Genomic DNA, 57671 nt, shown 5'->3' with positions numbered 1-57671 from the left:
GAGGCCAGGAGAAACAATGGTATCCCGATCACTCAGTATGACCAGAGCAGGACAGGTCACTGTGCTAACATACCTATCACTGGTTAGGGGATAGCGAATCAGGTACTGCAAGGGTCCATAGAAAACGGGGAAATAGGAGTTGAATAAATCCCTGCCGTTATTGTATGGAGAAAGTAAAATCAGTGCATCCGGCTGTGATATAGAGGCTGCATAGCTTGCAATTCCCGTACCAATGCTGTAGCCGACAAGAATCAGCTTTTTATCCGGAAACCTGTGACGGGCATAGTGCAGCACGGCATCTGCCATTTTGAATAATTCAACCTGTGACAGGGAGCCCCTGCTGTCTCCATAGGAAGGGTAGTCAACACTGAGAAAGTATGTGTTTTTCATATAAGAAAAAATTCCACTTTCATCATACTCTCTGCATAAGGCGCTGGTGTTTTGTGCATTTCCTCCGAAATATACGAGGATGCTGTCCGCATTTTCTGCTTTTTTCAGCCACCCGACATATTGAGAATCTAAGCTGATGCGTTCATAGGTTTTATCCGTCATGAGCTTATCTCGTTCCTGAGGACTTGCATTTGGATAAAAGATAACATATTCCTGTGCAAAATAGATGGTTGTGAGAAAGATGAAAAGCATACTGATCAGAAGAAATGCAAACAGACGGCAGACGATATGGCGGAATGGTTTTGTATATTCCATATTTACATATCGGTGCACAAGAAGCCCGGTCATGATAAACAGGGATAGCAGAAGCGGCAGAAGGTAGATGCCGATCCGAACCCATAGCGGATAATAGCTGGTAACCAGTGCCTGCTGGCGCAGAATGTAAAAAACAATGCATATTTCCAGACAAATATTGATGAGCGGAAAGATAAACAGAAAAAATCTTGGAAAATGATAACGATAGATGAGAATCTCAAAAACTGTAATGGCTGCCGCAATGAGCAGAACCCATACAAGCTGCATAGACAGCATCTCCTTTACTTATATTACAATATCGCCTTCATTTGGTGAGCATACTGTTTGCGAAGCCTGACAGATCTCCTGAATACAAGCGTCCGCAAGTTCATACACAGGCAGTATTTTTAAAGCAGCCTTGCAGGTACCCAATAGCATGCGGCAGTCAATCATTGCTGCGCTATTGCCGGCTTCATTCATCAAGTTTATATGAAAATTTACAGTCTCTTTTTGTAATAAATCTGAATCAGAAAATAAGCCAATAGCTGAATGCCCAGAAGAATTTGAAAATAGCTGCAGATGATCTCTTCATGATATAAGGAAGCAAGGATAGAGGCTGCAAGGGTTGTGATAAGGGATATGTGAAACGCCTGAGCTCCGCTATTTTTCTTAATTAGGAGATTGCGTTCATCTATTTCACTGATGATTAGCTGCTCACGATTCTTTTGTGATACTCTGGCAGACCATACCGTTTTTAGCATGCACAGGGAGGCGACAAGACCGCCGACACCGCCGCTGAACAGGGAGGAACCGCGATATTCCTCTGAGAAGCCGACAACAATCAGCACGACGGATAGAATGATAAACAGTAGAATCATAATGCATTTCATCCTTATAATATTCTGTTCTTTCATAATTCATCCACTCCTTCTGTAAACAGAAATACCTCTTCGATACGATGATGAAAAATTGTTGCTATACGGTGTGCGAGGTGGATGGAAGGATCATATTTGCCCTTCTCCAGCGAAATAATTGTCTGCCGGCTGACTCTGCACCGCTGTGCCAGATCTTCCTGTGTCATTTGTAATTCCTGCCGAAGCTCCCGGATTCTATTCTTCATGAATGTGAAGCCTCCTTTACATCTTTAGTATACCACCGTATGGTTAAAATGTGAAGTATGCTTTACATATATTTGCTTTTCTTGTGCAGGTTACTGCTTATATTTGTATCTTGTATAATATCGCTTGTGTTTCCCTTGAATTCCGATAAACTATAGGTGAAAAGGGTGAAAGTATGAAACTTAAGCTATTATGCAGAAAAGAGATGAGAGAACAGCTGTTGGATGATCTTCAAAAGGGGCAGGTTACTGTTTGTGAGGATGCCGATTATGTACTATACGAGGCCAATTATGATTACCGCTATCTGCTTGTCAGGGATCGGGAGGAATACATGCGTCTTGCTGTTGAAGATATCATCTATATAGAAAGCATTTCCCAGGAAATATGGATACATACGATGGATGGCTGTTACCGCGTAAAAGAAACGATGTATCAGCTGGAGGCCAATCTGTATGAAAGGGGATTTCTGAGAGTTCATAAGGCATTTATTGTAAATAAAAAGGATATACGGCGAATCCGCAGCAGTCTGAATTCAAAATTTACGCTTATCCTCACAAACGAGGATCAAATTGAGGTATCCAGAAGCTATTATTACCGGTTCAAGGAAGAAATGGGATTTTAAGGAGGGATGCGTATGCTACAGACTTTGTTTGACAGACAATCATCCGCCGGTTTGCTTCTGCTTATCATGCTTCTTTTAGTGGCAGGTCTGGTGATTTATGTCCTTTATAAGCATTACTATGAGCTGCGGGTCAATCAACATTTGAAAGCACCGGAAAAGCAGATTCATTTATTAACAGTCCGGACAGTGGTATGCATTTGGGGGATTCTCTCAATCCTGACGCTATCCTGGTATATGGGCTATTATTATCTGCGTGAATCAAAGCAAGGTGAAACGACATGTGATATGTATGATACACAACAGTATGCTGGTGTGGACGAAGAGCTAGTGCAGGAACAGCTGGCTGCGCTGAGGAAGGATAGTACCTCTCTCAGTATGCAGAAGGAAAAGCCCAATAAGCATGTAACCGTTACCTATGCTGTAAATAATCGGAAGGAATATGTATATGTCGTTATGTATGATCTGCTTCGAGCACCGCAAAAGGATGAACAGATTATTATCCGTAATCGTACGGATAGTGGCTGGACAAGTGGGGAAATCAAGGCGGATTCGCGGAAAATCATATCCATGACCACAGGAACGATCAAGGATTCGTGTGCAGCACAGAAGCGCAGCATTCACATATATAATTATACCCGGGGGAAAAATAAGAATCGTGTCGATTATTATGACAGCTATACGATTGAAAAGGGAGGTATCCATCGATGAAAAGAATCGCAGGAATTACAGGGCTGCTTATTCTCTGCTGTATAGGAGGATGTGCTCCGGTACAGAAGGAAGCGACATTTCTGAAAGCAAGCAATCGATTTCATTTCCCGGAAGAGGACATGGAAGAAAGTCTTATCGTCCGGTTTAAAAAAGAAGGCGGTGATGGTGTCAGAGTAACGGGAATTGCAGATTACAAGGCGGATACTGTAGTTGATCCTCGTTATGTAATCGATGAGGAAACTCCTATGGAGGATGAGGATTTCTATGCGTATGGAATTCAGCTTCCCATGTTTAAAGGAATGAAGGTAAGCTTTTCCAAAATCACCTATCAAAAGGATCAGGAGGGGAAAACAGCGGATATTGGTATATATGAAATAGAAAAAAACGGAATGGGAATAGAAGAAGCCTCCATTTCAAAGAACTGGGATTCAGAAGAAAAAGAGCTATACATCGACGTATATACAAAGGAGACAGGAAGACTTATTCACGTTGAGGCTGTTAATCCGGATGTTCCGGTAAAGATTGAAATTCAGAGAAATAAATATGGCGATTTTGATACAGACACAAGAGTTATTCTTCGCTATGAGCTGCCAAAGGAATATGATATGACAGCTACAAATTTCTGCTATACCTTTGAAAAAAACGGCAGAAGGATACAGCGGTATGGACGAGGTGTAGTTGAGCTTTATAGAAATGGAAATCCAACGGCGGGCAGAGGCTTTCAGCGCCTTGCTGTGTGACAGGTACGCACATGGATACGTTTGCACAGAAAGTTACAGCCTCCTATACGCAATGGCCATGGGTTTTACTTCTATCAGTTCTTGGCGGAGCTTTCCTTTATGTTCTATATCGATATCGCTATGATAAAAATCTGAATGCTGCTCTGCTTGGAAAAACCGTGAGAAACCTCCCTGCCCCTGCATCCGTTTTATCCATCTATGCAGTATTATCAGGAGCGCTTATTCTGGTTTTATTTGCTATGAACACACAGCCGAAGGAAGCGAAAGTAAAAAGCTGTTACACCATGGACAGTTATCTGAATTTAAATGCAAATGAAGAGACAATCAAGGAAGAAATACAGCAAATGGAGAAGTTAAAAAGCAGGGAGTCTGTCTCTTACCATGAGCAGGAGCTGAAGTCCGGAATCCGGATGCAGTATGTAATTAAAAATAAAAAGGATTATGTTTATATCATCAGTTATGAACGTACCGCTACAGATGTAAAGGAGTATTACTATGTAGAGCTGCAGGATATTTTCGGTGGTAAATATGCAACGAATATTATAATGAATCCCAAAGATAAAAACCTATCTGTCATGGTTCGCGGAACTATGCAGGAATCCTGTGATGCTTCTGAATTAAAGCTGGATCTGCGCAATGTCACAGAAGGGAAAAATAGAAATCCTGTGCATGAGGAAATTCGCTTCACGGTAGAAAACGGAGGAATCCACAGTGAAAATAAATAAGAAAGTGGTTTTGCTTCTGTCTGTCATCATAGTTGTCCTGTTTCTTCTCTGGTACAATATACAACCAGTATTCTCTACAATAGCATTTCAGCGCAATAGTGTGGAGTATATCAAAACAACAGAGTATGCAGTCGAAAGTGTTTTCTTTGAAAGGAAGGATTCTTCCACAAAAGCAGTTGATAATCCAAAGCTGGAAGATTTCAAAGTAATACAGCCTCTTGACCCTGCGGTGTGGTTTTCCACCGATGTAACATTAACGGCATATGTTCCTTTGAAAACAGGGAGTCGGGTACAATTTCATACACTGAGGTATACAGAGAACGGCAAAGAGAAGACGGCAGATATCGGACGGTATGATATACGATCTAAGAAAGGAAATGCATTGCAGGAGTCAGAAATATCAGGCAGTGCGCAGGATGAGCGGTGCATAAATATACGGATTCATAAACAAGCATATGGAAAGCTGAAGAAGGTAGAAGCTGTAAATCGTGATTTACAGCTGGAGTCTGTAAATATAAGCGAGGATCAGAAAAACTATCAGATCAATATCCGTTATAAGCCATTTTCTGAATATGACTATACTTATACCAGTCTGAAATATACATTTGAAAAGGCCGGTAAGGAGGAAATATATTATGGAGAACAGGTGCTGCCAATTCATAAAGAGTTCGGAATGCAGTTAAATGTGATATTTGAATCCTGAAACTTTCCTGAAATGGAATTGTAATGTTGTACGAAATAAAGTAAAATAAGAGTGGAAATATTACTTGTATAGAAACATGATTGGATGATTCGTCTCTACTCGCCAACCGTAAATTGGCGAACTACAAGTAAACTTTTTGGCTCAATGCATGGAAGGTTTACTGTGACTTTTCATGCTTTTTATGTTTCGGAAGGAGCGATTGTTTGATGAAAGTATTGGTAATCGGTAAAGGCGGAAGAGAGCATGCACTGGTACATGCGGTCAGCAGAAGCGGCCGGGTAAAGAAGATTTATGCAGCTCCGGGAAATCCCGGAATGGCAGAGCTTGCGGAGTGTGTCAACATTGCGGACAGTGATGTAAAGGGCTTAACCGCATTTGCAAAGGAACAGGAAATAGATTTAACGATTGTCGGACCGGAGGCAACGCTGTCACTGGGTATCGTGGATGCGTTTCAGGCAGAGGGACTAAAGATTTTCGGACCGACAAAGGATGCGGCACAGGTGGAGTCCAGCAAGGACTTTGCGAAGAAAATCATGGCGAAGTATGGCATACCGACCGCAAGCTACCAGACCTTTGACAATAAAGCGGATGCGATTGGCTATGTGGAGCATCAGGGTGTGCCCATCGTGATAAAGGAAGACGGCTTGAAGGCAGGAAAGGGTGTTACGGTTGCCTATGAATTAAAGGAAGCACTGGATGCAATCGAAATCGCGTTCAGTATACCGGGTAACCGTGTTGTCATTGAGGAATGCCTGGAGGGCTTTGAATTCTCACTGATCTGCTTTGTATGCGATGAGCTGGTGCTTCCAATGGAAATTGCACAGGATCATAAGGCGGCGTATGATGGAGATAAAGGGCCAAATACCGGTGGTATGGGCGTCTACTCTCCTGTTAAGAAGATAACACCGGACATTATAGAGGAAACGATGAATTCTGTTATGATACCGATGGCAAAGGCAATGGTGAAGGAAGGGCATCCATTCACCGGATTCCTGTATGGCGGACTGATGCTGACAAAGCACGGTATCAAAACGATTGAATTCAATGCACGCTTTGGTGATCCGGAGGCAGAGGTTATTCTGCCAAGGCTGAAAACGGATTTCTGTGATGTGATTGAGAATATCATGAATCATTCCAAGACAGAGCTGGAATGGGACGACAGGGTTACGCTTGGTGTTGTTATGGCCAGTGAGGGATATCCTGCTTCCAGTACAAAGGGCGCTGTCATTGAAAACCTTGAGAATGTGAATTCGATGGTATTTCACATGGGAACGGCAGAAAAGGACGGCAGTCTGGTAACGGACGGCGGTCGTGTTCTGTGCGTGTGTGCTGCAGCGGATACACTGGAGGAAGCATATGAGAAAGCATATGCGGATGTGCGTAGAATTCACTGTGATAAGCTCTTTTACAGAAATGATATCGGAAAGAAAGATATGTAGCTATGAGAAACTGGAAGCCGCTTTTTGCATCTGTGTGCATAGGCATGGCACTCCTTGGATGCACATCAAAGGAGATGCCAAAGAAGGAAGCAGAGCAGGAATCTGAGGGGGAGATACAGCAGATTAGCTGGGTGAAAGAACCGTTTGCTGCATATGAAACGGACCCAATCGCTTTGTACGACAAGGGCTTTCTTGTGAATGATGGAAACAAAGAAGGCTTCATAAATGCTAAGGGCGATCTTCTGCTTGCTATGAAGTATAAGTTTCAGGCCTGCTTCATGGATGATGCTTATGGTGTCATGGAAGGCGGTGATGGAGATTTGAAATATCTCTCACAGCTGCTCTATGTTGAGGGCTATGATCAGGGCTGCTGGACAGGAATTATTGGGCCGCAGACCAGCTACTATGTTGATGATCAAGGTGAAAATGTTTATGCTATTCGCTATGATATGAATACATCCGCATATGTAGAGGAAAAAACGGATTTGGAAACGATCTGTGCTGATATAAAGGCAGATGCCTTCTTCCTGCCGGTTAATCTGAAAATAACAGGTGAGGAAGACGGAGCGGATAGTAGAACAGAGGAAGGCTTTGTACTTGTCACAAAGGGAAAGCTGCATTCGGAAACCGTATATGAAGCTGTACATATGAAGGAGCGTGTTTATCGTCCCCATATGGCATTGGAAGCTTTAAATGCTGTAAAAAAGGATGGAAAATGGGCTATCATGGATAAAACAGGGAAGCTGATAAGCGATTTTGCGTATGCTGCGGCAGATGTTTTGAATGATACCTATGTGAAGGTAGAGAAAAAGCCGTATATTGGACTATATACGAAGGACCAGAAAGAATATTTGTATGAAGGCATCGAAAGTATCACAGCACCAAGTCAGAGGGTTGTATTTGCGAAGCAGAATGATCTGTGGGGCTTGATGAAGCTTACTGAATAAGGATAAGAGAAATTTACAAGGAGGAAGCTATGTTTAAAACAGACTTAGAAATTGCACAGGAATGTAAAATGGAGCATATCCGTGATATTGCGGCAAAAATCGGTGTAGGAGAAGAGGATCTGGAATACTATGGAAACTATAAGGCAAAGGTGTCTCTCGATTTGCTGCACAGAAATGAAGACAAGGAAGACGGTAAGCTGATTCTGGTAACCGCAATCAATCCGACAAAGGCCGGGGAAGGAAAATCCACAACGACCGTCGGTTTGGGGGATGCATTGAACCGGCTGGGGAAAAAGACGATGATCGCACTTCGTGAGCCGAGTCTGGGACCGGTATTCGGTCTGAAGGGAGGCGCTGCCGGCGGCGGTTACGCTCAGGTTGTACCAATGGAGGATATCAACCTGCATTTCACCGGGGATATGCATGCGATTACAACAGCAAACAATTTGATTTCCGCATGTCTGGATAACCATATTCATCAGGGAAATGAGCTGGATATCGATATAGAGAACATCACATGGAAACGCTGCTTGGATATGAATGATCGTACGCTGCGTCACATTACGATTGGACAGGGACCAAAGGCGAATGGTGTGGAACGTGTGGATGGCTTCAATATCACGGTGGCCAGTGAGGTAATGGCGGTTCTTTGTCTGTCCACATCTTTAATGGATTTAAAGGAACGCCTTGGCAATATGCTGGTAGCATTTAATTCAAAGAAGGAGCCGATCTATGTAAAGGACCTTGGTATCGAGGGGGCTCTGGCAATGGTTATGAAGGATGCAATCAAGCCGAATATGGTACAGACACTGGAACATAATCCTGTACTGATTCACGGCGGTCCGTTTGCCAATATCGCGCATGGCTGTAATTCCATTCTTGCGACAAGAACATGTCTGAAGCTTGCGGATTATACTGTTACAGAGGCAGGCTTTGGTGCGGATCTTGGAGCTGAGAAATTTCTGGATATCAAGTGTCGTTTCGGCGGCTTGAAGCCAAATGCTGTGGTAATTGTCGCAACAATTCGTGCCTTGAAGCAGCATGGCAATGTAGCGTATGAGGATTTAAAGGATGAAAATGTAGAGGCGATGCTGGCAGGATGTGAAAATCTTGCAAAGCATATTGATACCGTGAAGCAGTTTGGACTGCCTTATATTGTAGCAATCAATGAATTTGCGAGCGATACTCCTGCAGAGGTGGAAGCACTGCAGGGCTGGTGCAAAGAGCATTGTCATCCAATGAGCCTTTCTCAGGTATGGGCAAAGGGCGGAGAAGGTGCGCTTGATCTTGCTAACCAGCTGGTGGAGCTTTGTGCAGAGGAAAACAGCTATGCTCCGCTGTATGCTGTGGAACAGAGCATCGAGGAAAAGATTACAGCAATTGCGACCAAGGTGTATGGCGCAAAAGAAGTAGCATTCACAGAAGAGGCGAAGGAACAAATTGCGCTGTATACTTCCCTTGGCTGGGATAAGATGCCGATCTGTATGGCTAAAACACAGATGTCACTGTCCGATGATGCAAAGGTATATGGGGCTCCGAAGGATTTTACAATTACAGTTCGTGAGCTGCGTCCGAGTCTTGGCGCCGGTTTCCTGGTTGCATTAACGGGTAAGATACTGACGATGCCAGGGCTTCCAAAGGTGCCTGCGGCAAATAACATGGATATCGATGAAAAGGGGCATATCGAAGGATTGTTCTAAAAATAGAGTATTAAGAGGAATATTATGATTAAAAGTCAATTAAAAGAAAGTTAGAGGATTTTCAAAAAATCACTTTAAAATATTTAACTTAATGAAAATAAAACAAGAGATTTCTTAATTTTAAAAAAATTATTAAAGAGCTCTTGTTTTTCTGTGGTATTTAGCCAGGATGATTATTCAAGATTATAGATTACTGTTGTTTTCATATCTTTATTGGTGCAAAGAAGTTAGTCTATTTCTTTGCTGAGTCAAGTATTAGATTTGCTATATAAACATAAATATAACTTTGATAGATATTCGTCGATTATTCAAGACGATAATATATGAAATAACGTGCTTTAATATGAGAAGTATGTTATTTCATAGCTTCTCATAATCCCTTATGCTTAACAGCCCTATGCATGGTTTTTATATTAATAAACAATAATCTTTGATATTATTTAAAAATAATTAGAAATTAGACGGGGTTAAATATTTTTGAGACTTAAACAATAACCTTAAACAATAAAAATTACATATCATTGACAATTGCTTGTAAATTTTGTAAAATGTAAGCGATTAATGGGTGGGAGAGTCGCTTGATTTAAATAGTATGATAACAAATAAATCTAATCATGAAAACAAAGTATAGTATTCAGAATGATGTAGATTAAAATACAAAGTAAAATTTGTATTTCAAACATATTATTTTATTTATGATTAGCGTAATATCCCCACAATAGGAGGAAAAAATGGCTAATACAAAATTTACAGGACGCAGTGACAGTTACATATTTGAAGATGCAGGAGGAAAAAGAGATCAACTAGAGCAGGCAATACTAAATGAATTACAGGCAAAACAGTACCCATTAAAGGCTACAATTCAAACACTCAAGGGTGGAAAAGGCCTAATGGGAGCTGTTTTTGCTGCAAAAGAGCAATGTGTTGTTGTTGATGTAGACAGTGAAGCGAAAATTGCGATTTCCAATACCTCTGTAGGAAGTTATCTTTATGTAGAAACATATTTGTTGATTCAGGAAAAAATATTTTCAACTATGGCCTTTGATGCTGCTATTGGTAATGTATTTAAACAACAGAAACGCAATGCTTTCTATACTGCCGCAAAACAAGCTACTGAATCTGCATTTGGTCAATTAGGACTTAAATTAGCAAATAGTGGCTATAAGTCAACACAAATGTCGATTACTGATCAAGATTAGGATAATAGTGATTTTGTTAATAGATGAGATGAGATATGTGATAATTTTTCTCATCTCATCTTCGCTTTATAAGGAGATATACATATGGCTAAAATAAGTTTGATTTGTGAACAATGCGGTGGTAATATAATTCTTGATAATTCAAATGAAATAGGAACATGTGAGCACTGTTTCTCGCAGTTTGTTATAAAACAGGATCAGATTGTTCAAAAAATCACTCAAAATATCACAAAGAATGTTTATGGATATGAAGGAAAAGATGTTAAGGAACTTTTGACAGAGGGTTACACCTTACTTAATCTTGGGGATGATAAAAGGGCGAATGGTAAATTCAAAAGAGCGATAGATATTGAGCCTGATTGCTGGAGTGCATGGCTTGGATATGCCTCTACTGGCGGGGAAAGAACAGGTTACTTATCTATTGTTCCTGCATATAGAAAAGCATATAATGCTGCAAAAGAGGAAAAGCAGGAGATGGATACGTTTATTGATATGACACGGTTTTTACCAGATCATAATTTAAGAGCTGCTTTCATCAGGACATATAACCTTTCTTTAAGAGAAAATCGTCATAATATTTTTGATTTAGTCTGTGGAGTAATTGGCTGTGATGAATCTGAGATTGCCCAATTAGCAGTAGATATTTGTCCTGACGATTGGCGCGCATACTTTGCTATGGCGAAATTCAGGAAAATACGTGCTCGTTGGTGTCAGTTAGAAGGAGGGTTTTTAACAGGAAAACATTTACCAAAACCTGCAGCAGAGGTTTTAAATATATTTTTATATGCTTATCAATTAGCCAAATACGAAGATAGAGAAGCAGAAGAATTAGTGTTTTCATATATTAATGATTTGGAAAGTGATAAGTCGTATAACATATTTGCACGTGAATTAAAAAAGCAAATACGAAGAGAAGGATAATGTATTGAAAAGGAAGTGGAAAATATGGCTGTTTTTGATAGAATTAAGTATACTGGCAATTCAAATGAATCACATTGGTTAATTTATAAATATCCTTCGGATCAACTCGTTTTAGGATCTCAATTAGTTGTTAGTCAAGGTCAGGAAGCACTTCTTTTTAAGGGGGGAGAAGCATTAGATTTGTTTGGCCCGGGTACTTATACACTTACTACAGGAAACCTTCCAATCTTAAATAAATTGGTGAATCTGCCGTTTGGAGGTAAAACCCCATTTTCAGCAGAAATATACTTTGTTAATAAAACTGTAAATCTAGATATGAAATGGGGGACTTCAACGCCAATACCGATAGAGGATCCTAAATATGGATTGATTTTGAATATCGGTGCAAGAGGGCAATATGGAATGTCTATTAAAAATTCGCGCTTATTTGTGTCCAATATAATAGGAGCTATTCCAAATAGCAGTCAAAAAAATCACCTACTTATATTAAGATTTTTCAATGGACTAATAAATGCTAAAATAAAATCTATTACTGCAGATTACATGATAAAAAAACAAGTATCTTTTTTAGAAATATCACAGTATTTAGCTGAATTATCAGATTCTTTTAAAGAAAAACTTGATGATGAGTTTGAACGTTTTGGGATTGATTTAAAAAATTTTTATTGTATTTCGATAGCTCCTAGCCCAGAAGAATATGAAAAATTGAGAGAGTATAAAGAAGAACTTGCACTGGGTTCAAAATTCTACCAACAACGTAGATCATTAGATATCATTGAGAAGCTTGCAGAAAATCACTCTATAGATATTAATTCTGGAAAAAATGAAAAGAATTTTAATTGTTTTAGAGATATCACACATGCAGCCTCTGTACAGTCTCTCATTTGCTCTCATTGTGGTGCTCAAAATAATACCTCAATGAAATTTTGTGGTGAATGTGGAAGAGAACTTATAAAGCAAAGGTTATGTCCATACTGTGGTGCTGCAGTATCAGAAAACATAAAATTCTGTGGAGAATGTGGAAGTTCTCTTATCACTGTAGAATGTTCTACTTGCGGATTTATTAATAAAGGGGGAAGTAAATTTTGCGGAAGTTGTGGACAGAAAATAAAGGTATGACATCAATTAGATTTATGTCGCTATTTTATTATAATATAGGGATACCTATACTACTTAGGAGGTATCGAAACATTGCAAAATAAATCTAGGATATATAAGAGAATATCAGAAAAGATAGTTTTTTTTGTTCCAATTATTATTATATTAGTTGGTATAATTACCATTTTTATTGTATTTCCTGAATTATATGGTGATGAAATATGGTTTAACATGATCTTTCCAGATGTACAAAAGTTAATGAAAGGTATATTTACTTTCAACAATGAAATCATAAATACTTCAGAAATATTTATTATTCGGATTTTCTGTTATATATGGCTTGGTTGTTTTATTCTATCTCTGTTTTTCGTTGGAAGGAAATTCCATCGGAAAATTGAACTTAATTATAGTAAAGAAATCCTTACGAAAAAAGAATGTTATTTATTAATTCAGGAAACTAATGATATTTTAAAACAAATAAAAAAAATAAGGAATAGTAAAGAGCTTGATGCAATAATATACGAAATGAAATGCCTTTCTGAGAAAATTTATAGTGAAAGTGAATTTAGTTATGAAAATGATGCTGTTTTTTCATGCGAACATTTAATTGTGCAAAACTTAAACGAACTATCTGATTTGGTATTAGATTTAGAACCTAATGTTTGTAGTGAAACAATTAGTACATTAAATATTCTTATTTTGAAAATTAATTCGTTGTTAGACTATAGAACTGAACTGAAAAAGAAATAAAAAATATTATTATAGAAATGCGTGCATATAATTATATTTTATAGATAAAATTTTGTAAAAAATAATATAAATGATTTTATGGGAGTTGTTTTTGAAAAAATGTGCCAGTAGTATATGCAGGACCGTCGTACACGAAAAGAAGCACCTTTCTTATATCAGAATATAGGAAGGTGGTGGGGATGTAATCCTTTAAAAAAGAGAAGAAGAGATAGATTTATTATTTATTTTCAAAAAATGGATTTTATGAAGATGTTATGAAATATACAGCAGCGCATGATGAAGTCAGACTTGTTGCCCTTGATGATTTTTATAAGGATTGAAAGGAACAAGCGCATGTCGTTCAATGAAAGCAAAGCAGAACAGCGAATTCCGTTTTGTCTGAATAAGTCTATTCTTGATTCATCACATCGCTGGAGTTTTCATAATAGCTTGGCGTAAATTTGTATTTGTTTTTTAGATTATTGCAATGTATAGGTTAAGAAGGGCTGAGCTTTTGTAGGTAAAGTGCTTTAATGATGCATTATGAAAATATATGATAGCATTTTGTTTTATAAAAGTATTGACTCCTCCAGCGTCGGATCAAAGCTATCGTGCAGCATCCTGGTTGTATGGTGGTATAAAACGAACTCCTTCGGCAGCTGTCGCGGAGACATCCCGGTAATATCCTTAAACACGCGGTTGAAATGACGAATCGTATCAAATCCGCAGCGCATGGATATTTCGGTTACACTCAGCATATCCTCCTTCAATAGCTCGATGGCCTTCTCAATTCGTATGATGTTCAGATACCGTGAAAACGTCATACCGGACATTCTGTGAAAATATCTTGAAAAATAGGATTCTGACAGCCCCATTCTATTCGCGGCCTGCGAAAATGTGATATCCGCATACTGCTTCTGTATTTCATACAGAAGCTTTTTGTATTCCGGCAGATTTTCATTCTGGTTTGTATCCCCCTCCTGAATCAATTCCTCTCCCCGATAGATTTCCAGCAACAACCGCTCCATATGATGGTGTATGGCTTCCACATAAAAGGGCCTTTTCTCCTCCTGCTCCTGCTGTATGCAAGCAAAGGTTGTCTGGAAGGAATATGCCTGCTTTAAAACAGCATTTTGCACACCGAGGGTTCGCATGCGTTCCGGTAGAAAGCTGCTGTCAAACATGATGATGCTGACGATGGAATCACCGTTACTGGTGATGTAATGAATCTGGGAGCTATTGATATATATCAGGTTTCCTTGCTGTAACAGATATTCCTTATCATTGTGCGAAACGGTTACATGCCCCTTTTCAATATAAATGATTTCATGCTCCAGATGCCAATGCGCCAGATTATGCAGATTACGATATCTGCCCACCCATACACGGCCGTAGTCCTTATAGCTTCTCTGTTCAAAATTCGCGAGCATCCTATCACCTCTTTCCTATATTGTACTTGTCAGGACAATAAATGTCCATGATGAAACAAGGGATTTCTTTTTTTTAGCATTCTGAAACACTATACTAATGGTGTAAGGGCTAACAGTGATAGCTTGGAGGTTGTATATGGAAATTAGAAAAACAGAAAACGTCTTGTCCGGGGGCTGTCAATTCCTTGGAATCGAATTCGGTTCTACACGTATCAAGGCTGTTTTGATTGATGATCATCATAAGGTGATCGCACAGGGCAATCATGACTGGGAAAATCAAATGGAAAACGGTATCTGGACCTATTCTCTGGATGCGGTCATTAACGGTTTGCAGTCTTGCTATCAGAAGCTGAAGAAAGATTACCATTCACAGTATGGAGAATGTCTGCATCATCTTGACGGCATGGGAATCAGCGCTATGATGCATGGCTATCTTGTATTTGACGCAAAGGGAGCCCTGCTTACTCCGTTTCGTACCTGGCGCAATACGATGACATTGCAGGCGAGCCGAGAGCTGAGCGACTTATTTCATTTTCATATTCCGCAGCGCTGGAGCATTGCCCATCTGTATCAGGCAATTTTAAATAAGGAAGCACATGTTAGCGATATCGCACTACAGACAACGCTTGCCGGCTATGTGCATTATCTGCTAACAGGGAACAATGTGCTGGGGATCGGTGAGGCAAGCGGCATGTTTCCTATCGATACAGAAGCAAAGGACTATGATGCACACATGCTGGAGCTGTTTGATAAGGCTATAGAGAATCCGGCATGTCCATGGAAGCTGCGTGAAATCCTTCCAAAGGTTCTTTTGGCTGGTGAGGATGCCGGAATGTTGAGCGAGGAGGGGGCGAAGCTCCTTGATCCTACCGGCGATCTGAAACCCGGTGTACCGCTTTGTCCACCAGAAGGCGATGCCCAAACAGGTATGGTTGCCACCAACAGCATCCAGCCGAGAAGTGGAAACGTATCCGCAGGAACCAGCGTATTTGCCATGGTGGTACTGGAAGAGCCATTGAAAAAAATGTATGAGGAAATTGATGTGGTCACTACACCGGAAGGAAATCCGGTTGCTATGGTACACTGCAACAACGGAACCTCCGAACTGAATGCCTGGATAGGAATCTTTCAGGAGGTATTGCAGCTGGCAGGAAAAGCTGTCAATAAAAATGATTTATATCAGCTACTATTCCATAAGGCGCTGGAAGCAGATGCGGCAGCAGGAGGATTATTAGCCTGCAATTACTTGTCCGGAGAACACATTACAGGCTTTGCAAAGGGGTTCCCTCTGTTTGTACGCAGCGCGGACAGTACCTTTGATTTGGCTAACTTCATGCTGACACAGCTGTACGCCTCTTTAGCAACCCTGAAAATCGGTATGGATATTCTGACTCAGCAGGAGCATGTTCAGCTTGATCATATGTATGGGCACGGCGGTTTGTTTAAGACGCCGGAGGTTGGACAGAAAATAATGGCAGCCGCAATGCATGCCCCGGTCAGTGTGATGACAACGGCAGGAGAAGGCGGTGCATGGGGAAGCGCGGTACTGGCGGCCTACCGGTTAAACAGAAACAGATACAACAGCTTGCTTGATTATCTGGAACGAAATGTATTTTCACAAACACAGAATTGTACAATACGGGCAAGTGAGGAATTACAGGAAGGCTTTGATAGCTATATAGCGAGCTATAAGAAGGAGCTTTTTGTAGAACGTGCTGCTATCCGTTATCTGGGAAGCGGCAGTTCTGCAGGGCAGCAGGAGGAATAACTATGGGAAATATCTGTTATATCTGTGATAAAGCAGACACAGGAAGGGAATCTGATGTATTTCTTACCGAGGATATCTTAAAGAATATGTACAAAAGACGATCAGAAAAGCTCTATGAGGATACCATAGATTTCCTGTTGGATTCGTATCGCTTTGTCGTATGGAAAACAAATCGCAGGGATCTGTTGAAAAAAGAACGGCGGTTGGGGAATTTCTTTAACGGAAGAATTAGGATTGAAAGCTATGAATAAGGAGGAGACGAAAATGAAAAGCTTGCAGACATATACATTCTGGTTCGTGGTAGGAAGTCAGGACCTTTATGGAGAGGATGTTTTAAAAACAGTAGATGCACATACAAAGGAGATGGTCAACGAATGGAACAAGGATGCCACCATTCCCTGTGAAATCGTATGGAAGAGTGTTGTGCGCAATCAGGAGGAAATCTATCAGACGTTGACCGCTGCCAATGAAGATGATAGCTGCGCCGGTGTTATAACATGGATGCACACATTTTCACCGAGCAAAATGTGGATTCGCGGCTTTCAGGCGCTTCGCAAACCGCTGCTGCATTTGAATACCCAGTTTAACCGGGATATCCCGTGGAAGGATATCGACATGGATTTTATGAATTTGAACCAGTCGGCGCATGGAGATCGGGAGCATGGCTATATCATTGCCCGTATGCGTTTGCAGCAGAAGGTGATCAGTGGACACTGGCAGGATGAAACAATGCGGAATCGTATGAGTAAGTGGATGCGTGCCGCGGTTGGGGCGTATGAGAGCAGTAACGTTAAGGTCATGCGTATTTCTGACAATATGCGAGATGTGGCAGTGACGGACGGAGATAAAGTGGAAGCGGCTATTGCATTCGGATGGTGTGTGGATCATTACGGCGTAGGAGATATCATCCGGTATGTGGAGGCTGTCAGTGAAGCGGAAATTGATGCACAGATGAAGGAGTACGAAAGTCTGTATGATATGGATACGGATAAGATAGAGGCTGTGCGGTATCAGGCACGCGAGGAAATCGCTATCGAAAAATTCATGCAGGAGCATGGAGGCTACAATGCTTTCCATACCAATTTTCAGGATTTGCAGCAGCTGCGTCAGCTACCGGGTCTTGCGGCACAGAATTTGATGCGCAAGGGGTATGGCTTTGCAGGTGAGGGGGATTGGAAGACAGCGGCATTATGTCGCATTATGAAAATGATGACGGCGGATAAATCGGGCGGCACTGCTTTCATGGAGGATTACACATATCACTTTGATCTGGACAATGGTATGAACATGGGGGCACATATGCTGGAGGTGTGTCCAAGTGTTGCAGCGGAACGGCCAAAAATCAAGGTTGTTCCACTGGGAATCGGAGATCGCGAGGACCCTGCACGCCTGACCTTCAAGGCAAAGGAAGGACCGGCTGTTTTGGCAACAATTATCGATATGGGTGATCGCTTCCGTATGATTGTCAATGATGTTATCTGTCAGAAACAGGAGCACGATATGCCGAAGCTGCCTGTGGCAGGGGTATTGTGGAAACCGCTGCCGAATCTGGAAACGAGTGCGGAGGCATGGATGTATGCCGGAGGAGCGCACCACTCCGTCATCAGCTATGATCTGGATGCAGAGGTGTTACAGGATTTTGCGGAAATCATGAATATGGAGTTTATCCATATCGGTGCAGACACAACGATTCCCGCGCTACGAAAAGAGCTGACATGGAATGACCTGATTTGGAAGCTGAAGAAATAGGAGACAGAATATGCTGGAAGAACTGAAAAAGAGGGTACTGGAGGCAAATCTGCTGCTTCCCAAGCATGGACTGATTACCTTTACGTGGGGAAATGTATCGGGAATCGACCGTGAGCAGGGCATGATTGCGATCAAGCCAAGTGGTGTGGAGTATGATGACATGAGTGCTGAGGATATCGTTTTATGTGATTTGGAAGGAAATGTGGTGGAGGGAAAGCTAAAGCCGAGCAGTGATCTGATGACGCATCTTGCGTTTTATAAGAACTTCCCAGATATCGGAGGAGCCGTGCATACGCATTCCCGCTGGGCTACGGCATTTGCACAGGCAGGCAAAGCGATCCCTGCGCTGGGAACGACACAGGCGGATTATTTCTATGGAGATATCCCCTGTACAAGACAAATGAGTGAGGCGGAAATTCATGGGGAATATGAGCTGGAAACCGGACATGTAATCGTGGAGACCTTCAAGCAGAAAAATATTGATCCCAACAGTATGCCGGGGGTGCTGGTACACAGTCATGGACCATTCAGCTGGGGAAAGGATCCGTTTGAGGCAGTGCACAATGCCGTTGTGATGGAGGAGTGCGCCGCTATGGCATTTGTGAGTGTGATGCTGCAAAATGGAAGTGCACAGCCGATGCAGCAGGTATTGCTGGATAAGCACTTCAAGCGCAAGCATGGTCCCGATGCCTATTACGGGCAGTCGAAAGGGTGATTCCCTATGATTACCAGCAGAATTTTTGATCCAAAATATCCGGAAATCAAAGAATATTCTTTGTATCTGAGAAATTGATTGTAAATATTATCAATATGGGCGCAACCATTACCTCTGTTATCTGTCGCAGTGACCAAACAGATGTTGTCTTGGGCTATGATACCATCGATGAATACCTGCGCTTCGATAATTATTTCGGTGCGACAATCGGACGCTGTGCAAACCGTATACGAAATGGCAGATTTGACCTTAACGGGAAAACCTATAAGCTGGACATCAATGATGCCTGCAATGCCCTGCATGGAGGAAAGGAAGGCTTTCATGCACGGCTGTTTGCGGCAGAAATACAGGGAGATACGCTCATTATGCAATATTTCAGCAGAGATATGGAGGAAGGCTATCCGGGCAATGTAAGCTTCCGTGTATCGTTCACGCTATGCGAAGATACACTCAGCGTACAATATCAGGCAGTTTCAGACAAGGACACCATTGTAAATTTCACCAATCATTCCTATTTTGCCCTGCAGGGTCAGGGAAAGGGAACGGTGGATCATCAGCTGCTGCGCATGCAGGCATCTCGGTATGCAGAAAATGATGAAAACCGCCTGGTGAGCGGTGTTATTAAGGAAACCGCAGGAACACCGTTTGACTTTACAAAGGAAAAAGCAATCGGTACAGACATAGGAAAGAAAGAGAATGAACAAATTCGTTATGCGAATGGCTATGATCATTACTTTCTCTTCAACGAACAACAGGAACACCGTGTGGAGGCATACGATCCGCGGAGTGGACACAGGCTGCGCATCACCTCAGACCTACCGGGCTTTCACTTCTATGTTCCGGATTATAAGGAAGCACATGCAGGAAAAGGGAATGCACAGTATAAAGGACATTGTGCATTCTGCATTGAGACATCCTTTATGCCGGATGCAATCAATTTACACGATCCATGTGAAACACTGTTGAAGGCACAAGAGGTTTTTACATCAGTAACAACCTATTCATTTCAATAATTAGGGATAATTGTATAGAATATATAAAATGCTGTAAGCTCTGGACGAAATACGGGTTTACAGTATTTTTTAATTTTAATTGTTTAGTTAATTTATGAAATAATTTCTGAGATAGTTTTAAAAACATAACATTTACATAATATAGTTATCACATTTTAATTATAACATGAAAAAATAGGGTTTTTAAGTCTGATTACATACTATATTTCAGATATAATGATTATATAAAAGTGGGTGGGTAAGTATGAAAAACACATATGTGAAAAAGGGAGTATTGGATTTGAAGTCATTATGACCATTCTTCAATCGTTTAAAGAAGATGGTCAATAAACATGAGTGCTATGCTGCTTTTTTAATACAGAAAAAGTATAAAATCATATACTAGGAGGAAAGGACGAAGCATATGAAAAGGAAACACAAATTTTATGTTATTGCTGTTATAATGACAATTGTATACAGCATTTCAACGGGGAGTATATTCGCAGCAACACCAAGACTAGGCGGTAGATATTCATCAGGTGTGGGGAATATCACGATATTTATTAACTACAATTCAGGTGCAGGATATTGGGAATCTTTTATAAAAAATGCGGCAAATAACTGGATGTATACAGGAAAGGGCGATAATCCCATATATATCAGCTTTGTAAGCAGCAATTATGGATCTTCAATGGATATATATTCAAAAAGGGATAGTTACTGGACAAGCCAAGGTTCATTTGGAGTTTTAGCCGAAACATTATTCTATAACAGCAGTTCAAAAAAGATGCAGCCCAATGCAGGAAACTGGCTCTATACAGAAATATACATTAATGATGATAATTATAAAAAGTCCAGCTTCAGCAATGATCAGGCATTAGGTACACTTATACATGAAATGGGACATGCATTCGGTCTTGCGCATTATAATTCAAATCCAAACAGCATTATGTGCCAAACAAAAAAAGGACGGAAAGTGCAGCGCGTGCAAAAAACAGATAATGACACGATAAACGCTATTTACTGAGAAAGGAAAACGACGATATGATAAAGAAAATGAATAGACTGTTGGTACTCTTTATTCTCCTTGCGGTTATCTGTTCAGGCTGTTCTTCACAGCATACAGAAAACAAGCAAATAAGTAAACCTGTTGAAGAGGTAAATGAACCATATGATGCTTATGCTAAAATTAAGTCAAAAGAAGTTATGAGTATACCAAATTCAGCAGAAATCGACGGGGATCCATCAGATAGTAATGAAATATATTCTAGAGTTACGGATATAGCAATAGTAAATATAGAATCTATTGATGGCGGAGATAATATAAATCAAAATACGAGTGAGTATATATACCCATTCACATATGGAAAAATGAAAATATTAGCTGTTTACAAAGGTGACCTTCAGGTAAATGCAACGATAGGTTATACGCGTATGGGAGGTATCATTCCATTTGATAAATACTATGCAAGTCTGTATCCTGAACAACAAAGTAAAATAGACAGAAATATGAAAGATGATAAACCGGAGTATGTTGAAATGATGTTTGAGGACGATATACAGATAGAGGCAGGTAAAACTTATCTAGTGTATTTAACATCATATCCACAATACAAGATTGATGATTTACCAGTATATAATATTGGCGGATGGGAAGGCGGATTACGTGAAATACAAGGGAATCCAAAAGCAAAAACAGGAGTCAAAGCATATAACAATTACACTGGTCAGTGGGATACACTGAATGAAATACTTCCCAAATCATGAAAACTAAGCTGATTCATAGTTTAGAATCGCTTGAATAAAGACTGCATGCTAAACAGCAAGCAGTTTTTTTGTTTCTGCAGCTATTATGAACCAGAGTACATTCCGCCCTTCTAGGTAATAAATTACTCATAAAACCCTTTCTGTTAAAGCTGGCATAACACTTAAAACAAGTAAAATTTATCCACCAATTTAAACATTCCTCCACCATGGCGTGTCTCTCTTATCGCACGAAGAATATAAAACAAGCGCAATAAAACACTATAAATGCATTATTTAACATTTATAAAACGCTTTCTTCTCTATTTTAAATAATTTACTGAAAGCTATACTTCCTTTATTTTTTTGTATTTATTCCCCTCGCAAGTAACAAAAGTACACCTATTGTAAAGAATATGAGTCGACTGGCATGTAAGCGCTTTGCTATAGTAGAAGTGTCAAGAACAAGTCGCATGACAACCCGGGAAAAGCTTCTTGAAAGTATACATGATTGTGAGGAAAAAGAATATGAATACTGAACGTAATGAAAACAAACAGATTGATCCTCAGCTGGAGGCGGTTTACAAGGACAGGAAATTCTTCGGACATCCACGCGGGCTGGGGGCACTCGCTGCGGGGAACTTCTTCAACTCATTCGCATGGGGCGGCGTCTATGCCATACTGATTTACTATCTCTACAGTCCATACACCAAAGGGCTGGGCTTTACTCAGGGGGAAGCTGCCAGCATGATTGCCGCAATGGGCGCATGCAACTCGCTGTTCGTTATTGTCGGAAGCTGGCTGAGTGACCGGGTACTGGGGCCTAGAAAAGCACTGGTTGTCGGAAATGTGGTCAAAGCGATATCCTTCGGACTACTCGCTGTACCGGCTTTCTCTTTAACACAGGGAAGAATCTTCGCTGTATTGTCTTTGATTTTGATGTCCCTGCCGATTATGGGGGCTGCCAATCCATCCATGACAGGGCTGCTCTATCGCAGTGATGACGATGGACGCCGTGACGCTGCCTTCACCATCCACAACGTTGCCAATGCAATTACCGGTATGATCTCACCGATCCTGATCGGCTTCATCGGTATGAGCGACTATCATCTGGGATTCTTCATCAGTGCCATGGCTGCACTTGCCTATGGTCTGGTCATTCTCTTTACAGGAAAACGCTTCTTTGGAACGATAGGGGAAAAGCCAGCCAATCCGGTATCCAGAGAAGAGCTGAAAAAAGCGGGGCTGCTGTTTGCCGGCGTTGTAATACTTCTGCTTGCAGGAATTGGTATCACAGTAAGTATGGGAGTCATGAATTTTGACGGTATCCTGAATATCATCACTACCTTCTCCTTCGTTATTCCAATCGTATTCCTGTACAAAATGTACACAAATAAAAACATCACAAAGGAAGAGCACACGAAAATGAAGCCGTTTTTGAAAATCTGGTGTGTACAATGTGTAGTTGCACTGTCTGCTGTTCTTCTGAATACGGCACTCGCGGTCTTCATTGAAGCGAAAATCGATCGTAACTTCATGGGGATTGAATTTGCCCCGGCAACCTTCACCTCAATCTATAATCTGCTAGGTCTGGTCATGGGTGCCTTCTTTGTCTGGGTCTGGGGCTCTACAAAATTCGGAAAGCTGAAGGTCACAAAGAAATTCTCCATCGGTGTACTGGTTAATGCCGCAGCCTATGCCGTACTTGCTGTTCCGGTACTGACCGGTGGAAAGGGAAGCATCTTCTCTCCGCTGTGGGTCGTGGGGTATTACTTTATTCTTACCATTGGAGATAACTTCATCAATCCGATTGGTGTATCCATGACTGCAAAGCTCGCTCCTGCATCCTATGAAACACAAATGCAGTCCGCATGGCAGCAGTCCAATTCCATCGCTAACGGTATCAGTATTATCGCCTTTAAATTCTTTGTGACAGCAGACCAGCAGATGATGATTTTCCCTATCATGACTGTGCTGTTAGTGGGGACCTGTCTGGTGCTGTTGAAAATGTCAAAGAAAATCGACGCCATTGTATAAGGAGGATGCTATGAATATGGAAATTCCTGAAATACGAAAAGCCAGAATGATCGATACCAGACGTCTGGAGGTCTTCTGGAGCCAGGCTGTTGTTAATTCCCAGTACAGCGAAAATATCGGTGTATATCATAAGGGGAGGCGCATTGCCACCTATGAGCGCAGTGATGATGAGGAATGGGACAGGGGAACCGTCTACGAGGAAGGAAAACGGAAGACCACCTATTTCATGAACGAGGAGATTGACTGTACGCATATGGAGGAATACAGCATTCAGGTACTGAAGAATATCCGCAGTACTGACGTACCGGGTATTCCCGCAGATCCACAGCGCTCCTATACCATCACCTATGAGCCATATTATACAAAATTCACCACCTGCGCCTGCGGTGTTGTGATAAAATCCAACAGCCGTGTCAGTGAGGAAGCACATGCCATGGCAAAGCCCATTGTGGATTTTATGCTGCTGAAGCTGCCGGAAGCCAGCGCAATCCTAAAAGGCGCCGGCGCTGAGCTTGCCATCTATGCTAAGGATGAGGATGCGTATGAAATCCCCGAACACCGTGCCGGCTGCTTGTTCCTACACCGCCCTGTGGAAGGCTTCGGCGGTACGATGGAAATACCGACAACCTCCATTTCAGAGGTAAATGTATTGCATATTCTGGAAGGAGAACACATTACACGCTATACGCATGAATGCATTCTGGTGCATGAATTTGCACATGCTGTGCATTTGATTGGCATCAATTATATGAAGGATACCTCACTGGCAGACGAATACAGAGCCATCTATGCGGCTGCCAAAGAGGAAGGACTGTGGCCGCATACCTATGCCATCAGCAATTATGAGGAATACTTTGCGACACTGTCTACCGTCTGGTTCAATGTCATGGAGGAAGGGAAGGATGGAACCTGGGATGGTACCCGTGGTCCTGTCAATACCCGTGCAGAGCTGAAGGAATACGATCAAAGAGCCTATGCATTTTTTGAAAAAATATATTCCTCGCAATATCTGCCTGCCCCATGGGATACGTATGAGGATGCATACGATATCCACGGAAACAGACGCTGATAGAATCAAGGAAAGGAAACAGAATATGAGTAAACAAGATATAGAAATCATAGAACAGGATATTGCCGCCCTGTATCTGGGAAACCTGAAAACCGTGGAGTTTGATCTGGAGCTTCCAGCGAAAGGGGCAAACGGCTCCGCAATCTCATGGAAATCCAGTGATGTGCGCTATCTTGAGGATACTGGAAGGGTACACCAGCTTGCCTATGGAAAAGGAAAGCGTGAGGTTGTTCTGACAGCAATCTTCTCCTATGGAAGCGAAGAGCTTGTGCGGGAGTATCCGGTAACCGTACTGGAAAAGAAAAATGATATTCAGGTGGAATCCATTTACAGCATTGATGTGGAGGCACTGCCAAATACAGAGGTGAAGCTGCCAGCGGTTGCCATCGTGGTTACAAAGGAACACAAAACGATTTCTCATGCAGTCACCTGGGATGATGGGGATGTACAGTGTTTTCAAACACTCGGTGATCAGGATATTCACGGCGTGCTGCAGGATACAGCCATAGAGGTACATGCCGTTGTCCATGTTCTGGAGTCATTGAAAAAGGATACAACCGTTCTTGAGAAAAAAGCAGAAAAATTTGCCAGAAGCGAGGTTTCCCTGTTGGAGGGCTCTTCCTTTAAGGAAGCTCAGGATCGTATGCTGGAGGTACTTCTTCATGTGAATGATGATCAGATGCTGTACAATTTCCGTGCCACCTGCGGTCTGGATACGCTGGGAGCACCGCAGATGATCGGCTGGGATACACCGGACAGCAAGCTGCGCGGGCATACAAGCGGACATTATCTTTCTGCCCTTGCCTATTGCTATGCCGCAACAAAGAATGAGGAAATCCGTCGCAAGGCCGATTATATGCTGCAGTCTCTAAAGGAATGTCAGGATGCGTTCGCTGATGTGGAAGGCTGTCATGAAGGCTTTCTGAGTGCCTATACAGAGGAGCAGTTTGACCTGCTTGAGAAATTTACACCCTATCCGGAAATCTGGGCACCGTATTATACGCTGCATAAAATACTGGCCGGTTTGATTGACTGCTATGAACAAATTCATCTGGATACAGCCCTGCATATGGCAGAGAAGCTGGGAGATTGGGTATACAACAGATTGAGCCGTCTGGATAATAAGACCCTGAAAAAGATGTGGAGTATCTATATCGCCGGAGAGTTTGGCGGTATGAATGAAAGCCTTGCACAGCTTTATCTGCTGCGTGGGAAAAAGGAGCATCTGGAAGCGGCAAAGCTCTTTGATAACGATAAGCTGTTTTATCCGATGAAACGAAATATTGATGCGATTGGCGGTATGCATGCGAATCAGCATATTCCCCAGATCATCGGTGCCATGAAGCTATTTGAAGCGACAAAGGATAAGACCTATTATCGCATTGCAAAATATTTCTGGGAAATCGTCACAGGAGCTCATTGCTACACGATTGGAGGCTGTGGAGAAACCGAGATGTTCCATCAGCCGAATGTGATCGGTGCCTTGCTGAGTGACAATACAGCTGAAAGCTGTGCATCCTATAATATGCTGAAGCTGACCAATGAGCTGTTTCAGTATGAACCGCATGCTGCCTATATGGACTACTATGAGCGGACGATGCAGAATCATATCCTCTCCAGCGGAGAACAGCGGCCTACCGGAGGCAGTACGTATTTCATGCCGCTGCGACCGGGAGGAAGAAAGCATTTTGATGATGAAAACAGCTGCTGTCACGGTACCGGGCTGGAAAATCATTTCCGTTACGGGGATGCCATCTATCATCATTCCTCCAGCTGTGTATATGTAAACCTCTTTGTATCCTCTACACTAACGAAAGAGAATATGACCATCACACAGAAGGCTTGCGAGGATCAGCCTGGAAATATCTCTCTGTCAGTTACCGGCGGGAATGGCAAAGAGCTGGCAATTCGTATACCGTCGTGGGCACGCAGTACATCTGTGTGCATGAATGGTAAGACTGTCGGGCAAACAGCCGCAGCCGATGGTTATCTGCATCTGTTTTTGCAGGAGGACACGGTACAGATCGATGCTGTGTTTGGCTGTGATTATTATCTGGAGGCAACACCGGATAGAAAAGAGCTGGTATCCTTGCACTATGGGCCATATGTGCTTGCGGCAGTAAATGAAACAGAAGCATATCTGAAGCTGCAGCTGAAGCCGGAGAAGCTCGCAGAACAGATTCATCAGATACCGGGAACTACACGTTTCCATGATGCGGCGGATCAGCTTGACTTTGTTCCTCTAAGTCAGATTGATTTGGAAGCATATCATGTATACTTCACTTTAGCTTAAGCTGAAAGCAGGCCCTGTTATTGCTTTGATTACGGGGTCTGCTTTGCCTTACCAGCGTGTTTGCGAAGGAGGAACAGTTGGCTGAAGGGTAAATTCTAGACTGTTTATATAGATGTAGAAATATAGAAAACCATATATAGGAGGAGTGATGATTTTGGATCGGATTACAGAAGCAAGAGAACAAATGAGAAAGCATGGTGTGGATGCCTTGCTGATCAGCAGTCAGTCCAATGTATATTATGTATCCGGGTTTTATGCAGAGGAAGGAGTTGCACAGGTTTTACTTACGCAGACGCACGCTATCCTTATGAGTGATGGCCGCTTTATGAGCGATGCGGCAGAACAGACAGAGGGCTTTGCTATACAGCGCTGGAAGTGCGATATGTTTACCGATCTGGGAAAGCTGATTGACAGCCTTGCCTTGCATCGGGTGTGGATTGACGGGGATGCAGTTTCCTATGCACAGGCTCAGACACTGAAAAAGAATACAAGCGCAGAAATTATCGAGGCTTTCAAGCTGCTTGAAGGTCTGCGTGCAGTGAAGGATGAAGAGGAATTATCCAAAATACGGGCTGCCTGTCGGATTGCGGACGAAGCATTTCAGGAAATCCTGAAGTTCCTGCGTCCGCAGATAAGTGAGCAGGAGGTTTGTAATGAACTGGAATATCAGCTGCGTAAACGAGGGGCGACGACCTGTTCGTTTGAAATGATTGTGGCAAGTGGCGCACGTGGGGCATTGCCGCATGGGGTCGCAACGAATAAGGTGATACAAGCAGGGGACATGGTGACAATGGACTTTGGTGCTTTGTATGAGCATTACCGCAGTGATATTACACGAACGGTGGCTGTTGGCGAGCCGGATGAGCGGCTAAAGGAAATCTACAGCATAGTTAAGGAAGCACAGCAGGTAGGACGTCAAAACCTGAAAGCAGGTGTGCGCAGCTGCGATCTGGAACAGAAAATCAGAGGGTTTATCGAGCAGAGCGGCTATTCCCTCATCCATGGTCCCGGACACAGCTTTGGTCTGGATATTCATGAAGCACCCTTTATCTCACGAACAAATAAGGAAGCGTTTCAAGAGGGAACTGTTATCACACTGGAGCCCGGAATCTATGTACCCGGTCTGGGCGGGATACGGATCGAGGATGACTTCCTGATTACAAGGGATGGCTGTGAAGCATTAACACATGCGGATAGAGAGCTTATTGTGCTTCCGTTTTAAGGAAACCGATGAAGCATAGCTAGGGAAGGCTGACGGCATCTGAGCAACAGCGGCTTACGCCTGTATTCGTTACAGTGCTGAAGGAGGTTTGGATAGCTGTCACCATGAGTTATGAACATAACAGGACCAGATGTCATGCAACCATCAGCATGTACAGCTGATGCAGATAGGAAGCGTTACAGCGAATCGTAAAAAGCAGACAGCGATTCAATGCGCGTTTATGAAGAAAATAGAAACTACAAAAAATCCACCGGAAAGCTGTTGAAAGGCTTTCTGGATTATGGGATAGGATTGATAAGGCTTTATAATTTAAGAATTTACTATAAAAAGCAGGAATCTTTGTGCAATCTTTATAGGATGCAGCGATGTCATGAGGGTTCCTCTTTTTGTCTATTCTCATGAAATAGTAACAAAAGTCCACCTAATGTAAGAAAATGATATCGACGTACGATTTTGCTTCTGTTATAGTGTACATAGCATGATTCACTATTTCATAAGGAGAGCAAGATTATGAAGAATCCAAACCTGGCTGCCATTTATGATGATCGCAGCTTTGCGGGACATCCGGGGGGACTGGGGATTCTGGCAGCAGGGAACTTTTTCAATTCGTTTGCATGGGGCGGTGTTTACGCTATTCTCATCTATTATCTGTATACGCCGTATACGCGGGGCTTGGGATTTACACAGGGACAGGCCGCCAGTATGATTGCCGCCATGGGAGCCTGTAATTCTCTTTTCATGATAGCGGGAAGCTGGCTGGCAGATCATGTGCTTGGGCCCTTACGTGCTCTGATGATCGGGAACATTGTTAAGGGAACCGGGTTTCTTTTGCTTGCATTTCCGCATTTTTCTCTGGAGCAGGGACGTTTCTTTGCATTTCTTGCCTTTGTCCTGATGTCGCTTCCCATTATGGGCGCCAGCAATGCATCCCTGACTGGTCAGCTCTATCGCAGTGATGATAATGGAAGAAGAGATGCAGCCTTCACCATGCATGCCATGGCGAATAATATGGGAGGCTTTCTTGCGCCGATTTTGATCGGTACGATCGGATTACAAAATTATCATGCCGGCTTCCTGATCAGTGCTCTTGCTGCCTATGCATACGGTCTTGCCATCGCGTTGGGAAGGAAGCGGTTTTTTCCCGGTATTTATCAGGCGTCTGCACGCAGGCAGCCGGTGATTCAAAACCGCAGACGGCTGCTGTATGCACTTGGTATATGCACGCTTGTTCTCCTGTTTGCAGCGGTGGGCATCGTGCATCACTGGATAAGCTTTGAAGCTCTGCTGCATGGGATCACCGCGGTGTCCTTTGTGGTCCCCATCGTCTTTCTGCTTCGCATTCGCAATCACGCTGCACTTTCCTTGCAGGAGCGGCAGCGGATGCGTCCCTTCTGCAAGCTGTTCGTAGTACAAGTGGTAATTGCTCTTTCTGCTGTTTTTATCAATACCGGATTAGCCGTGTTCATTGAAACCAGTATTGATCGCAGACTGTTTGGTATCACCGTGGCTCCGGCAGCCTTTACATCAATTTCCTCACTGATCGGGATATTGATGGGACCGTTGTTTGTCTGGCTGTGGACAAAAAAGCTGCGTACCGGCGTTCCTACCTCCAGAAAATTTATTCTCGGCATGCTTTTCATGAGTGCCGCCTATGCGATAGTATCCATACCGATTCTGCTTGGACAAAATGGTCTGTACAGTCCGCTCTGGCTGCTGGTGTATTTTGTTTTTCTCAACGCAGCCCAGAATTTATGTGAGCCCACCGGTATTTCCATGACCGCAAGGCTTGCTCCGAAAAACTACGAGGCGCAGCTGCAATCTGCCTGGTCGCAATCCAATACAATCGCCAATGGTATCAGCATTCTCGTTTTTCAGCTGGTTAATGATGCCCGCGGGCAGCTTCTCTTATTTCCACTGATGAGTCTGCTGCTGCTTTCTGGCGTACTGCTGTTTCATCGTTGGATAACAGGTATTGATGCGTATATGTAAATGATAAGGGAGGCTATGCGTATGTTTTATGTGAAAACAAATGTCGATCAGCCGGTGCATTTTGAAAGCGTCGGTATCTTTCTTTCCGATGACCGCTGGCGTCACGACCGCCGTATCATCGACAGCTATGAGATTATCGCCGTATACAGCGGGGTACTGTCCATTAAGGTCAACAGCACCTGTTATGAGGTACATCCCAATGAACTGCTGATTATACCGCCCTTTGCCTGCCATGAAGGGGTGCGCTACAGTGATAAGGGATTAAAATTTTTCTGGTGTCATTTCTCTGGCATCACCTTTGAAAAAATGAACAGAGATACCGTAGAAAAGCTAAGCAGTACCGATGCCTTCAAGGAAATGCTGCTCTTGCCGGAGTATACCTCGAAAATCAGTATGAATCGCGTGAATATACTGTTTAACCAGCTGCTTGATATTTATCAGGAAACAAAGTATGGAAGATATCTGAACTATTTCATGACAAGCATTCTTATGGAAATATCCTATCAGACACATCTTTCCTATTTTCCTAATGGAAAGACAAATGCCAACAGTACACAGCCGATACGGGACTGGGTGCGCATCCATGCATTTGAAAGCATCAGCGTGGAGTCCATCGCAGAACAATTCCGCTACAATAAGAGCTATCTGTCCCGTATGTTTAAGGAAAATGAAGGCATCAGCATCAAAGAGCTGATAACGAAATACCGCATTGAATATGCAAAATCACTACTTGTGAATTCCGATAAGGATATCCCTTCCATCGCCTATGAGGTCGGCTATGAGGATCCGAAATATTTCATGCGGGTCTTTAAAAAGGCGGAACAGGTAACACCGACCATTTATCGTAAAACATTTGCGCAAAAGCATTTCAATAAAAAATAGGAAGAGAACCGGCAGAGACGTTATGAATGACGGAATTTGGAGAACATTATGAAAACAGATCGTGAACGTATTGAGGAAGATATCGAGGCAGTAAATTTGGGGAATCTGAATACTGTCGAATTTGATTTAACGCTGCCTGCATATGGTGCTAACGGCAGCCGCATTACCTGGACATCGAGTGATACCCGGTTTTTGAAGCGTAACGGAAAAGTGATTCAGCCAAAAAACGGTACAGGGAAACGAATGGTCACATTGACTGGGAAATTCCAGTATCATGATGTCGTGGATGAAAAAGAATACAGTGTCACCATTCTGGAGCAGAGTCAGAAAATAGAGGCTTCCTATATTTATCCGATCCATGTCCGGGCACAGCTCAATAAAAGAACCGCCCTGCCATCCTGTGCAATTATGATCACCACGCAGGGGGAAACGCTGTCGCATACGGTGAACTGGATGGGAAATGAGGAGGTATGCTATCCTGCATGCGGAACCTATTCGCTCAAGGGTGTCCTTTTGGATAATACTGCAGAGGTGACGGCAGTGATTGAGGTTGTGGAGGAGGTTTCAAAGAAGCTTTCCGCACAAAGAAAACAGGTGACACCAATTCAGGGTGATGTCAGACTTCTGGATTCGGATTTTCGGGATGCACAGAATCGCCGACTGGCCTATTTGCTGGTGCAGGACGATGATCAGATGCTGTACAATTTCCGTACTGCCTGCGGATTGGACACCAAAGGTGCCCCTGCAATGAGTGGCTGGGATCATCCCGACAGCAAGCTGCGCGGTCACACCACGGGACATTATCTGTCTGCTCTGGCTGTCTGCTATCAAAGTGTGCCGCATCCGCTGATTCTGCACAAGGCACGCTATATGGTACAGGAGCTCGGCTTATGTCAGCAGGCATTTGAAAAGCTGGAGGGCTTTCAGGAGGGCTATCTTGGCGGCTTTGATGAAACTGCATATGACAGGCTGGAACGGTTTTCCCGCTATCCGGAAATATGGGCGCCCTATTATACAATGCATAAATATTTCGCAGGACTGCTGGACTGTTATGAGCTGCTGCATATCGAGGAGGCTTTGCTTATTGCGCGGAAGCTGGGAGACTGGGTCTATCGGCGGCTATCCCGCCTGAGCAAGCCGCAGCTGAAAACGATGTGGGGCATTTATATTGCCGGAGAATATGGCGGTATGAACGAGGTGCTGGCAAGGCTGTACCTGCACACCCGTGACCCTCATCATGTAAAGGCTGCCCAAATGTTTGATAATGACCGTCTGTTTGTACCAATGCAAAGCAATGTGGATGCTTTGTGCGGACTGCATGTAAATCAGCACATTCCACAGGTGCTGGGTGCGCTGAAAATATTTGAAGGGAATCATGTACAGGCATATTTTGATATCGCCAAAAACTTCTGGCATATGGTCATAAAGGATCACAGCTATGCAAACGGCGGTATTGGAGAGGGGGAAATTTTTCACGCTCCCGGAAGCATTGCGGCCATGATTGATGACAACACAGCAGAAACCTGTGCCTCCTATAATATGCTGAAGCTGAGTGCCGAACTGTTTGCATATGACCCGGACGTTGCCTATATGGATTATTATGAGCGTTGTATGATCAATCATATACTGGCAAGTGAATATCAGGCGATGGAGGGAGCAAGCACGTATTTCCTTCCCATGGAGCCCGGCTCCTGCAAGAGCGCATTGGATGAAAACAGCTGCTGTCATGGTACCGGAATGGAAAATCATTTCCGTTATCCAAGAGCGATTTATTTTCATTCGGACGAAATTCTGTATATCAATCTGTTCGTGGCATCAACGATGCACTGGGGGAATTTACAAGTCACCATGGATCTGGATATGTGCGAGCCTCAGAATATTCACCTACTTATACAAGGGGAGGCTGCTTGTGAAATTCGTATCCGCATACCCTATTGGACAGATGAAGTATCCCTGCTGTGTGATGGGACATCGCTCGCATATACAGAGAAGCAGGGGTATATATGTATTCACAAACAGCAGGAAGCAATGCGGATGCAGCTGCGATTCTCCATCTACAGCCGTCTGGAATTCACACCGGATGATCCTTTGGTTGCGGCAGTGTTTTACGGACCTTATCTGCTGGCAGCACTGCAGGAGGGACAGGATTATCTATCGACAACGCTGTCCTGTGATACAGTGCGCCAGCGCCTGCAGCCGATACCGGGGACGCTGCTGTTCTTTGATGAGGTGGATCAGCTGATGTATCGTCCTTTGTATCAGCTGCAAAAAGAACAGTATCATACCTATATACATGTAAAGCAGTAGGAATACTGCTTTTTAACAGCTGTTTCAAATGTGTACAGTATAAAAAACACCATCCGGCGTTTAGCGGATGGATATTGCGTTTCTATATGATATTTTAAAAGAAGTGTTGAAATTTCCTTCAGAATTCTATATGATTGTAATAAAAATTCAGGAGGTGTTTTATGTCGAAAAAATACCAGACAATGAAAAAAGCAATCAGAATGGAGATCAAGGAGCATAGGAAATCGTTTCTTGTATACCTCACACTGCGCGCACTTGTAATTCTTGTTATGATCCTTCAGATATTCAACAGGAACTTTGAAAATGTATTTTTATGCCTGTTGACGCTGATTTTGCTGATTGTACCGAGCTTTTTACAGGTAGAGCTGAAAATCGAGCTGCCGACAGCATTGGAAATCATCATTCTGCTGTTTATCTTTTCCGCAGAGATTTTAGGTGAAATCCAATCCTTTTATATTCTGATTCCCATGTGGGATACCATCCTTCATACGCTGAACGGCTTTCTTGCGGCAGCAATCGGCTTTTCGCTTGTGGATCTGTTGAATAATGATGATCGCTTGCAATTCCGTCTTTCTCCTGTGTTTATGGCACTGGTTGCGTTCTGCTTTTCCATGACGATCGGTGTTATATGGGAATTCTTTGAATTTGGCATGGATACCTTTCTGGGGACGGATATGCAGAAGGATACGATTGTACAGAGTATAACAACGGTTATGCTGGATCCTACCAACAGCAATATCCCGATTACGATCGATGGCATCCATTCTGTTGTGGTAAATGGAAAAGAGCTTGGTTTCAACGGGTATCTTGATATCGGACTGATCGATACCATGGAGGATCTGCTTGTCAATTTCATAGGAGCCTCAACATTTTCTATCCTTGGCTATTTTTATGTGAAAAAGCGTGGAAAGGGAGCTTTTACCAGACAATTCCTTCCTAGAAGGAAAACAAGAGATGCGGATTTTAAACGACTGGCCAGAAAGGAACTGGAGCAGGAGGAGCATGAAAAGCAGAAGGAAGCGGGAAAAGAGGCATCTTGAAATAAGATAAAAAAAGGATTGCGAACCCGCAATCCTTTTGGAATAATGAAGTATTAAATACGAATCATTTTACATAGTAGAAGTGCTATCCTCTAAAGCCTCGATAACACAGAACTTCTTATAAAAAGCGATGCCATAACCGATGATATCCTCATATCCCTCCGCCAGCTTACCTTCTATATATTGTTTATCCTTTATCTGCATACATGCCTGCTTTGCCGTGTTTTTTAATTCCGCAAGAGAATTCGCTGTTTTTAGTTCTAATATCATCCCCCGATCACTTAAAGAACGAGGCGCAACCGCTATATCAAATCTTCCCAAACCGGATTCCTGATTCGACATGATGCGATAATTGCATAACAAGCCTATTAGAATGCCATGATAGAATTTCTCATCATAGTCAAAATAGCTGATTGAAGTAAAAAGAAGGTCATTTAATATTTTGCTTGCTGATTTTACATCTTTCTTTAATAAGGCAGCTGCGAATTTCTTGGCATATGCCTCCGTTTGTTCCTGAAACCATTCTTCAAATATGAGGGTATAAATTCTGCTGATTTCTTTGTTAGGAATCATAAGCTGGTATATACTCTTTTCTTCGTCTATACATTTTATGACTTTCAAATACCCTGTAAATAGAAGAAAACTGTAAATGTTCTGTATTTTATCCATTTCACGGTAGGTAAGCTCATGTTTTATGGCTTTTTCAACCATCTTACCGGATGTCAATCGATCAAAATCCTCCCTCATATGTGAATTTGCTCTTTGAATATACTGATATATAATATCATTTCCACTCGTATTTGCCCAGAAAGATTCCGGTGTATCGTTTCCCTGCTTAATTTTTTGAACATATTTAAGTACGCTCCATGGATTGTATATCTCATTGTTTCCGAATAGATACCCATCATACCATTCTTTTATGGTTTGCTCATAAGATTTCAAATCGTAATTTTCAAGGAGTGTTATCGTTTCTTTTGGTGTAAATCCAAAGGACGTACTGGATTGATCTTCAGAAATGGAATATACATTAAAATTATTTAAGCCAGTAAAAATCGACTCTTTCGCAATTCTCAGGCATCCTGTCAGAATTCCCTTTTCCAATGCATCATTTGTTTTTAGGGCAGCACTGAACATACCGTTTAAAAAGTCTACCATTTCATCATAATACCCTTTTAAATATGCGCTTTGTAAAGGGACATCATATTCGTCAATCAAAAGGATAACATCTTTATGATAATGTTGCTTCAAGCAACCACAAAGAAACTTTAATGCATTCTGCAGATCAACATCACTTCGTGTACGCCGATAGTATGTGAAAAGCTGTTCTTTATCGAAAATATTTAATTCCTCACTTTCGAGTAATTCCTGATTCTTTCTGACAATGTCCTGGATTAGGATAGCGAACATTGCCTTTTGATTTTCAAATGTGTGTTTTTTCATATCTTTCAGAGTAATAAAAATAACCGGATATTGATTTTGGTATTGTAATGCGTCTGTATGATTGGCGATATCCATATTGTTAAAAAGATAAGCATTCTCCTTCTGCTTCATTGAGAAAAAATAATATAGCATGCTCATATTCAGTGTTTTACCCGCTACTAGCGCGCCTCTTGTCGGATACTAAAGGTTTCGACACTATATCGGTGAAAACGGCGTGGTCTGGTATATAATGCGACCTTTTCATTGATGATGTCTGTAATGAATGATGTTTTGTCTACATAATAACAGTCTTTGTCAATCAGTTCTTTGAAATCTTCTATTCCAATCGGCAAACGTTTCATATGATCAGCTCCTTAACTTTATCCTTATTATACCACGATACCAAAACCGTATCGTAAGGAAATCATGTTTTGCGTACATGGTCATACAAAAGGCATAATGCTATAAGGCATAGAAGATATAGAAGGCCTTTATTTCCCTTTCTTTCGTATGTTTTCATGTGAAAAGTACAGAAATAAGTGCTATACTATAGAAGTTGAAAAGAGGTGTCTATATGGAAATGCATAGAAATACACGCTGCTGGTGCGGCAGTGGAAAGAAATATAAGCAGTGCCATGAAAAATTTGATGAAAAGCTTGCACAACTGGCTAGAGAAGGACATATTGTTCCGGATCGGTCTCTGATTAAAAACAAGGAAGATATAATTGGTATAAAGAAAAGCGGGAATATCAATACCGGTGTACTGGATCATGTCGCAAAGCATATTCGTCCCGGTATGAGTACCGGAGAGATTGACCGTCTGGTATATGATTATACTGTATCCCATGGTGCTATTCCTGCGCCGTTGAATTACGAGGGCTTTCCCAAAAGCTGCTGTACATCCGTGAATGATGAGGTATGCCATGGAATTCCGGATGACAGTATCATCCTGCAGGAAGGCGATATTGTAAATGTCGATGTTTCTACGATTTTTCACGGCTACTATTCCGATGCTTCCCGTATGTTTATGATCGGTGAGGTAAGTGAAGAGGCAAAAAATCTGGTCGAGGTCACAAAGGAATGTCTGAAAATCGGCATGGATGCCGTCAAGCCGTGGGGCCATGTGGGTGATATCGGTGCTGCCATCCACAAATATGCGACAAGCAAGGGATACAGCGTTGTTGTGGATTTTGCAGGACATGGTGTTGGCAAGGAATTCCATGAAGACCCTGTAATCGGTCATGTCGGTCGTGCGGGCAGCGGTATGGTACTGGCTCCCGGCATGGTATTTACAATCGAGCCGATGATCAATATCGGAGATTACCATTTATATATCGATGCAGATAACGGATGGACATCCTATACAGAGGATGGCTCCTTGAGTGCACAGTGGGAGCATACCCTGCTGGTTACGGAACACGGCATTGAAATTCTAACGTATTGATGCAATAGAATATAGAGATGCCTGAATTCGTGTGAGCAACAAAATGTTTCTATAATATAAGCAGATAGTATATGTAGTATTTAAGACTTCATATGGTATCTGTTTTTTTACATCAGCTTCTTTGCACATGAACTGCCTGTGAAAAAGCATTTTTCATGTGTCTTCATTTGAATTTGCTGAGTCCTACGATTTTTGTCGCAAAAATGTCTTAAACATGCAGGTTTAAAGTGTTTTCATAGTGCCTGTATTGTGTTAAAGTAGTAATAAGATAGATCAGGGAGGTATGCATATGAAGAAAATCAGTGGCAATAAGTTATTGGTAAAGGCGCTTCAGGAAGAGGGTGTGGATACGATATTCGCCTATCCGGGAGCCTGTACGATCGATATCAGTGATGAATTATATAAGCAGAACAGTATAAAAATCATTCTTCCACGACAGGAAATCGCTCTCGTTCATGAAGCAGATGCCTATGCTCGTTCCACAGGGAAGGTGGGGGTATGTCTCGTTACCAGCGGACCGGGCGCAACGAATCTGGTTACCGGCCTTGCCACCGCTTATTATGACAGTGTTCCGCTTGTTTGCTTTACCGGACAGGTGGCACGGAATTTGATTGGAAATGATGCATTTCAGGAGGTTGATATCGTGGGTATTACCCGCAGTATCACCAAATACGGAGTTACGGTGCGCAACCGAGAGGATTTGGGGCGTATTATTAAGGAAGCCTTTTACATTGCGGCGAGTGGAAGACCCGGGCCGGTACTGATTGACCTCCCTAAGGATGTTATGGGAGAGCTGGGGGATGCGGATTATCCGGATAAGGTTGCTATACGCGGCTATAAGCCCAGCACCGGCGTACATATCGGACAGCTGAAGCGTGCAATCAAAATGCTGGGAAAGGTAAAACGCCCATTATTCCTAGCCGGGGGCGGAGTGAATATCGCGCACGCCAATGAGGATTTTACAAAGCTGGTAGAGAAAACCAATATCCCTGTTATAATAACGATTATGGGCAAGGGCGCGATTCCGAGCAATCATCCGCTGTATGTGGGAAATATCGGAATGCACGGTGCCTATGCCTGCAATATGGCTGTAAATGAATGCGATGTGCTGTTTTCCATCGGTACGAGATTTAATGACCGGATTACAGGGAAGCTGCATTCCTTTGCTCCGAATGCTAAAATTGTGCATATTGATATTGATACCGCCGCAATCTCTAAAAATATACAGGTAGATATCCCTATCGTTGCGGACGCCAAGGAAGCAATTGATAAAATGCTGGAGTATGTCAGTGAATATAATACAAAGAAATGGCTGGATCAGATAGAGGAATGGAAGCTGGAGCATCCACTCATGATGAAAAAGAAGCCGTATCTGACACCACAGGATATTCTTGAAACCATTAACCGGGTATTTGAGGAGCTGATCGTTGTTACCGATGTCGGGCAGCATCAGATGTTTACAGCACAATTTATCGAGCTGACAAACAAGAAGAAGCTGTTGATGTCCGGCGGCTTGGGAACGATGGGCTATGGTCTTCCCGGAGCCATCGGTGCAAAAATAGGAAATCCGGATACTCCTGTACTTTCCATTTCGGGAGATGGCGGAATGCAGATGAATATTCAGGAAATCGCAACAGCTGTTCTGGAAGAGCTGCCTATCATATCCTGCATTTTCAATAATAACAATCTGGGTATGGTACGGCAGTGGCAGAAGCTGTTTTATGGAAAGCGCTATGCCATGACCTGTCTTCGTGCAGGTGCCGCATGCCGTAATAAATGCGGAGAGGTTTCCTGCCCTACGTATACACCGGATTTTGTAAAGCTGGCGGAAAGCTATGGTGCTAAGGGAATTCGTGTAACAGAAAAGGAACAGATCGAGCCGGCTTTGAAGGAAGCGATGAGCAGCGAAAAAACGCCGGTTATCATCGAATTTATCATCAATCCGGAGGATCTTGTATATCCGATGATTCAGCCAAACGGAACCTTAAAGGACATGCTCATGGATTGTTAAACGGATGCTGAAACAGGAAGGAGAGAGTGGATATATGAACGGAAACGGTATGAAAAAACGTTGGATATCGCTGTATGTGGAAAACCAGGTAGGTGTTTTGTCTAAGATTTCCGGATTATTTTCCGGGAAATCATATAATCTTGACAGCCTTACCGTAGGAACAACAGAGGATTCCACGATATCGAGAATGACGATAGCGACAGTCAGTGATGATGAAACCTTTGAACAGATAAAAAAACAGCTGAACCGACTGGTGGAGGTTATCAAAGTGATAGATTTCACGGATATCTTTGTGAGGATGAAGGAAATCTTATATGTTAAGGTACAGAATTGCTCATTGCAGGAAAAAACAGAACTATTTCAGATTGCGCAGACATTCAAGGCAAAGGTGATCGATTATGGCAGAGACAGCCTTCTGCTTGAATTTGTACAGACAGCGACGAAGAATGATGCAGTTGTCAAGCTGATGAAAGAGGAATTCAAGGACATCGAGGTAGTTAGAGGCGGAAGTGTGGGAATTGAGTCAATCAGCATGATGGAGCGATGAAAAACACAGTGGGCTCAATAGTGTATATAACATGTAAATAAGGGATCAGAGCATCTGGTCCTTTTATTTGGCTGTTTGAAAAGACAATAAACGGCATAAGAATCTATACTTGCACATATGGGATATGTGGTATAATGAACAGGAAATGCGGAGGTATACACAATGGTAAAGCATATGTCATTTAGCTCACTGGAAGAAATCGATGCAAGTCTCTATGATTTTAAAATTCTGTTCGCGTATCATTCAAATAAAATAGAAAATGAAAGAATCGATTTTCATGACACAAGAGATATTTTTGAAAAGGGCTCTGTGAACGGTTATACCGGTGATTTGAGAACATTATATGAAATAGAAAATCAGGTGCATTGTTATAATTACTTAAAACCGCTTATCGTAGAAAAAAAAGCTCTGGATATAAGCTTTGTCAAGTGCATACATTATAAGCTTATGAAAGGTACGTATGATGATATTCGTTACCATGATAAACAAGAACGGCCGGGAGAATTCAAAAAACATGATTATGTATCCGGTAAGAATGAAATTGGCAGTTATCCTCATGAAGTTGAATCAGATGTGAAAGAGTTGTTGTCGGAGCTTAATACATATCAGGGTACAGATTACTTTACGGCTGGAGTATATCTTCATGCAATGTTTGAACATATACATCCCTTTGCGGACGGAAACGGCAGAGCAGGCAGGACATTGATGAATTATTATTTCATGATACATGATATTGCCCCTGTTATCATATACAATGAGGACAAGCCGGCGTATTATTTTGCACTGGAGGCCTTTGATCGCAAAGATAGTGATCTGACTCCTTTAAAAAGCTTTATACAGGAAGAGCAGGCAAAAACATGGTGCAAGAAAAAGGGTACAGAAAAAAAACGGCTGAGGGAATTTCTGGAGTAAATTGTATTTAAATAAGGAAGCATGCACCCCGTATGAGAACATGGGGATTGCATTGCTTCCTTTTCTTGTATCATATGCGAATAAGCAGCAGAGTCTCTGCCATATAAGCTGAGAATTACATCAATATGCGAATTGGCGGTAATAGCGTCTTGTTGTCAGATCATGACCGGTCACACGCTCATAATGAACTGCCAGCCGTTCATCGAGTATAGTAGTTACAATGGATGTGGCAATAATATCTGTAAATGCATCATCAATATCCGGGCATTGGTAATCGGCTACATCAATCACTTCAGCATGATTTGAAAATTAAAATCTTTCTACACAAAGACAGTTAGTATTTTACATTGGAAAAATAAAAAAGAGAATACAAGTACTGATGATAACATCAATAGCCTTGAACTCTCTTGTTTCGATGATTCATATATTCGCAAATGCTTGTTACTGACTTTGTGACATGTACCTTGGCTTTGGAATATTGGGAAGTATGCTGGTAACCTCCTGTATGTGTTTAGACCGACCCTGCGAGCCTTTATCAAATGAAAATTGTAAAAATGTTGGATGGTGGAGAACTTACTTTCCTCGATACACCTTACAGACTTTTGAGGATTATTATTTGTTATATATAGATATTTTGTTCTTCTGATCTTTACACGAAGAAATCCTTCATGCATCAGCAATAGAAAACGATATCTTTTTCCACGATCCGCTGCTTTTTTGTGGAATGCTCTATTGACCCCTTCGTATTCACAATGATGCAGGTCGTATCAAAGCCCTCCTGCTTTAGAGCACTTCTATCAAACGTAATCAACGTCTGTCCCTTTTTCACAACATCCCCCTGCGTTACCTGACACAGCAGGCGGCTGTCCGTGATTCCGGATGTATTCAAGCCGACATGAATCAGAAGCTCACTGCCGTTTTTCATCTGGATACCGACGGCATGCTTCATCGCAACCATGATGCTGCCATCACATGGCGCATTTATACAATTCTGATCAGGCTGAATGGCGATTCCATCCCCGCACATTTTTCTGGAGAACACCTCATCATTTACACTTTGCAGCGGAATCAATGTACCGCTGACAGGTGCCTGAACAGGAATACTTCTCTTCGTACCCAGTCCCATTTTAGCAAACACAACAGGCAGGATGAATCCGACGGCAAATGTGGCAGCCGCACATAAAATGAGCGTTACAAGAGAGGAAACACCATCTCCCATAAAGGAAGGTATACTGAAAATATTCGGCCAGACGAATGCAAAGCATTTTACTCCGAACAGAATCCCGAAGAAGCCTCCGATTCCATTCGCTATCATGGCACTCAGCATGGAATATCTGTTTTTCACCATAACGGAATACAATGCAGGTTCACTGATTCCTATGAACGCAGTGAATCCGGTCTGGACAGCAACAGCCTTCAGTTGTTTGTCCTTTGTCGATACCGCAGTCCCAAGTGCAGCTCCCGCTTCGGCCATATTGTGGAAAAATTCAAGCGGCAGAATAATGGAATAGCCGGCACCGGTCAGCTCCACCAGTTCAATAGGGGATAAAGACTGATGAAGACCTGTCAGTGTCATAACGGGCAGTAAAAATCCAATGATGAGTCCGGAAAAAGGCCCGAATACACCGATCATCCACGAAAAGAAATCGCCAAGCAGAACCGACCCCCAGTTGCCAAGCGGAGCCAGAATTAACAGGGTCAGCGGTACGGTAATCAGCAGAGACAGAAGCGGCACCAGCAGAAGCTTAACAGAATCAAAACGAATGATATTATCCCAGAAGCGGTATACATAGCTTAGCAGCAGCACACCGAACAATGCCGGAAAGATGGAGGATGCATAGGAATACATCGGAACACTCCAACCGAAGATATCCAGTGCTCCTCCCTCATTGACAAGACTTACAAAGCTGGGATACAGCAGGGCACCGGCAACACAGATGGCCAGACCCTGGTCTACCTTGAAGCGCTTTGCACTTGACATGGCGATAAGAATCGGAAGAAAATAGAAGGCAGCATCCGACATGAATTCAAGAACTGTGTAAATTCCCTCTTCACCGCTCAGAAGCCCTGTTGTCGTTAGCAGCAGACAGATGCATTTCAGCATACCGGAAGCACAGAAGGCAGGAATGACTGGAGCGATGATGCTTGTTAAAACATCCAGCAGGCGCATAGGCGAAAACTTCTCTTTGCTGCTCTTTTCTATTTCACCGGAATTGCTTCCCGCCATAAGTCTTGCTGTTTCTTCATAATAATCATTGACCGCGGTACCCATGATAATCTGATACTGCCCGCCCTGTATTGTTGTCCCGAGGATTTCACGGATATTTTCAAGCCTGTCAAGATCAGCTCTCTGCTCATCTCCCAGATTGAATCGCAGCCGTGTAACACAGTGCGTATAATTGGTAATATTTTCTTTTCCCCCTAATGCTTCTATGATTGCCCCAGCAATCTCTTTTTTATTCATAGGGCTCCTTTCTATATATTCTTGCCATTAGAGGCTATGCATACTTTGTACCAGTGAAAAGAATCCTTTTTATAGCGTTTATTGGAACCGTTGCCCTCATTGTCCCGATCGACATAAATAACACCGTAGCGCTTATCCATTGTCAGAGGTCCGCAGGCCACCAGATCAATGATCCCCCACATGGTATACCCAATCAGATCCACTCCGTCCGCAATGGCATCTCGCATAGCTTCCACATGGTTCTTCAGATATTCGATGCGGTAGGCATCATGAACAGTGCCGTCCTCCAGCTGATCGAAGGCACCGAGTCCGTTTTCTGCGACAAACAATGGCAGCTGATATCGGTCATATAACTTATTCAGTGTAATGCGAAGCCCCATATTATCCACAGACCATCCGAAATCGCTTTTTTTCAGATAAGGATTGGCATAGACAGAGCCTGCCATATTTCCGGTTGTGACCTCAAAATCTTCATCAACCGAGGCGATTTGAGAGGCATAGTAGGAGAAAGACAGAAAATCAACCGTATTGTCTCGCAGCAGTTCCTCATCCCCATCCTCTATTTGTATATGAACATTCAGCTTTTCAAATAGCGGTTTCATATAGGCGGGATAGCAGCCTCTGGCCATCACATCGAAATAGAAATAATTGGAATATCTCTGATCTGTCAGCGTCTGCATGACATCCCTTGGATCGCAGGTCCCAGGATATATGGTAAAGGCTGCGACCATAGCCCCGACATTCTTTTTGCCGATGATTTTTTTGGATAAGGCCACTGCCCTTGCATTGGCAAGGAACTGATGATGCAGACTCTGGAAAACAGTCTGGTCCAGATGCTCCTGTTGATCTGCAATGATACTGATACCATCCCAGTGAGCAAACCGCGCTGCATTGATTTCGTTGATAGGAAGCCAGTAATCAACGATATCCTTATAGCGAGTGAACAACACCTCAGCATAACGTGCAAACAGGTCTACCAGCTTTCTGTTTTTCCATCCGCCATATTTTACAACAAGATTAACGGGTATATCGTAATGCATGATGGTCGCAAATATCTTGATGCCATTGTCCTTTAGAGCCTGAAACAGGGAATCGTAATATCGAAGCCCTTCTTCATTCGGTTCTGCATCGTCTCCATTTGGAAAAATTCGTGACCAGCAGATGGAGGTACGGAAAATTTTCAATCCTAGCTCCTTGAAGAGTTTAACGTCGTTTGGGTATTCATGATAGAAATCAATACCTCTTCGCAGTGGATAATGCGCAGTATCCGCGGTCTGTATCGCTTTTTGAAAATCTTCCTTTCGGATATCGGAAACATAGGCGTTCTTCTTATATATGGTATCAAAATCCCAGGCAGCGTCAAAATAGCGACAGTCCTGTGTACTGAGTCCTTTTCCCCCTTCATTAAACGCACCGTCTGCCTGTGAGCAGGCGATGGCGCCGCCCCATAAAAAATCTTCTGGAAATCCTTTCATAATATTCTCCTTTACGTTTACTGAGATGATCATCTGTCTTTATTATAGGCGAATACCAAGCCTAAAAAAATGACATTTATTCACTCATTGACCGTCATATTTACAGGTAGTGAATACTGTCATTTCTTATTTTCTGCGCATGGAGGAAGGAGAACAGCGAAAGATGCTTTCAAATTTTTTATAGAAGAATGTCTGGTTATTGAACCCGCAATGCTCCATAATTTTATAAATGGGAAGGGAAGAGTTCAGAATCATCCGCTTCGCCGTTTCCATCTGCTGCTCGGTCTTGATTTCCGTGAAGGTTTTTCCTGTTTTCTTGCGAATAAGATTACTTACGTAATTATAATTATAGCCGAGTTCATCCGCTATTTTCTGCAGACTGCAGGAGGCGTAGTGCTTACTGATATAGGTAAGAACACGATAAACGACCTCATCATTTTCCTCCTTGAAATTTGAAACAGCCTGGTCAATCGTCGCATTTGCCAGATGTAGGAACAGCAGCTTCAGATACTGCTTCATCATATCATCATAATTCATCGGCCGCTCTGTAAAATAGATGTAGAAAATACTCAGCAATGTATCCGAAAGCAGACTGTTCCCCATGTTTTTAAATATCAAAAATTCATCCTGCTGCCTGCTTTTATCAAAGTAGCTTTGCAGAAACTGTGACATGATCGGTTTGCTGTTCATGGCGTCAAACATTTCCATCGCAGAAAACTTATCACTAAAGGCTATGTTGATTACGATATCCTTTCTTCCCTTGGTTTCTGCACTGTGAATAACGCCCGGCTGTAACAGGCAGATGTCTCCCTCCTGCATGCACAGCTTCTGGTCATTGATTGTGAAAATGCATTCTCCGCTGTAGATATAGTTCAGCTCCATATATTTGTGAAAATGCGGATACAGCTTGGTGTAACGGGATTCCTTTATAATCATGATATCTTCAATCAGCATCTCATCCGTAAAATCAAAGAAGAATACCTTTTCATCATTTCGGAGGATATATTCAAGGCCCTGATAACGATCACTGAAGGTATTCGGATGCTCCCTATGCCATATCTCCTGTTTTGTATCGGCATACAGGAAATCATCCAGCTTTTTCATATTCATAAACAAGTCTCCCTTTCATCATAGGAAAAGAGTCTATTCTTCTTCTGAATAAACTCATTCGCTATGATCGTTTTTGTATTTTGTGACATCGATACACGATAACAGCACATATTTCCGGTGATTATACCATTCCACATAGGCTGCACTTGTCTTGATTACAGCCTGCATCCTGCTGTTATAAATATCTGCCGCAGCAGAGCTGTTATTGGCGGATAGCTGTCGGATTGGACAGTCCTCACATGGTGTTTCCTTATTTCGAAAAGCCTTAAAGCAGATCATGCCTGTTTCAATACCCGGGAAAACCTGTGAAAGATTCTGATTAAAATAGACCAGTTCAAAGGAATGCGGATCAATCACATATACGGCATTGCCGAGGTTGTCCAGCAGGGAGAGCAGTGTGTCTGTATATTTTTTCTGAAGCTTTCGCTGCCGCTGGTCCCGAAGGAAGGTGACGATCACTTCAAATACGGTACGGATATCATTGCGCTGTTCCCGATTAAAGCTGTGATTCCGCTGTAAATCCGCCAGTCCAATCAAAATATCGCGATGGGAGGAAATAGGAACAATCATATGTGCAACGGCATGTATGTTCAGCTTTACCAATATCTCTTTTGGAAGCGTATCGTAGCACTCCTGTTCCCGGTTTTCCATAAAAAGGATTTGATCATGCTCTGTATGCAGGGATTCCATAAAGTGAAGGACAGATGCCTGTTCTTCCGGAAGTAATGCTTCATACAGATTTTTATTCTCTTCACTCCAAAACAGGACAGGGGACAGCGTATTGCTTTCACTGTCAAAATCCATGACATAGAAATACTGCATATTGTAATGCCGCGCGACCAGCTCCAGAATGGAACGTATTGTCATAGAATCCAGCTGATCTCTACGATAGAGGATGCGGAACACGTATTCTCCGATATTTCCTTCAAAGGGTTTATTCAGCTGGGTATCATGCTCACTATCAATATCAAGCGTTTCCACAATCTGTTGGTAGCGTTTCATTTTCTCCTCGTATATGGACCATTTGTTTCTGCCATTCTTTTTACAGTGATACATAGCAGTGTCCGCTTTATCATAAAGCTCAGTGAAAACAGCGCCATGCTGCGGATAGCGGGATATTCCCATGGATATACTTGTACGTACCATATGATTTCCTGCGGTATAGGTATTCATCAGGGTCTGCCGCAGCTGGTCCGCAATCTGTTCTATATCATCAAATTTCTCCAGCTGTGAAAAAAGAACGACAAATTCATCTCCTCCCAGGCGCCCCACCAGCGTATCCTGCGGACAGCATTCTCTTATTTTCTTTGCTGTTTCAGATAAAACGGCGTCCCCATACAGGTGTCCAAACGTATCATTGACCTCTTTAAAATTGTCGATATCCAATGTCATCAGCGCAAAGACCTGTTCCGGCTTTTGCTTCAAGAGTTCATCAGTATGCATCATGAAACCTTTTCGATTGTAGGTATTGGTTAACGCGTCGATTTGAACCTCTTCCTGCAGCCTTTCTTCCTTTTCCTTCTGATCCTGTATATCCTTAAGAAAAATACGTGCAAACAGATCGCTGTTCCCCTCCTTTTTTAGAAGATGAACACTGGCACTGATCCAGCGATAGCTGCCGCTTGCCTTTTTTTTGTATTCCACAACATATTCAAGCTTTCCTCTGGTGTATTCAAGCGTCAGGGCAGTGCAGTTTAATGCATTAAAAACAGCTGTCCTGAAATCCGGATGCACCCTTTGCAGGGTGGTTTTCAAAATTTCCTCATACATATCCTCAGACAGGGGCTTTCTCAGCTTTCCCTTTGCGTTTTTATCAAGGATGGTGATGCTGTTCCTTGTGACATTGACCTCAAAAACACTGAGAAATCCTGTGGAGATGGCTTCCTGAAGGCCCAACTCGTTCTGATAGCTGTTTTCCAGCTGCTTCTGTTCACTGATATCCTTTGAAATTCCAATGGCTTTGATTGCTCTTCCCGCATCATCGAAAATAGTGGTACAGCAGATTTCCACCCAGCGTTCTTCCCCGTTTCTGTTACGCATATGCAACTGTCCGGATACTTTTTTTAAGCCTTCCTTCAGCCGTGCATACATGGTCTGTATTTCTTTGATGGAGTCCTCAAATACGATACCCTGTTCAATCAGGGATTCCGGTACGCCTTCAATGATGCCCTCATTTGGAAAAATTTCAGAAAACTGTCCACGCATAGTATCTATACGCTGTATTGTATGCTCCTTAATATCATATTCCCACAATGCGGTCCGGGCCTGCTGCAAAGCAATCTCATAGCGCTCCTGACTGATTTTCAGCTGACGCTGTACCTCAACAAGCTCCCGAACATCCGTAGATACATTGATATAGCCGATGTTATTGCCTTGCTCATCCCTGAGATAGGAAATATCAACGCGGTTGATGATATCCCCGGGACCGCTCTGGATTACACCTTTTTCATTCCGCAGGAAGCGTTGGATACAGCAGTCATCCGTATGGCAATAGGGTGTATGAAAATTGCTGCAGGGCTGATTCAGCAGCTTCTCATAAGGAGGAGGAACAATCGCTCTTGCCGCAACATTGATATAGCGTACGATTTTATTCATATCTGTAACAATGACCGGATTTGGAAGTGAATCCAGAATATTACGGTAATTATCAAGACGATCCCAGAATTGCTTCTGATCAGGCATCGGCGTCACCTCATTTCATTATTCTTGTGATACGATAGATATGGAGCCATCTATCTTCATTATAGCGGATAAGCAGGGGCAGTTCAAACAGTTCTCTGTTTTCTTTACGTATTTTGATTATTGGAAATGTTATCCTTTGTAAAGTGGCTTGCAGATGATATGCAAAAGGTTTTCTTAACAATTCAAAAAAAGAGTTTCGTTTTAAAAAAGCAGTGCTATAATTAAACCATGCCGTTAAGGAAGGAGAGTACCATGGATCAAAAAGAACATAAGGAAGAACAGTTCCAGGCAGTCATTGATGGAACGGAAAACATAAAGCCAAAAAAGAAAAAGGAAGAAAAGAAGGGCTTGAAATATGAGCTGCTGGATTTGTTGAAAACCTTTGTCATCTGCTTTGTATGCATCTTTCTGTTAACAAATTTTGTTATCAAGCCGGTGCGTGTCGATGGCAGAAGCATGGACCCTACGCTGGAGGACGGAGAAATCGGTCTCATGAATGTGTTCAGTGCAAGGTTTCAGGATATCAAACGCTTTGATGTTGTAGTGGTATACAATGAAGAGAAAAATGAAAACTGGGTAAAGCGTGTCATAGGGCTGCCGGGTGATACGATTTATGCAAAGGATGATGTTGTATATGTGAATGGCATGCCGATCGAAGAGCCTTATCTGGACAATGATTATGCAAATCAGATTCGCAGTCATGGAAATAATTTTACTGAGGATTTTTCAAAGCGGACACTGAAGGATGATGAATATTTCCTGATGGGGGATAATCGTATAGTATCCTATGACTCCCGTCGCGTCGGACCATTCAAGCGCGAAGACATACGGGGGAAGGATGTTTATGTCCTGTTTCCGTTTCATAAGATCAAAATGGTACGCAATGGAGGTGCAGGATGAAAACCTCTATATTTCGTGCAGAGCTGCCATTTCATGCGGAATCTGTCTGGGCGGTCATGACAGATACGACGCAGTATGCGTGGAGAAGTGATATAAAAGCCATAGAAACCGACAGTGATACGGTTTTTCGTGAAATCTATTCGAACGGAAACGAGACAGTTTTTACGATAACGGAAAAAGAGCCGTTTACACGTTATGCTTTCCATATGGAAAACAAACGCTTCAGCGGTGAATGGTCAGGAACTTTAGAGGAGCTTGCACAAGGAGGCTGCCGTTTGATTCTGGAGGAGCGCATTGAAATACACAATCCGCTTATGCGTCTAGTGGCAGGCATGGCATGGAATCTCAACAAGCTGCAGCAGACCTATGTGCATGATATAAAGGAAGAACTTGTCAGGCGTAAGAATTGTAAGGAGGCATCTGCTTCGTTATAATAGTATCAGTACAGTATGAGGAGGAGCTTACATATGGAATATCAGATTATGGTTGACGGAATTGAAATTCAGTCAAATGAACAGGTGAATGAGAAGGAAGCCCGTGCTTATATCAGCTACATCCGCAAGAACAATCCGAAAAAGGAAATTTCATCCGTTGAATTGAGCTTTGACGGTGAGGAGGTAGGCTTGGGCTATCACCTGCAGCCGGAGGGCTTTGAAAAAATCAGACGCATTACCGGTTACCTTGTAGGAACTGTAGATCGCTTTAATAATGGAAAACGTGCGGAGGAGCATGATCGCGTAAAGCACGCATAGGCAGCAAAGCGCTGCTTTTTTTCTGGAAGATACCTTACAAATAGTAGAAATATTGCGTAACAAAAAAGCATTTTCTCAAAATATGTAAAATTAAGTTAATTTTAAGATTTAAAATGACAGTTTATGTGATTAGGTGGTATAATTATGCCGTAAGATTGCATATATTCATCTAGCCAATGAAATAAGGATATGTGACTTACGTAGCGAAATTTCTCTCTCCTCCTTTGAGAAGCAGAAATTCGATTCGGAGTGTTCGTAGGAGAACTATGAGCACTCTTTCATTAAAATAAGGAAAAACGACAAAACGGTGTGCATAGATTATATACAATGACGTTGGAGGTTTGAATATGGATGATAAAAGAAGAAATACCGGAAATGATGAAGATATTGATTTATCCGGTATGATCAATGAATACAGCCAGGACAATGAATTGAGAAAGAAGATTGAGGAGCTGAAAAAGCAGAAGGAAGAAGAAAAAAGGATGTTTGCTTCTAAGCAGCAGGCCTCGGCAACAGGCAGCAGTATCTTTGACAGTATCAGTGAAACAGGTACCTTTAAACGGCCGGAAGCGGCAAAGCAGGGAGGTATTCCGGATATTCGGGTGGATGACACGCAGCTTGATAAGACAAGAGTAGGCTTTGATGATGATCCTGCCTATGATAAAACCCTGGTTATCATGAATAACAAGACGAAAGCATCTTCTGCAGATCAGACGCAGATTTTCGGTGAAGACCGCACCGCTGTTTTCCATACTATGGATGCGCAGGAATACGATGACAGTGAGGAAGAGGAAGCGGATACGGAGGAAGACGTCTATGAAGAGGACGACGATGATAATCTGCTTGCCCGTATAAAAGAGAAAAAGCAGCGCAAAGAGGAAGCAAAACGCAAGCTGCAGTACGATGATGATGAAGAGGAAGAGGAAGAGGATGATCCTGAGAAAAGCGCAAAGATGAATAAGATTATCACCTATGTTATTATTGGTATCGTGGGTATCTGTATTATTGCCGGTGCTTTTTTCGGAGTGAAATATGTATTATCGAATTTCCTTGGTGGAAGTAGTGACAAGGATAAGGTAACGGATAAAGTCGATACGGGCAAAAAGGATAAGAATGAGGGAAGCACGCAAAGCAATACGAAGCCGACGGATGATGAGGATGATGCCAAAAAGAATGAAATCAAAACCAATCAGGCAGAGGCGGCTCAGCTGCAGAAACAGCTTGATCAATATGAATCACAGCTGGAGGAAGTGGAAAAAGAGCTTGCGGCTGCGAAAAAAGATAAAGAAGCTGCCCAGAGTGATTTAGATTCGTATAAAACTCTGTATGAGCAGTCTATTCAGCTGACCTCACAGGCGCAGGAGGTAAAGGCTGCCCTGGATAAGGTAAACGAAAAACAGACAGCTGTGGATAGCGAAGCAGATCCGGATAAGAAAGCAGCATTGCAGAATGAGCTTTCGGTTTTAAATGAACAGTATCAGGCACTCCTTTCAAAATACGGTGCCACAAGCTATAATGAGCTGTATACCAAGAGCCAGCAGGCAAACAATGAATACAATACCAAGGCACAGGCGGCAGAACAGAAAAAGAGCACTGCTGAAAGCAGTATCAGCTCACTGGAAAGCAGAAAGACGGATCTTGAAACTAAAATAGCCGATACGACTACGAAGCTAAATGCATATAACTAACCGGTGGAACAAGCCGGTTTTTTTTGTTACTGTTCATCAACCCCCCCTGCTATATCGTTAGGGAATCCGAATTATGGCAAATAACATCCAAGACCTCTAATATTTTGTGCTGGCTCTTTCAGAATTTGTCTGGGATATTGTAACGATTTCTCTACCAGTTTTGTAAGGTAGTCATTATTAAATTGTCATTTTTTTGCCGCAATGCTATAATAGGTTTACTTTGTTTAGGAATGGAGGGAAACAGATGGAGAGAATTTCCGCTTTTCTGCACCGTAAACTCGATAACTTCACACTGGATGAATATATTATTATGTTCGTTGTGTGTTCCATATTCCTGCCCTTTGAATTTCCGCTGCTGGCGATAGCAGGTGTACTTCTTTACTTGTGTGCGACAAGAAGGATGAAGGGAATCATTCAGGCAGTTCCAAAATCAGGATTTATGATTGTATTCTGCATTCTGACTTCTGCTGTTGCATTTATCAGCGGAAATCTGCTGGGAGGTGTCTGCGGTATTGGCATTCTGCTGCTGATGCTGTTTATATTCTATTTCCGTACCGTCATTAACAAGCGCTTATTTGAATTGCTGATGGATGCCTGCTGCATCATATCCCTTTTCTGCTTCGGCTGGGCGATGATGGAATATTGCAGAATCATTGATCGATTAAACTACAGCTTCCTTCAGCTGAAGGTGGAAAACAGTCCGAAGGATCGTATCAATTCCACATTTTTTAACGCAAATTATTATGCGATGATGATTGAATTCATCGTATTGATCTGTGTTTATAAGATGATGCAGGTGAAAACCCTGCGCCGCATCGTATTTTACATAGTAACCATCGTATGCAATCTGTTTGCCTTATATTTGAGCGGCTCCAGAACCGCATGGATTCCTTTCGTTGTGACCATTCCGTTTATGTTTCTAATCAATAAACGCTTTGCTTATTTTACCGCGTCCATGGCGGGGATTGGCGGTGCCGGTCTGCTGGTACTGCTGGAACCAAAGCTGATGCAGCGAGCTACGATTTTTCAGGATTTTGCCAAGCGCAGTAATATCTGGGAAACCGCAATCAAGGGCATACAGGCACATCCACTGCTTGGCGAGGGACCGCTGACCTACTTCCATATATATAAGCAGTATCATGGACATCCTACACAGCATGCGCACAGTGTTTATCTGGACCCGATATTGAGCCACGGTATCATCGGAGTCATTCTGGCGGGGATCTACCTCGCAGGAAATCTGAAGGAAGTGTATCTGCTGCTGAAACGCAGAATCGATCTGCGTCTGTTTTCTCTGATTGCAGCCTTTATCCTAACCGTTTTGATTCATGGTATTCTGGATTACACTGTATATTGGGTACAGACTGGTATGCTGTTTTTGATTGTTTTATCCGCATCCAGCATGTATTTTCATAAAGAACAACCATATGTATTGCAGGAGGAAAATTAAATCCTCCTTTTTTTGTACAGAACGGCTGAAGCCGTCTTTTGTGTGCTATGGATTCTATCGTTCAAACAGCGGATTCATATAGTGAATGAAGCAAATAATAAAAGCAAGCATAAGTGCTGGCTATATCGTAAAAGCAGCTCTCTGCATAATCAAGGAATCGATGTCTGTTCTTTTTAAATTCACACAGTATTCAATACCCTATCACCATAGCAGCAATCCGGAGAGAATCAGCCTTCACAGCAAGGATAGCTACAGCAAGCCTACAGCCATTCGTATAGCGGAACCAAAAGACACTATTGCGGCAGAGGGCGACACTAGCTCTGCGCTTTCTTAACACTATGCCGTTTTTTTCCACATCTATCCATCCCCTTTTCGTTTACAACCTCCTGGAATTGCGTTATTTTTATACTAGAGAAGTAGGTGTTGAATATGAAGCTAATTATACGTGCAGATGATTTTGGATTCAGTGAAGCAGTAAACTATGGTGTTATGAAAGCATTTCGGGGCGGACTGGTAAAAAATATCGGACTGATGAGCAATATGCCCTATGCGCAGCATGCATATGATTTGATCAAAGGCAAGGATGTGGCACTGGGATTGCATGTCAATCTGATTCTCGGTACTCCCTGTGCAGAAGCAGCACAGCTTTCCTCTCTGCTCGATGAACAGGGGCAGCTGTTGTCCTCCCGTTTGCGCAGGCAGGAAATGAAACAGGGAATTGACGGCTTTGTATATGAGGATGTCTTTTGCGAAACAAAAGCGCAAATCGAGCGGTTTATTTCTATTTGTGGGAAACTGCCGGACTATATTGATGCACATGCAGTTTGTACACCGGTCTCAAAAAGGGCAATCAGTGATGTGGCAGACCTCTATGCTATCCATGTGCGGGGACATTGCAGGGATGCACGCTGGGAGGAGATTCAAAAGGATTTTACTAATGAGGACTTTTACCGGCAGAAGCTGCCCTTTGTAGATTTTTTCCAGTCTTATCTGGAGTATAGTAACCGCATCAGTCTTATCGTATTTCATCCGGGCTTTCTTGATTATGATGTGGTAAGCAAATCATCACTTACTGTCAATCGCTGTCTGGATGCCGCCTTGTTATGCGATGAGGAAGTGAAAGAATTTTTAGGCAGTCATAGCCTGTTGTCATTTAAGGAGCTGTAGTTAGAATGGAAGATAGATTGCGCAAGCTTGTAAAAGAGAATACGATAAATGAAAAATATAAGCTGAACAACGCCTCGCAGCTGGGGGCACAGCTTGGACTGAGCAGAAACTGGATATCCCAGTATCTGAATGAATACTACAATGACGGCACCTTCATCAAGGTGAATACCCGTCCGGTTGTATTTATTGATCGGGAGGCATAGGAGGAGAAATTTTCCATACATGTTGACAAGGCATTACTGACATCCTTTGATGAGCTTAGGAGTATGATTCAGGGGCAGGATACATCTGATTTCCAGAAGCTGATCGGACAAAAGGGCTCTCTGCGTGATGTGGTTGATAAATGCAAGGCGAGCATATCCTATCCACCACACGGACTTCCAACTCTGCTGTATGGAGAGACAGGAACAGGAAAAAGCAGTATAGCGGCTCTGATGTATGAATATGGAGTCAATCATAAAATCCTCAGGGAGGAAGCTGCCTTCCTTCATGTGAACTGCAGCGAATACGCAAACAATCCCGAGCTGATAACCGCAAATCTGTTTGGCTATAAGAAGGGAGCTTTTACAGGCGCTGAAAGTGATAATATCGGCTTGATTAAGGCTGCGGAGGGCGGTGTTCTGTTTTTGGATGAGGTTCACTGTCTGCGTCCGGAATGTCAGGAAAAGCTTTTCCTATTCATGGATCACGGCAATTACCGTATGCTGGGGGATAATGAGCATCAGTACCACAGTAATGTACTGCTGGTGTTTGCGACAACTGAGGATCCGGAAACGGTACTGTTAAAAACCCTACTGCGAAGGATTCCGGTTCGTATAGAAATACCATCTCTGGAGGAACGCGGCATAAAGGAAAAATCTGCAATCCTTGTTGCGGCACTGGATATCGAAGCAAAGAAAATGCGCAGAAATATCACCATCAGCAATACTGCCTTCAACGCACTTTTGAATGCCAGATACACAGGAAATGTCGGTGAGCTGTTTAATGTTGTTCAGGCGACCTGCATGAATTCCCTGTTTCACAACAAAAAAGAGGGAATGCTGGAAATTCACACACTGAACCTGCCCGGAAAAATCATTTCCAATTACCACATCGACCGCAACAGTATACTGTTTGACCGCCATCAGATGCTTTCACTGGATCAGCTGAAGGAGCATGCAACTGAAAGCTTGCCGCAGACCACACTGTTCGCGACATTGCTGGAGCACCTCAGGGACTTACAGAACAATAGGATTTTGATGCCGAAATTCATTGAAAAATGCACCGGGGATGTGGAGCATTATTTCAATACGATTTTATTTGATGATCAGAATATCAAAGATCCTACCAATACATATATCATGAAGTCATTAAAGGCCATTGTGGAAATGATTTCGGAAAAATACGGGTATTCCTTTCAAACGAATGAAATTTATTCCATGTCCCTCATGATACGGGACTGTATGCAATCTTATATGGAAATGGAGGAGTACTTCGATACCTTTCATGAGGAATGTGATACCTTTACCGGAATCATAGAAAAGAAATTTATGCGTGAATTTGCCATCGTTACTGAAATCAGTGAGGTGCTGAAGCTGCATCTGGATATCGAGCTGCGCCCCTTTATCGCGGCAATTTTCACGTTGATCATGCATATGTATCATCGCAGCCGTGACATCAACAAACGCATCGGTATCATCCTCGCACATGGCTATGCGACTGCCTCCTCCATGGCGAATGCAGTCAATCAGATGCTGGATCAATATGTGTACGATGCCATTGACATGCCGCTGGATACGACAACGGATTCCATTGTGAAAAAGCTGAATGACTTTCTTAGAAAGCGTGGAGAATATCGCGATCTCGTATTGCTGGTCGATATGGGAAGTCTGGAGGAAATTCACAAGGGGGTTTTGGATATTTCCCGGGCAAATGTCGCAATCGCCAGTGATGTCAGCACGAGGATGGCATTGCAGATCGGGGATGCACTTCGTAAGGATGTTCCTTTGAAAAAAATATTTGAGGCATGCAAAGCTGCGTGTACCATGCATGTTCAGATCATGGAAAGCAGGATACGGGAAAAAGCAATCCTATGCTCCTGCGCTACTGGCATCGGTACTGCGGAGAAGCTGAAGAATATTCTGGAGGACTCCCTTCCGAAAAATCTCCCTGTCCGTGTGCTGACCTATGATTATTCTACTTTACTGGAAAACCGCATGGAGGATGATTTCTTTGACCGCTATGAGGTTGTCTGCATTGTCGGTACATTGAATCCCAATATCGATAACATAAAGTTTATACCGGTAGAGGAGCTGATTATGAACAATTCGTTTGATGTTTTGACGATTCATTTTAAAGACCTTCTCAATGAGGAAGCAATGGAGCAGTTTCGTAGAAATATTCTGAAGAATTTCTCCCTGTCCAATATCATTGGAAACCTGACCATCCTGAATCCGGATAAGCTGCTGCAGCATGTCGCTGACGCCATTGACCGGCTACAGAAGGAAATGAACAGGATGTTTAGCTATAATATGTGTTTTGGTCTTTATGTACATGTCTGCTGTCTGATTGAGCGTCTGGTAACCCGCGAGGGGGAAGAGGATTATGTAAAGCGCTATGAAGAATGCAGCAGAGAGCTGCAGGAATTTATCCTCTGTATAAAAATGGCATTTGAGAAGGTTGAAAAGTATTACAGTGTATCCATTCCCATTGAGGAAATTGAGTATATCAGCATCTATATCCGAAGCATGCATTAAAAGCTGACGGTCATCACCCCGATAATTCCATCCGATCACAGCATCATTCTAGGGTGATTACTGATAACTGGTAGTGTTAAGTTTTGAAGAATAGTGTCCTTGGCTACAGAAAAAAGCCGGTAATTACAGGCCAATGGCATCAACCTAAGGAAATGTGGTTGATGCCATTTTTAAATATTGTGTCTTAACTACAAAATAACTGAAGGAATCATATTTTTTGGTACACAAAAACTCATTGATTATGCGTTAGAATTTTTCAAAATTACTGATATCTGGATAAATCAACTTTTCTTAACTACGGTTGAGTAGTTCTTAGTTTCCCATGACTATAAGAAGTCCTAGGCCA

50 protein-coding genes and 1 riboswitch (1 of these 51 running past the window's edge) are annotated in these 57671 nt (G+C 42.6%); of the genes, 39 read left to right on the top strand and 11 right to left on the bottom strand.

What is annotated here, in order from left to right; translation table 11 throughout:
- The 3 genes from NE665_RS13780 to NE665_RS13770 form a co-directional block, all read right to left on the bottom strand.
- Nucleotides 1-972, bottom strand: the 5' portion of a protein-coding gene (locus NE665_RS13780) for an alpha/beta hydrolase (RefSeq protein ID WP_118654784.1). The gene continues 135 nt to the left of window position 1, outside the view; 972 of the gene's 1107 nt are visible here — the first part of the coding sequence; its start codon is at nt 970-972; its stop codon lies off the left edge, out of view.
- A gap of 209 nt (nt 973-1181) precedes the next feature.
- A complete protein-coding gene (locus tag NE665_RS13775) occupies nt 1182-1598 on the bottom strand; it encodes a hypothetical protein (RefSeq protein WP_117443294.1) in 417 nt (138 codons plus the stop codon).
- Nucleotides 1595-1804, bottom strand: a complete 210-nt coding sequence (locus NE665_RS13770) for a helix-turn-helix transcriptional regulator (protein WP_117443293.1) — start codon at nt 1802-1804, stop codon at nt 1595-1597. Before NE665_RS13770 ends, NE665_RS13775 begins: the two co-directional genes overlap by 4 nt.
- A 173-nt stretch (nt 1805-1977) precedes the next feature.
- On the opposite strand from NE665_RS13770, the gene NE665_RS13765 reads away from it, so the two are divergent.
- From NE665_RS13765 to NE665_RS13710, 12 genes are all read left to right on the top strand, one after another.
- Nucleotides 1978-2424: a LytTR family DNA-binding domain-containing protein gene (locus NE665_RS13765; protein ID WP_117443292.1), complete on the top strand. Its 447-nt coding sequence runs from the start codon at nt 1978-1980 to the stop codon at nt 2422-2424.
- Between the two features lie 12 nt (nt 2425-2436).
- On the top strand, nt 2437-3132 hold the full coding sequence (locus NE665_RS13760; protein WP_117443291.1) for a hypothetical protein: 696 nt from the start codon (nt 2437-2439) through the stop codon (nt 3130-3132).
- The gene (locus NE665_RS13755) at nt 3129-3872 is read left to right on the top strand and encodes a hypothetical protein (RefSeq protein ID WP_117443290.1); all 744 of its coding nucleotides are present in this window, start codon (nt 3129-3131) and stop codon (nt 3870-3872) included. Before NE665_RS13760 ends, NE665_RS13755 begins: the two co-directional genes overlap by 4 nt.
- A gap of 11 nt (nt 3873-3883) precedes the next feature.
- Entirely contained in the window at nt 3884-4597 is a 714-nt protein-coding gene (locus NE665_RS13750; protein ID WP_233104693.1) for a hypothetical protein, read from the top strand.
- Nucleotides 4584-5300 carry a penicillin-binding protein gene (locus NE665_RS13745; protein WP_117443288.1) on the top strand — a complete coding sequence of 239 codons (717 nt, stop codon included), beginning with the start codon at nt 4584-4586 and terminating at the stop codon, nt 5298-5300. The genes NE665_RS13750 and NE665_RS13745 overlap by 14 nt, the downstream gene beginning before the upstream one ends.
- 44 nt (nt 5301-5344) lie before the next feature.
- A riboswitch (purine riboswitch) is annotated at nt 5345-5444 on the top strand.
- 62 nt (nt 5445-5506) lie between these two features.
- On the top strand, nt 5507-6739 hold the full coding sequence (gene purD, locus NE665_RS13740; RefSeq protein ID WP_118654783.1) for a phosphoribosylamine--glycine ligase: 1233 nt from the start codon (nt 5507-5509) through the stop codon (nt 6737-6739).
- A 74-nt stretch (nt 6740-6813) separates the two neighbouring features.
- Nucleotides 6814-7686, top strand: coding sequence for a hypothetical protein (locus NE665_RS13735; protein ID WP_256302554.1), 873 nt, complete (start codon nt 6814-6816; stop codon nt 7684-7686).
- 29 nt (nt 7687-7715) lie between these two features.
- Entirely contained in the window at nt 7716-9386 is a 1671-nt protein-coding gene (locus NE665_RS13730) for a formate--tetrahydrofolate ligase (RefSeq protein WP_117443285.1), read from the top strand.
- Between the two features lie 731 nt (nt 9387-10117).
- Nucleotides 10118-10585, top strand: coding sequence for a hypothetical protein (locus tag NE665_RS13725; protein ID WP_117443284.1), 468 nt, complete (start codon nt 10118-10120; stop codon nt 10583-10585).
- An 84-nt stretch (nt 10586-10669) separates the two neighbouring features.
- Complete coding sequence (locus NE665_RS13720) at nt 10670-11506, top strand: hypothetical protein (RefSeq protein WP_117443283.1); 837 nt, start codon at nt 10670-10672, stop codon at nt 11504-11506.
- A 24-nt stretch (nt 11507-11530) separates the two neighbouring features.
- Entirely contained in the window at nt 11531-12625 is a 1095-nt protein-coding gene (locus NE665_RS13715; protein WP_117443282.1) for an SPFH domain-containing protein, read from the top strand.
- A gap of 72 nt (nt 12626-12697) precedes the next feature.
- Complete coding sequence (locus NE665_RS13710; RefSeq protein ID WP_117443281.1) at nt 12698-13354, top strand: hypothetical protein; 657 nt, start codon at nt 12698-12700, stop codon at nt 13352-13354.
- Between the two features lie 548 nt (nt 13355-13902).
- Here NE665_RS13710 and NE665_RS13705 read toward each other — a convergent pair.
- Complete coding sequence (locus NE665_RS13705) at nt 13903-14763, bottom strand: AraC family transcriptional regulator (RefSeq protein WP_117443280.1); 861 nt, start codon at nt 14761-14763, stop codon at nt 13903-13905.
- A gap of 136 nt (nt 14764-14899) precedes the next feature.
- On the opposite strand from NE665_RS13705, the gene NE665_RS13700 reads away from it, so the two are divergent.
- The 15 genes from NE665_RS13700 (at nt 14900) to NE665_RS13630 (ending at nt 34569) form a co-directional block, all read left to right on the top strand.
- Complete coding sequence (locus tag NE665_RS13700; RefSeq protein WP_117443279.1) at nt 14900-16531, top strand: FGGY-family carbohydrate kinase; 1632 nt, start codon at nt 14900-14902, stop codon at nt 16529-16531.
- 2 nt (nt 16532-16533) lie between these two features.
- Nucleotides 16534-16782 carry a hypothetical protein gene (locus tag NE665_RS13695; protein WP_117443278.1) on the top strand — a complete coding sequence of 83 codons (249 nt, stop codon included), beginning with the start codon at nt 16534-16536 and terminating at the stop codon, nt 16780-16782.
- A gap of 13 nt (nt 16783-16795) precedes the next feature.
- On the top strand, nt 16796-18280 hold the full coding sequence (gene araA, locus NE665_RS13690) for an L-arabinose isomerase (RefSeq protein ID WP_117443277.1): 1485 nt from the start codon (nt 16796-16798) through the stop codon (nt 18278-18280).
- Nucleotides 18281-18290: 10 nt separating this feature from the next.
- The gene (locus NE665_RS13685; RefSeq protein ID WP_117443276.1) at nt 18291-18995 is read left to right on the top strand and encodes an L-ribulose-5-phosphate 4-epimerase; all 705 of its coding nucleotides are present in this window, start codon (nt 18291-18293) and stop codon (nt 18993-18995) included.
- Nucleotides 18996-19069: 74 nt separating this feature from the next.
- A complete protein-coding gene (locus NE665_RS13680; RefSeq protein ID WP_178760107.1) occupies nt 19070-20008 on the top strand; it encodes an aldose epimerase family protein in 939 nt (312 codons plus the stop codon).
- Between the two features lie 403 nt (nt 20009-20411).
- Nucleotides 20412-21014 (top strand): matrixin family metalloprotease, encoded by a 603-nt coding sequence (locus NE665_RS13675; protein ID WP_117443273.1) that lies wholly within the window; start codon nt 20412-20414, stop codon nt 21012-21014.
- Nucleotides 21015-21031: 17 nt separating this feature from the next.
- Nucleotides 21032-21754, top strand: a complete 723-nt coding sequence (locus tag NE665_RS13670; RefSeq protein WP_117443272.1) for a hypothetical protein — start codon at nt 21032-21034, stop codon at nt 21752-21754.
- Nucleotides 21755-22258: 504 nt separating this feature from the next.
- Nucleotides 22259-23767 (top strand): oligopeptide:H+ symporter, encoded by a 1509-nt coding sequence (locus tag NE665_RS13665; protein ID WP_117443271.1) that lies wholly within the window; start codon nt 22259-22261, stop codon nt 23765-23767.
- A 10-nt stretch (nt 23768-23777) separates the two neighbouring features.
- Nucleotides 23778-24836 carry a hypothetical protein gene (locus NE665_RS13660; RefSeq protein WP_233104691.1) on the top strand — a complete coding sequence of 353 codons (1059 nt, stop codon included), beginning with the start codon at nt 23778-23780 and terminating at the stop codon, nt 24834-24836.
- Nucleotides 24837-24861: 25 nt separating this feature from the next.
- Nucleotides 24862-27129, top strand: coding sequence for a beta-L-arabinofuranosidase domain-containing protein (locus NE665_RS13655; RefSeq protein ID WP_117443314.1), 2268 nt, complete (start codon nt 24862-24864; stop codon nt 27127-27129).
- A 148-nt stretch (nt 27130-27277) separates the two neighbouring features.
- The gene (locus tag NE665_RS13650; RefSeq protein ID WP_117443269.1) at nt 27278-28351 is read left to right on the top strand and encodes a Xaa-Pro peptidase family protein; all 1074 of its coding nucleotides are present in this window, start codon (nt 27278-27280) and stop codon (nt 28349-28351) included.
- Between the two features lie 510 nt (nt 28352-28861).
- The gene (locus NE665_RS13645; protein ID WP_117443268.1) at nt 28862-30340 is read left to right on the top strand and encodes an oligopeptide:H+ symporter; all 1479 of its coding nucleotides are present in this window, start codon (nt 28862-28864) and stop codon (nt 30338-30340) included.
- Between the two features lie 21 nt (nt 30341-30361).
- Nucleotides 30362-31222 (top strand): AraC family transcriptional regulator, encoded by an 861-nt coding sequence (locus tag NE665_RS13640; protein WP_178760108.1) that lies wholly within the window; start codon nt 30362-30364, stop codon nt 31220-31222.
- A 48-nt stretch (nt 31223-31270) separates the two neighbouring features.
- Nucleotides 31271-33529, top strand: a complete 2259-nt coding sequence (locus NE665_RS13635; RefSeq protein ID WP_117443266.1) for a beta-L-arabinofuranosidase domain-containing protein — start codon at nt 31271-31273, stop codon at nt 33527-33529.
- A 161-nt stretch (nt 33530-33690) separates the two neighbouring features.
- Nucleotides 33691-34569, top strand: coding sequence for a hypothetical protein (locus NE665_RS13630; RefSeq protein WP_117443265.1), 879 nt, complete (start codon nt 33691-33693; stop codon nt 34567-34569).
- Between the two features lie 69 nt (nt 34570-34638).
- Here NE665_RS13630 and NE665_RS13625 read toward each other — a convergent pair whose 3' ends face one another.
- Nucleotides 34639-36153, bottom strand: a complete 1515-nt coding sequence (locus NE665_RS13625) for an AAA family ATPase (RefSeq protein ID WP_256302555.1) — start codon at nt 36151-36153, stop codon at nt 34639-34641.
- A 14-nt stretch (nt 36154-36167) separates the two neighbouring features.
- Entirely contained in the window at nt 36168-36350 is a 183-nt protein-coding gene (locus tag NE665_RS13620; RefSeq protein WP_256302553.1) for an AAA family ATPase, read from the bottom strand.
- Nucleotides 36351-36562: 212 nt separating this feature from the next.
- On the opposite strand from NE665_RS13620, the gene NE665_RS13615 reads away from it, so the two are divergent.
- The 4 genes from NE665_RS13615 to NE665_RS13600 all read left to right on the top strand — a co-directional run bounded on the left by NE665_RS13615 (nt 36563) and on the right by NE665_RS13600 (nt 40902).
- On the top strand, nt 36563-37432 hold the full coding sequence (locus tag NE665_RS13615; RefSeq protein ID WP_117443264.1) for a methionyl aminopeptidase: 870 nt from the start codon (nt 36563-36565) through the stop codon (nt 37430-37432).
- Nucleotides 37433-37721: 289 nt separating this feature from the next.
- Entirely contained in the window at nt 37722-39443 is a 1722-nt protein-coding gene (gene ilvB, locus NE665_RS13610; RefSeq protein ID WP_178760109.1) for a biosynthetic-type acetolactate synthase large subunit, read from the top strand.
- A gap of 49 nt (nt 39444-39492) precedes the next feature.
- Nucleotides 39493-39990 (top strand): acetolactate synthase small subunit, encoded by a 498-nt coding sequence (gene ilvN / locus NE665_RS13605; RefSeq protein ID WP_347285928.1) that lies wholly within the window; start codon nt 39493-39495, stop codon nt 39988-39990.
- Nucleotides 39991-40152: 162 nt separating this feature from the next.
- Nucleotides 40153-40902: a Fic family protein gene (locus NE665_RS13600; RefSeq protein ID WP_233104690.1), complete on the top strand. Its 750-nt coding sequence runs from the start codon at nt 40153-40155 to the stop codon at nt 40900-40902.
- Between the two features lie 120 nt (nt 40903-41022).
- Here the strand turns inward: NE665_RS13600 and NE665_RS13595 are convergent, their stop codons facing one another.
- From NE665_RS13595 to NE665_RS13575, 5 genes are all read right to left on the bottom strand, one after another.
- Complete coding sequence (locus NE665_RS13595) at nt 41023-41193, bottom strand: hypothetical protein (RefSeq protein ID WP_233104689.1); 171 nt, start codon at nt 41191-41193, stop codon at nt 41023-41025.
- 382 nt (nt 41194-41575) lie between these two features.
- On the bottom strand, nt 41576-43366 hold the full coding sequence (locus NE665_RS13590; protein ID WP_117443260.1) for a glucose PTS transporter subunit IIA: 1791 nt from the start codon (nt 43364-43366) through the stop codon (nt 41576-41578).
- An 11-nt stretch (nt 43367-43377) separates the two neighbouring features.
- Nucleotides 43378-44841, bottom strand: a complete 1464-nt coding sequence (locus tag NE665_RS13585; protein WP_147589753.1) for a glycoside hydrolase family 1 protein — start codon at nt 44839-44841, stop codon at nt 43378-43380.
- Nucleotides 44842-44967: 126 nt separating this feature from the next.
- Nucleotides 44968-45951 (bottom strand): helix-turn-helix domain-containing protein, encoded by a 984-nt coding sequence (locus NE665_RS13580; protein WP_117443258.1) that lies wholly within the window; start codon nt 45949-45951, stop codon nt 44968-44970.
- Nucleotides 45952-46005: 54 nt separating this feature from the next.
- Nucleotides 46006-48633: a diguanylate cyclase gene (locus NE665_RS13575; protein ID WP_117443257.1), complete on the bottom strand. Its 2628-nt coding sequence runs from the start codon at nt 48631-48633 to the stop codon at nt 46006-46008.
- 252 nt (nt 48634-48885) lie between these two features.
- Here NE665_RS13575 and lepB point away from each other — a divergent pair, with 252 nt between their 5' ends.
- The 8 genes from lepB to NE665_RS13535 all read left to right on the top strand — a co-directional run bounded on the left by lepB (nt 48886) and on the right by NE665_RS13535 (nt 57325).
- Nucleotides 48886-49533: a signal peptidase I gene (gene lepB / locus NE665_RS13570; protein WP_117443256.1), complete on the top strand. Its 648-nt coding sequence runs from the start codon at nt 48886-48888 to the stop codon at nt 49531-49533.
- On the top strand, nt 49530-49967 hold the full coding sequence (locus NE665_RS13565) for an SRPBCC family protein (protein WP_117443255.1): 438 nt from the start codon (nt 49530-49532) through the stop codon (nt 49965-49967). The genes lepB and NE665_RS13565 overlap by 4 nt, the downstream gene beginning before the upstream one ends.
- 33 nt (nt 49968-50000) lie before the next feature.
- Complete coding sequence (gene nrdD / locus NE665_RS13560; protein ID WP_002606374.1) at nt 50001-50285, top strand: anaerobic ribonucleoside-triphosphate reductase; 285 nt, start codon at nt 50001-50003, stop codon at nt 50283-50285.
- A 347-nt stretch (nt 50286-50632) separates the two neighbouring features.
- Nucleotides 50633-51973, top strand: a complete 1341-nt coding sequence (locus NE665_RS13555) for a hypothetical protein (protein ID WP_118654739.1) — start codon at nt 50633-50635, stop codon at nt 51971-51973.
- 244 nt (nt 51974-52217) lie between these two features.
- A complete protein-coding gene (locus tag NE665_RS13550; protein ID WP_117443253.1) occupies nt 52218-53423 on the top strand; it encodes an O-antigen ligase family protein in 1206 nt (401 codons plus the stop codon).
- 429 nt (nt 53424-53852) lie between these two features.
- Nucleotides 53853-54590 (top strand): ChbG/HpnK family deacetylase, encoded by a 738-nt coding sequence (locus tag NE665_RS13545; protein ID WP_117443252.1) that lies wholly within the window; start codon nt 53853-53855, stop codon nt 54588-54590.
- A gap of 5 nt (nt 54591-54595) precedes the next feature.
- A complete protein-coding gene (locus NE665_RS13540) occupies nt 54596-54793 on the top strand; it encodes a hypothetical protein (RefSeq protein ID WP_233104688.1) in 198 nt (65 codons plus the stop codon).
- A gap of 63 nt (nt 54794-54856) precedes the next feature.
- Nucleotides 54857-57325 (top strand): sigma 54-interacting transcriptional regulator, encoded by a 2469-nt coding sequence (locus tag NE665_RS13535; protein WP_233104687.1) that lies wholly within the window; start codon nt 54857-54859, stop codon nt 57323-57325.
- Nucleotides 57326-57671: the final 346 nt, after the last annotated feature.

The organism is Clostridium sp. DFI.1.208 (assembly GCF_024463855.1).
Lineage (GTDB): Bacteria > Bacillota_I > Bacilli_A > Erysipelotrichales > Erysipelotrichaceae > Clostridium_AQ.
Note: the sequence above shows the minus strand (reverse complement) of the source record. Positions and strands in the feature narration are given on the sequence as shown.

Coding starts and splice junctions, on each gene's coding strand:
- NE665_RS13775 (WP_117443294.1), bottom strand. CDS start 1,598: ATGAAAGAACAGAATATTATAAGGATGAAATGCATTATGATTCTACTG.
- NE665_RS13770 (WP_117443293.1), bottom strand. CDS start 1,804: ATGAAGAATAGAATCCGGGAGCTTCGGCAGGAATTACAAATGACACAG.
- NE665_RS13765 (WP_117443292.1), top strand. CDS start 1,978: ATGAAACTTAAGCTATTATGCAGAAAAGAGATGAGAGAACAGCTGTTG.
- NE665_RS13760 (WP_117443291.1), top strand. CDS start 2,437: ATGCTACAGACTTTGTTTGACAGACAATCATCCGCCGGTTTGCTTCTG.
- NE665_RS13755 (WP_117443290.1), top strand. CDS start 3,129: ATGAAAAGAATCGCAGGAATTACAGGGCTGCTTATTCTCTGCTGTATA.
- NE665_RS13750 (WP_233104693.1), top strand. CDS start 3,884: ATGGATACGTTTGCACAGAAAGTTACAGCCTCCTATACGCAATGGCCA.
- purD (WP_118654783.1), top strand. CDS start 5,507: ATGAAAGTATTGGTAATCGGTAAAGGCGGAAGAGAGCATGCACTGGTA.
- NE665_RS13735 (WP_256302554.1), top strand. CDS start 6,814: ATGCCAAAGAAGGAAGCAGAGCAGGAATCTGAGGGGGAGATACAGCAG.
- NE665_RS13730 (WP_117443285.1), top strand. CDS start 7,716: ATGTTTAAAACAGACTTAGAAATTGCACAGGAATGTAAAATGGAGCAT.
- NE665_RS13725 (WP_117443284.1), top strand. CDS start 10,118: ATGGCTAATACAAAATTTACAGGACGCAGTGACAGTTACATATTTGAA.
- NE665_RS13720 (WP_117443283.1), top strand. CDS start 10,670: ATGGCTAAAATAAGTTTGATTTGTGAACAATGCGGTGGTAATATAATT.
- NE665_RS13715 (WP_117443282.1), top strand. CDS start 11,531: ATGGCTGTTTTTGATAGAATTAAGTATACTGGCAATTCAAATGAATCA.
- NE665_RS13705 (WP_117443280.1), bottom strand. CDS start 14,763: ATGCTCGCGAATTTTGAACAGAGAAGCTATAAGGACTACGGCCGTGTA.
- NE665_RS13700 (WP_117443279.1), top strand. CDS start 14,900: ATGGAAATTAGAAAAACAGAAAACGTCTTGTCCGGGGGCTGTCAATTC.
- NE665_RS13695 (WP_117443278.1), top strand. CDS start 16,534: ATGGGAAATATCTGTTATATCTGTGATAAAGCAGACACAGGAAGGGAA.
- araA (WP_117443277.1), top strand. CDS start 16,796: ATGAAAAGCTTGCAGACATATACATTCTGGTTCGTGGTAGGAAGTCAG.
- NE665_RS13685 (WP_117443276.1), top strand. CDS start 18,291: ATGCTGGAAGAACTGAAAAAGAGGGTACTGGAGGCAAATCTGCTGCTT.
- NE665_RS13675 (WP_117443273.1), top strand. CDS start 20,412: ATGAAAAGGAAACACAAATTTTATGTTATTGCTGTTATAATGACAATT.
- NE665_RS13670 (WP_117443272.1), top strand. CDS start 21,032: ATGATAAAGAAAATGAATAGACTGTTGGTACTCTTTATTCTCCTTGCG.
- NE665_RS13665 (WP_117443271.1), top strand. CDS start 22,259: ATGAATACTGAACGTAATGAAAACAAACAGATTGATCCTCAGCTGGAG.
- NE665_RS13660 (WP_233104691.1), top strand. CDS start 23,778: ATGAATATGGAAATTCCTGAAATACGAAAAGCCAGAATGATCGATACC.
- NE665_RS13655 (WP_117443314.1), top strand. CDS start 24,862: ATGAGTAAACAAGATATAGAAATCATAGAACAGGATATTGCCGCCCTG.
- NE665_RS13650 (WP_117443269.1), top strand. CDS start 27,278: ATGATTTTGGATCGGATTACAGAAGCAAGAGAACAAATGAGAAAGCAT.
- NE665_RS13645 (WP_117443268.1), top strand. CDS start 28,862: ATGAAGAATCCAAACCTGGCTGCCATTTATGATGATCGCAGCTTTGCG.
- NE665_RS13640 (WP_178760108.1), top strand. CDS start 30,362: ATGTTTTATGTGAAAACAAATGTCGATCAGCCGGTGCATTTTGAAAGC.
- NE665_RS13635 (WP_117443266.1), top strand. CDS start 31,271: ATGAAAACAGATCGTGAACGTATTGAGGAAGATATCGAGGCAGTAAAT.
- NE665_RS13630 (WP_117443265.1), top strand. CDS start 33,691: ATGTCGAAAAAATACCAGACAATGAAAAAAGCAATCAGAATGGAGATC.
- NE665_RS13620 (WP_256302553.1), bottom strand. CDS start 36,350: ATGAAACGTTTGCCGATTGGAATAGAAGATTTCAAAGAACTGATTGAC.
- NE665_RS13615 (WP_117443264.1), top strand. CDS start 36,563: ATGGAAATGCATAGAAATACACGCTGCTGGTGCGGCAGTGGAAAGAAA.
- ilvB (WP_178760109.1), top strand. CDS start 37,722: ATGAAGAAAATCAGTGGCAATAAGTTATTGGTAAAGGCGCTTCAGGAA.
- ilvN (WP_347285928.1), top strand. CDS start 39,493: ATGAAAAAACGTTGGATATCGCTGTATGTGGAAAACCAGGTAGGTGTT.
- NE665_RS13600 (WP_233104690.1), top strand. CDS start 40,153: ATGGTAAAGCATATGTCATTTAGCTCACTGGAAGAAATCGATGCAAGT.
- NE665_RS13590 (WP_117443260.1), bottom strand. CDS start 43,366: ATGAATAAAAAAGAGATTGCTGGGGCAATCATAGAAGCATTAGGGGGA.
- NE665_RS13585 (WP_147589753.1), bottom strand. CDS start 44,841: ATGAAAGGATTTCCAGAAGATTTTTTATGGGGCGGCGCCATCGCCTGC.
- NE665_RS13580 (WP_117443258.1), bottom strand. CDS start 45,951: ATGAATATGAAAAAGCTGGATGATTTCCTGTATGCCGATACAAAACAG.
- NE665_RS13575 (WP_117443257.1), bottom strand. CDS start 48,633: ATGCCTGATCAGAAGCAATTCTGGGATCGTCTTGATAATTACCGTAAT.
- lepB (WP_117443256.1), top strand. CDS start 48,886: ATGGATCAAAAAGAACATAAGGAAGAACAGTTCCAGGCAGTCATTGAT.
- NE665_RS13565 (WP_117443255.1), top strand. CDS start 49,530: ATGAAAACCTCTATATTTCGTGCAGAGCTGCCATTTCATGCGGAATCT.
- nrdD (WP_002606374.1), top strand. CDS start 50,001: ATGGAATATCAGATTATGGTTGACGGAATTGAAATTCAGTCAAATGAA.
- NE665_RS13555 (WP_118654739.1), top strand. CDS start 50,633: ATGGATGATAAAAGAAGAAATACCGGAAATGATGAAGATATTGATTTA.
- NE665_RS13550 (WP_117443253.1), top strand. CDS start 52,218: ATGGAGAGAATTTCCGCTTTTCTGCACCGTAAACTCGATAACTTCACA.
- NE665_RS13545 (WP_117443252.1), top strand. CDS start 53,853: ATGAAGCTAATTATACGTGCAGATGATTTTGGATTCAGTGAAGCAGTA.
- NE665_RS13540 (WP_233104688.1), top strand. CDS start 54,596: ATGGAAGATAGATTGCGCAAGCTTGTAAAAGAGAATACGATAAATGAA.
- NE665_RS13535 (WP_233104687.1), top strand. CDS start 54,857: ATGATTCAGGGGCAGGATACATCTGATTTCCAGAAGCTGATCGGACAA.